Source organism: Frankia sp. Allo2, from assembly GCF_000733325.1.
Taxonomy (GTDB): domain Bacteria; phylum Actinomycetota; class Actinomycetes; order Frankiales; family Frankiaceae; genus Frankia; species Frankia casuarinae.
The window spans coordinates 57,672-115,342 of the sequence record NZ_JPHT01000008.1; the positions used below are offsets into that span (position 1 = coordinate 57,672).

General features: G+C 70.9%; 41 protein-coding genes and 4 pseudogenes (1 of these 45 only partly in view). 27 read left to right on the top strand and 18 right to left on the bottom strand.

What is annotated here, in order from left to right:
• The 3 genes from ALLO2_RS08190 to ALLO2_RS08200 form a co-directional block, all read left to right on the top strand.
• Window positions 1–747, top strand: the 3' portion of a protein-coding gene (locus tag ALLO2_RS08190; RefSeq protein ID WP_011435381.1) for an alpha/beta fold hydrolase. Its footprint begins 207 nt before the window's first position; the window shows 747 of its 954 coding nt (coding positions 208–954); its start codon lies off the left edge, out of view; the stop codon is at window positions 745–747.
• Window positions 748–757: 10 nt separating this feature from the next.
• Entirely contained in the window at window positions 758–1,948 is a 1,191-nt protein-coding gene (locus ALLO2_RS08195; protein ID WP_035731016.1) for a glycosyltransferase, read from the top strand.
• A 61-nt stretch (window positions 1,949–2,009) separates the two neighbouring features.
• A complete protein-coding gene (locus tag ALLO2_RS08200; protein WP_011435383.1) occupies window positions 2,010–3,872 on the top strand; it encodes a class I SAM-dependent methyltransferase in 1,863 nt (620 codons plus the stop codon).
• Window positions 3,873–3,949: 77 nt separating this feature from the next.
• Here the strand turns inward: ALLO2_RS08200 and ALLO2_RS08205 are convergent, their stop codons facing one another.
• From ALLO2_RS08205 to ALLO2_RS08215, 3 genes are all read right to left on the bottom strand, one after another.
• On the bottom strand, window positions 3,950–4,873 hold the full coding sequence (locus ALLO2_RS08205) for a type IV toxin-antitoxin system AbiEi family antitoxin domain-containing protein (RefSeq protein WP_232234969.1): 924 nt from the start codon (window positions 4,871–4,873) through the stop codon (window positions 3,950–3,952).
• 101 nt (window positions 4,874–4,974) lie between these two features.
• A complete protein-coding gene (locus ALLO2_RS25495) occupies window positions 4,975–7,347 on the bottom strand; it encodes a hypothetical protein (protein ID WP_035731018.1) in 2,373 nt (790 codons plus the stop codon).
• Window positions 7,348–7,601: 254 nt separating this feature from the next.
• Window positions 7,602–10,913: an ATP-binding protein gene (locus ALLO2_RS08215; RefSeq protein WP_023841021.1), complete on the bottom strand. Its 3,312-nt coding sequence runs from the start codon at window positions 10,911–10,913 to the stop codon at window positions 7,602–7,604.
• Window positions 10,914–11,139: 226 nt separating this feature from the next.
• Here ALLO2_RS08215 and ALLO2_RS27025 point away from each other — a divergent pair, with 226 nt between their 5' ends.
• The gene (locus ALLO2_RS27025) at window positions 11,140–11,310 is read left to right on the top strand and encodes a hypothetical protein (protein WP_023841020.1); all 171 of its coding nucleotides are present in this window, start codon (window positions 11,140–11,142) and stop codon (window positions 11,308–11,310) included.
• A gap of 473 nt (window positions 11,311–11,783) precedes the next feature.
• Window positions 11,784–12,437, top strand: coding sequence for a L,D-transpeptidase family protein (locus ALLO2_RS08220; protein WP_232234970.1), 654 nt, complete (start codon window positions 11,784–11,786; stop codon window positions 12,435–12,437).
• Between the two features lie 74 nt (window positions 12,438–12,511).
• Here ALLO2_RS08220 and gnd read toward each other — a convergent pair whose 3' ends face one another.
• On the bottom strand, window positions 12,512–13,528 hold the full coding sequence (gnd, locus tag ALLO2_RS08225) for a phosphogluconate dehydrogenase (NAD(+)-dependent, decarboxylating) (RefSeq protein WP_023841018.1): 1,017 nt from the start codon (window positions 13,526–13,528) through the stop codon (window positions 12,512–12,514).
• 294 nt (window positions 13,529–13,822) lie between these two features.
• Here gnd and ALLO2_RS08230 point away from each other — a divergent pair, with 294 nt between their 5' ends.
• A complete protein-coding gene (locus tag ALLO2_RS08230) occupies window positions 13,823–15,304 on the top strand; it encodes an NAD(P)/FAD-dependent oxidoreductase (protein WP_011435389.1) in 1,482 nt (493 codons plus the stop codon).
• Between the two features lie 79 nt (window positions 15,305–15,383).
• Here the strand turns inward: ALLO2_RS08230 and ALLO2_RS08235 are convergent, their stop codons facing one another.
• Window positions 15,384–17,171: a glycerol-3-phosphate dehydrogenase/oxidase gene (locus tag ALLO2_RS08235; RefSeq protein WP_035730938.1), complete on the bottom strand. Its 1,788-nt coding sequence runs from the start codon at window positions 17,169–17,171 to the stop codon at window positions 15,384–15,386.
• Window positions 17,172–17,432: 261 nt separating this feature from the next.
• Here ALLO2_RS08235 and ALLO2_RS08240 point away from each other — a divergent pair, with 261 nt between their 5' ends.
• Both ALLO2_RS08240 and ALLO2_RS08245 read left to right on the top strand, forming a co-directional pair.
• Window positions 17,433–18,611: an acyl-CoA dehydrogenase family protein gene (locus ALLO2_RS08240; RefSeq protein WP_011435391.1), complete on the top strand. Its 1,179-nt coding sequence runs from the start codon at window positions 17,433–17,435 to the stop codon at window positions 18,609–18,611.
• A gap of 87 nt (window positions 18,612–18,698) precedes the next feature.
• Entirely contained in the window at window positions 18,699–19,808 is a 1,110-nt protein-coding gene (locus ALLO2_RS08245) for an acyl-CoA dehydrogenase family protein (protein WP_011435392.1), read from the top strand.
• Between the two features lie 39 nt (window positions 19,809–19,847).
• Here the strand turns inward: ALLO2_RS08245 and ALLO2_RS08250 are convergent, their stop codons facing one another.
• Window positions 19,848–21,545, bottom strand: a complete 1,698-nt coding sequence (locus ALLO2_RS08250) for a glycerol-3-phosphate dehydrogenase/oxidase (protein ID WP_035730939.1) — start codon at window positions 21,543–21,545, stop codon at window positions 19,848–19,850.
• Window positions 21,542–22,168, bottom strand: a complete 627-nt coding sequence (locus ALLO2_RS08255; protein ID WP_011435394.1) for a TetR/AcrR family transcriptional regulator — start codon at window positions 22,166–22,168, stop codon at window positions 21,542–21,544. Before ALLO2_RS08255 ends, ALLO2_RS08250 begins: the two co-directional genes overlap by 4 nt.
• Window positions 22,169–22,337: 169 nt before the next feature.
• On the opposite strand from ALLO2_RS08255, the gene ALLO2_RS08260 reads away from it, so the two are divergent.
• The 5 genes from ALLO2_RS08260 to ALLO2_RS08275 all read left to right on the top strand — a co-directional run bounded on the left by ALLO2_RS08260 (window position 22,338) and on the right by ALLO2_RS08275 (window position 29,928).
• On the top strand, window positions 22,338–23,975 hold the full coding sequence (locus tag ALLO2_RS08260) for an FAD-binding oxidoreductase (RefSeq protein ID WP_023841016.1): 1,638 nt from the start codon (window positions 22,338–22,340) through the stop codon (window positions 23,973–23,975).
• Window positions 23,976–24,040: 65 nt separating this feature from the next.
• The gene (locus ALLO2_RS26245; RefSeq protein WP_023841015.1) at window positions 24,041–24,196 is read left to right on the top strand and encodes a hypothetical protein; all 156 of its coding nucleotides are present in this window, start codon (window positions 24,041–24,043) and stop codon (window positions 24,194–24,196) included.
• Between the two features lie 113 nt (window positions 24,197–24,309).
• Entirely contained in the window at window positions 24,310–25,104 is a 795-nt protein-coding gene (locus tag ALLO2_RS08265) for an SDR family oxidoreductase (RefSeq protein ID WP_023841014.1), read from the top strand.
• Between the two features lie 288 nt (window positions 25,105–25,392).
• Window positions 25,393–26,562 carry a DUF2993 domain-containing protein gene (locus tag ALLO2_RS08270; RefSeq protein WP_011435397.1) on the top strand — a complete coding sequence of 390 codons (1,170 nt, stop codon included), beginning with the start codon at window positions 25,393–25,395 and terminating at the stop codon, window positions 26,560–26,562.
• 810 nt (window positions 26,563–27,372) lie between these two features.
• Window positions 27,373–29,928 (top strand): ATP-binding cassette domain-containing protein, encoded by a 2,556-nt coding sequence (locus ALLO2_RS08275; protein WP_035730941.1) that lies wholly within the window; start codon window positions 27,373–27,375, stop codon window positions 29,926–29,928.
• 687 nt (window positions 29,929–30,615) lie between these two features.
• On the opposite strand, the gene ALLO2_RS08280 is transcribed toward ALLO2_RS08275, so the two are convergent.
• On the bottom strand, window positions 30,616–32,820 hold the full coding sequence (locus ALLO2_RS08280) for a protein kinase (RefSeq protein ID WP_035730943.1): 2,205 nt from the start codon (window positions 32,818–32,820) through the stop codon (window positions 30,616–30,618).
• A 628-nt stretch (window positions 32,821–33,448) separates the two neighbouring features.
• Window positions 33,449–34,489, bottom strand: a complete 1,041-nt coding sequence (locus ALLO2_RS08285) for a nitroreductase family protein (RefSeq protein ID WP_011435401.1) — start codon at window positions 34,487–34,489, stop codon at window positions 33,449–33,451.
• A 242-nt stretch (window positions 34,490–34,731) separates the two neighbouring features.
• On the opposite strand from ALLO2_RS08285, the gene ALLO2_RS08290 reads away from it, so the two are divergent.
• The 3 genes from ALLO2_RS08290 to ALLO2_RS08300 all read left to right on the top strand — a co-directional run bounded on the left by ALLO2_RS08290 (window position 34,732) and on the right by ALLO2_RS08300 (window position 38,969).
• The gene (locus ALLO2_RS08290; protein ID WP_011435402.1) at window positions 34,732–35,391 is read left to right on the top strand and encodes a hypothetical protein; all 660 of its coding nucleotides are present in this window, start codon (window positions 34,732–34,734) and stop codon (window positions 35,389–35,391) included.
• Between the two features lie 88 nt (window positions 35,392–35,479).
• Window positions 35,480–36,049, top strand: coding sequence for a type 1 glutamine amidotransferase domain-containing protein (locus ALLO2_RS08295; protein ID WP_011435403.1), 570 nt, complete (start codon window positions 35,480–35,482; stop codon window positions 36,047–36,049).
• A 430-nt stretch (window positions 36,050–36,479) separates the two neighbouring features.
• A complete protein-coding gene (locus ALLO2_RS08300; RefSeq protein ID WP_035730945.1) occupies window positions 36,480–38,969 on the top strand; it encodes an ATP-binding domain-containing protein in 2,490 nt (829 codons plus the stop codon).
• A gap of 73 nt (window positions 38,970–39,042) precedes the next feature.
• On the opposite strand, the gene ALLO2_RS26250 is transcribed toward ALLO2_RS08300, so the two are convergent.
• From ALLO2_RS26250 to ALLO2_RS08310, 3 genes are all read right to left on the bottom strand, one after another.
• On the bottom strand, window positions 39,043–39,495 hold the full coding sequence (locus ALLO2_RS26250; protein ID WP_198030971.1) for an IS630 family transposase: 453 nt from the start codon (window positions 39,493–39,495) through the stop codon (window positions 39,043–39,045).
• Window positions 39,452–39,832: a helix-turn-helix domain-containing protein gene (locus ALLO2_RS28100; protein ID WP_198030965.1), complete on the bottom strand. Its 381-nt coding sequence runs from the start codon at window positions 39,830–39,832 to the stop codon at window positions 39,452–39,454. The genes ALLO2_RS26250 and ALLO2_RS28100 overlap by 44 nt, the downstream gene beginning before the upstream one ends.
• A 131-nt stretch (window positions 39,833–39,963) precedes the next feature.
• Window positions 39,964–40,158 (bottom strand): hypothetical protein, encoded by a 195-nt coding sequence (locus ALLO2_RS08310; protein ID WP_023841010.1) that lies wholly within the window; start codon window positions 40,156–40,158, stop codon window positions 39,964–39,966.
• Between the two features lie 127 nt (window positions 40,159–40,285).
• On the opposite strand from ALLO2_RS08310, the gene ALLO2_RS23205 reads away from it, so the two are divergent.
• Entirely contained in the window at window positions 40,286–41,395 is a 1,110-nt protein-coding gene (locus ALLO2_RS23205) for a helix-turn-helix domain-containing protein (RefSeq protein ID WP_051875008.1), read from the top strand.
• Between the two features lie 103 nt (window positions 41,396–41,498).
• Here ALLO2_RS23205 and ALLO2_RS08320 read toward each other — a convergent pair whose 3' ends face one another.
• Both ALLO2_RS08320 and ALLO2_RS25500 read right to left on the bottom strand, forming a co-directional pair.
• Complete coding sequence (locus ALLO2_RS08320) at window positions 41,499–42,218, bottom strand: hypothetical protein (RefSeq protein ID WP_011435407.1); 720 nt, start codon at window positions 42,216–42,218, stop codon at window positions 41,499–41,501.
• Between the two features lie 529 nt (window positions 42,219–42,747).
• A complete protein-coding gene (locus ALLO2_RS25500) occupies window positions 42,748–43,359 on the bottom strand; it encodes a hypothetical protein (RefSeq protein ID WP_023842243.1) in 612 nt (203 codons plus the stop codon).
• Between the two features lie 65 nt (window positions 43,360–43,424).
• Between ALLO2_RS25500 and ALLO2_RS28105 the strand changes: the two are divergent.
• Window positions 43,425–43,656: pseudogene (locus ALLO2_RS28105) on the top strand (IS630 family transposase); the annotation flags it as partial.
• 308 nt (window positions 43,657–43,964) lie between these two features.
• Here the strand turns inward: ALLO2_RS28105 and ALLO2_RS26260 are convergent.
• Window positions 43,965–44,237, bottom strand: a complete 273-nt coding sequence (locus tag ALLO2_RS26260; RefSeq protein ID WP_011435409.1) for a hypothetical protein — start codon at window positions 44,235–44,237, stop codon at window positions 43,965–43,967.
• A gap of 621 nt (window positions 44,238–44,858) precedes the next feature.
• Window positions 44,859–45,323 carry a transposase gene (locus tag ALLO2_RS23210; RefSeq protein ID WP_023842293.1) on the bottom strand — a complete coding sequence of 155 codons (465 nt, stop codon included), beginning with the start codon at window positions 45,321–45,323 and terminating at the stop codon, window positions 44,859–44,861.
• A 68-nt stretch (window positions 45,324–45,391) separates the two neighbouring features.
• On the opposite strand from ALLO2_RS23210, the gene ALLO2_RS08340 reads away from it, so the two are divergent.
• Entirely contained in the window at window positions 45,392–45,925 is a 534-nt protein-coding gene (locus ALLO2_RS08340; protein WP_011435411.1) for an IS30 family transposase, read from the top strand.
• Window positions 45,926–45,927: 2 nt separating this feature from the next.
• Here the strand turns inward: ALLO2_RS08340 and ALLO2_RS28110 are convergent.
• Window positions 45,928–46,605 (bottom strand): annotated as a pseudogene (locus ALLO2_RS28110) (transposase family protein); the annotation flags it as partial.
• 208 nt (window positions 46,606–46,813) lie between these two features.
• On the opposite strand from ALLO2_RS28110, the gene ALLO2_RS08350 reads away from it, so the two are divergent.
• The 3 genes and pseudogenes from ALLO2_RS08350 to ALLO2_RS08355 all read left to right on the top strand — a co-directional run bounded on the left by ALLO2_RS08350 (window position 46,814) and on the right by ALLO2_RS08355 (window position 50,846).
• Window positions 46,814–47,563 carry an IS5/IS1182 family transposase gene (locus ALLO2_RS08350; RefSeq protein WP_011435413.1) on the top strand — a complete coding sequence of 250 codons (750 nt, stop codon included), beginning with the start codon at window positions 46,814–46,816 and terminating at the stop codon, window positions 47,561–47,563.
• A pseudogene (locus ALLO2_RS28115) lies at window positions 47,524–47,655 on the top strand (IS30 family transposase); the annotation flags it as partial. The gene ALLO2_RS08350 and the pseudogene ALLO2_RS28115, both read left to right, overlap by 40 nt.
• A 170-nt stretch (window positions 47,656–47,825) precedes the next feature.
• Entirely contained in the window at window positions 47,826–50,846 is a 3,021-nt protein-coding gene (locus ALLO2_RS08355; RefSeq protein ID WP_035731028.1) for an FAD-binding and (Fe-S)-binding domain-containing protein, read from the top strand.
• 14 nt (window positions 50,847–50,860) lie between these two features.
• Here the strand turns inward: ALLO2_RS08355 and ALLO2_RS08360 are convergent, their stop codons facing one another.
• The gene (locus tag ALLO2_RS08360) at window positions 50,861–51,460 is read right to left on the bottom strand and encodes a hypothetical protein (RefSeq protein ID WP_232234971.1); all 600 of its coding nucleotides are present in this window, start codon (window positions 51,458–51,460) and stop codon (window positions 50,861–50,863) included.
• 641 nt (window positions 51,461–52,101) lie between these two features.
• On the opposite strand from ALLO2_RS08360, the gene ALLO2_RS08365 reads away from it, so the two are divergent.
• The 5 genes and pseudogenes from ALLO2_RS08365 to ALLO2_RS27035 all read left to right on the top strand — a co-directional run.
• Window positions 52,102–53,523, top strand: coding sequence for a glycosyltransferase family 2 protein (locus ALLO2_RS08365; RefSeq protein ID WP_023841310.1), 1,422 nt, complete (start codon window positions 52,102–52,104; stop codon window positions 53,521–53,523).
• Window positions 53,510–53,686, top strand: coding sequence for a hypothetical protein (locus ALLO2_RS25510; RefSeq protein ID WP_023841309.1), 177 nt, complete (start codon window positions 53,510–53,512; stop codon window positions 53,684–53,686). The genes ALLO2_RS08365 and ALLO2_RS25510 overlap by 14 nt, the downstream gene beginning before the upstream one ends.
• A gap of 363 nt (window positions 53,687–54,049) precedes the next feature.
• A complete protein-coding gene (locus tag ALLO2_RS08370; protein WP_232234972.1) occupies window positions 54,050–55,768 on the top strand; it encodes a glycosyltransferase family 2 protein in 1,719 nt (572 codons plus the stop codon).
• Window positions 55,765–57,447 (top strand): hypothetical protein, encoded by a 1,683-nt coding sequence (locus ALLO2_RS08375; protein WP_023841307.1) that lies wholly within the window; start codon window positions 55,765–55,767, stop codon window positions 57,445–57,447. Before ALLO2_RS08370 ends, ALLO2_RS08375 begins: the two co-directional genes overlap by 4 nt.
• A 53-nt stretch (window positions 57,448–57,500) precedes the next feature.
• Window positions 57,501–57,638 (top strand): annotated as a pseudogene (locus ALLO2_RS27035) (DUF5996 family protein); the annotation flags it as partial.
• Between the last annotated feature and the right edge of the window lie 33 nt (window positions 57,639–57,671).

The following is a 57,671-nucleotide window of genomic DNA, read 5'->3' on the forward strand; positions in this document are numbered from 1 at the left end:
GAGCGGACCCGCGGCGGCTACGAGCTGGCGGACTCGATGGCCGATCTGCTCGGGCTGCTCGACGAGCTCGGGGTGGATCGCCCGGTGCACCTGGTGGGTAACAGTTACGGCGCCACGATGGCGCTGGCTTTCGGGCTGGAGTTCACCTCCCGGGTGGCGAGCCTGACGCTGATCGAGCCGCCGTTCCTGATCGAGGGTCTTGGCGAGGAGATGGCCCGATCGCTGACCCAGATCCTCGTCGCGATGACCGACGAGGAGGTCCAGGAGTGGTTGGACAACGGCGCCGGACGCGTGGCCAGCCGCGCCACCCGGGCCGCGCAGCGGCTGCTGCAGGAGACGACGATCGCCACCGACATGCTGGCGACTCCGCCGTTCTCCACCGAGGCGCTGGCCGCGCTGAACGTCCCGGTGCTCGCGGTGTACGGGGAGAACTCCGACATCATCGGGCAGGCTGCGGGCCTGGCCGCGCTGGTGCCCGAGTGCACCCTGATCGTCCTGGAGCACCACACGCACATGGTGCTGCGGGAGGCCGCGCACTACCTGCGGGACCTGCTGCGGTGGTGGTTGTTCCGCCGCCAGACGCCGCCGCCGCCCTACGTGCGCGCGAACGGCCGGCGCTTCGCCACCCCGGACTGGGTGACGCAGCGGGTGCCGCCGCCCGATCTCAACGCCGAGCGCCGGCCGGCCCCGATCTCGGCCGACGCGGCAGTTGCGGCCGGCGAGGGGCGTGAGGGGCGAGGGGCGTGAGAAGAGTCTGATGAGCCGCGTGCTGTTCGTGGTGCCGCCCCTGACCGGGCATGTCAACCCGGCGGTCGGGGTCGCCGCCGAGCTGGCCGCCCGTGGTCACGAGGTGGCGCTCGCCGGGTACGCGGGCGTCATCGGATCGTTGATCCCGCCGGAGCTGGCCCTGCTGGCGTTACCCGAGGCGGGCCTGGGCGAGAAGTGGTCCCGGATCCAGGACGCGTCTCGGGCGCTGCGGGGGCCGGCGTCGCTGAAGTTCCTGTGGGAGGACTTCCTGCTCCCGCTCGGCTCGATGATGGCCCCGGCGATCGACAGGATCATCGACGACTTCCAGCCCGACCTGCTCGTCATCGACCAGCAGGCGGTGGGCGCCGCGCTCGTCGCCCGTCGCCGGGGCCTGCGCTGGGCGACCCTCGCGGCGACCTCCGCCGAGTTCGACAATCCTTACGGGGTGCTCGCGGGCCTGGGGCAGTGGGTCGTCGACCGCCTGCGGGAGTTCCAGACCGGGCACGGAGTGCCGCCCGACGAGGCTGCCATCGGGGACCTGCGCTTCTCCGAGGTGTTGACCCTCGTCTTCTCCGTCCGGGAAATGCTGCACAATCCCGGGATCCCGGACTACGCGGTCTTCGTCGGCAGCGCGGTCGGGAAACGGGCCGGGGCGGGCGAGTTCCCCTGGGACTGGCTCGNCCCGGCCCGCCGGGCGGTGCTCGTCTCCCTCGGCACGGTGACCCGGGAGGCCGGCGGTCGGTTTCTGCGGGCGGCGGCCGAGGGGCTGCTCGGCCTGCCCGAGCGGGTACAGGCGATCGTCGTCGCCACACCCGGGCTCGTTGACGACCTCGCCGCCGCGGCGCCCGACGATCTGCTGGTCGCGCCGTTCGTGCCGCAGGTCGCGTTACTTCCGCGGTTGTCGGCGGTGGTGTGCCACGCCGGCAACAACACCGTCTGTGAGTCGCTGTCACACGGGGTTCCGCTGGTGGTCGCCCCGGTTCGCGACGATCAGCCGATCATCGGCGAGCAGGTCGTCCGTAACGGGGCCGGGGTGCGCGTCAAGTTCGGTCGGGCCGGACCCACCGCCGTGCGTTCCGCGGTGACGGCCGTGCTGGACGATCCGTCGTACCGGGCCGCCGCCGCCCGGATGCGGGCCGCCTTCGCCGCGGCCGGCGGGGTGGCCGCCGCCGCCGATCACCTTGAGAAGCTGGCGGTCTGATGCTCGGTCTGGCGGTCCGGTGATCGGTCTCGTGGTCTGATGCTCGAACGGTTCTGACGTCGTGCTGACATGGTTGCCGATCCTGGTGTGTGCCGGTCTGGCGATCAACGGTGTGCGGCTGCGCGGTCGGCTGCGTCGTCTCGACACCCTGCCGGCCTCCGGTCGCCCGGTGGACCCCGCGCATGAGTTCCTCGTCGCGACCGGGGTCCGCCTCTCCGACAGCGGCCGACGGGCGGCCAGTTACCACGCCAGCCGGGACCGGCTCGACGTGCTCGACCTCGTCCCGGCGGACCTGACGGCCGAACGGGCGCTCGACCTCGCCCGGATGGTCGACACCCGCACCTACCGGGCCGACCGCTGCGTGCCCGGCCGCGGCGCCTTCCAGGCGCTGCTGGTCCACTCCGAGATTCTCCAGCGGGCTGGGATCACCCGCCGGGACGGTTTCGACCCGGTGGAGCTCGTCGACATCACCGAGCGGCTGAAGACCTTCGCCTCCGGCTCGACGGATCTGGCGGTGCTGCCGGGGCTGCGTGCCGCCCGGGACGACGCGGCGATGCGTGTCCGCGTCCAGCAGCGGGCCTACCGGTTCACCCGGCAGAACCAGCTCTTCCCGTTCGTACCCCAGATCGCCACCGCGATCGGCTTCCATGTGAACCAGCCGTTCGGCCTCGCGGCCATGGCGCTGTTCTGGTTCCAGCCGTTCTTCGTCTGCGCCGGCCGGGTGCCGCTGTCCCCGCGCGATCTCATTCGTTCTCCCATCGTGCGCATCCTCGGCGGGGTGCTGTTCGTGGTCGACTCCGTGCGGGCCGGCCGGGCGCAGGCCGTGAAGGCGGCTGAGGCGAAGGCCGCCGGGCTTCCTCCGGACCCGGTCAAGCATGCGGCCAGGCAGGAGACCGCCGCCAGCCGCGCCTCCTACTCCCAGGACGTCCAGGCCGGCCTCGACCGGTTCCTGCGCCACGACCGGGCCGACTGCCCCTGGTGCGGATCGGTCGAGCTCGCCACCCGGGTGGAGTCGCCGGACCTGCTCCTGCGCAAGCCCGGTTCCTTCCGGCTGGACGGCTGCGAGCGCTGCGGGCATGTCTTCCTCAACCCGTCGTTGAGCCCGGCCGGGCGTGAGTTCTACGACCGGGACCGCTACGACGGCCTGCGCACCGATGTCGCCGAGCAGGTCCTGGCCGCGATCGCCCGCGAGCGGCGCGAGCAGGCTGCCGCCGTCCGACCGTTCGTGGTGCCACGGACCTGGCTGGACGTGGGGGCCCGGTACGGTCACTTCGCCAACGCGGCCCGAGAGGTGTGGCCGAGGACGGTGTTTGACGGGCTCGACACCTTTCCCGGCCTGGCCAAGGGCCTGGCGCGCGGCTGGATCGACCACGCCCACTACGGCCGTTTCTCCGACGTCGTCGACAGCCTCGCCGGCCGGTACGACGTCATCAGCATGTTCGACTACCTGGAACGCCGCGACGACCCGTCGGCGGAGCTCGACGCCGTCGCGAAGGCGTTGCCGCCTGGCGGGCACGTCGTCTGCGAGCTGGCCAACGCCGACTGCCGGCAGGCCCGCTGGCTCGGCCGGTTCTGGCCCGGCTGGGCGGTCCCCGAGCGCGCCCACTTCATCCCCGCGGAGAACCTGATCGCCGCGCTGGAGGACCGGGGGCTGCGGCCGGTCGCGGTGCGCTTCGCCGCGGCGCGCCGTCCCGGTGGGCTGACCGGCGCCCTGCTGCTCGCCGTGGCCATGATCGCGCCACGCCCCATGCCGTGGCTGCCCCAGCAGGCCGGCCCGGTCGGCGCGGCCGGCCGCGTCCTGGTGATGCTTGTGGCCAGCCCCCTACTGGGACTGGCCCGCCTCCTCGACCGCCTTGCCGGCCGGTACGCGCACGACGCCCGGTACGCCGGCACCTACCTGATGATCGCCCGCAAGGAGCTCTGACCTCGGCGGACCGGTTGACCGGAATGTGCGGCGCGGCACAGGGATACGGGACGCGACGAACGAATGTCCCGCGGAGCTCAGGAGGCCAGCGCCCGCGGAGCGCGCGGCACCGACGCCGACCAGCCGCGGTCACGCAGCGCCCCGCCTACGAGGGAAGCCACCTCGGCCGGGGCGTCCCGCGCCAGGCGTGCCGGCAGACGGATGAGGAGCTGGCCGGTCGGCTCGGCGACGACCGTCGGCCCAGGGACCGTCGCCTGGATCTCCACCCGCACGCGCCACGGCTCGTACCAGACGTCGAGGCGCGCCATCGGCTCGTCCGCGGGCCCGTTGACACTCGGGGNCCCTACCGGCAACCCCCACTGGGCCTCGATGCGACGGTACATGATCTCGGTGAGGCGCGGCGCGTCCCGGCCCAGGTCGTCCAACGTCTCGGTGATCAGCGTCCGGCGGCTGATCGGACCACGCCGGGCCAGCGCGATCCGCAGGCTCGCGACGGTGACGAAACGTTGACGGACAGCGTCAACGAGCAGGCCCTGCGCGTCCGCGCGGGTAGCCGCCCACTCGGCCATGTCGATGACGGACCGGGCGGGGGCCGTCCGCCGGGGCAGGCGGAGGGGATCGATCTCGGTGATGTCGAGCCGAGCGCTGTGCCGCAGAAGCACGCCCGGTGGCGCGGCGATCCGGCGTTCGGTGGGCAGGAGAACCGTCACCGGGCCGGTGCCGTAGCCGTCCAGACCCGCGAGCCCCGCCGCGCAGGCGCCCGCGAGCACCGCGTCCGGGCCGACGGCCTGCAGGGCCCCCCACAGCTCCTGCATCCTCGTCACGGGTGTGGCGGTTNTGATNAGCACGCCNCGGAAGGGTTGCTGCCAGCGACCGTCGTTCAACCGTCGGCGGATCTCGTCGCGGGTGATGCCGGCGTTGATCGCATCGCGTATCGTGATCACGCCGGCCTGCATGGTGGCGATCTCCTGCCAGGAGAGTCGGCCAGGGTTATGGGCCATGAGAAGACGATGACGGTTGTCTGTCTGTTGGGCCAGAACCTTTTTCGGGCTGTGGATAACTTTCGGCTGTCTCCTTCCTGACGGCCGCGTTCCGGACCGGGTCAGCCATGCCCCGGGTGGTGGTCCCCGACGCCGGGAACCCATCCCCGCGCCCCCGGGTGAGTGCTCTGGCCGCCGGGACCGCCGGGACCGCCGGGACTGCCGGGGCCGCTGGGACGCGCCTTGGGCGGGACGAGCCGGTAGACCTCCTCGTCGGCCGGCGGTTGCTGGCCGATGCCCGGAAACCCGACGGGCGGGGCAGGCTCGATCCGACGCTGTTCCTCCGCGCCGGTCCGCGCAGGGCCGGCCTGGTCCGTACCGGCCTGGATCACCTCGGCTCCGGCGGTTCCGACGTGGTGACCCGCCAGGGGCGTGGCGGCCGCGTCAGGTACGGACCAGCGGTCGGCCGCGGAGACCCCAGGCAGCAGGACGGTGCCCGGATTGCAGTCCCCCGGCACCACCCGTCCCGCCCCATCGACCGGGTTGACCAGCAGGAACGCGGTCGCCGGCAGGGTCTGGACGGTGGTCGGCTCCACGGTGAACTCGTATACCCGCTGGGAGGTCGTGCCGTCGGTTGTCGAGTCGCTCACCGACGAGTTTGTCGTGCGCTGCCAGGTCTGCGATCGCGACGCCGTCACCGACTCCTGCCATCCGGCGTTCTTCGACGTGTTCTGCAACCAGGGCAGCAGCCGGGTGCCGTCGTAGGTCCGGCCGGTTCCGCCGCTGGTGCCGGTCGTCTCCGAGGTGCCGTCCTGGTAACCGACGCTGTCGCTGTCGCCGGCCGTGAAACTGCGCCCCACCTGGGCCGTCACCTGAGACATGACGAAGCGGTAACCACGCCCGATGAATTCCGCCGCGGTCGCGGCGTCCTTACCGTTCCCCAATCGCATGATGATCGTCGAGCCTCCCTGGCTGCCCAGCACCCGTTCGGCGTCGTCGGCGAGCCGTTCGAAGAGCAGCACGAGCCGCACCCCGGCGAGCTCGGCGTGGCGGGTCAGCCCGGTCAGGACCGCTCGGCCGAGATGGTCCGCCCCGGCGACGACCAGCATGTCCCGGCCGGTCGGCCCGCCCCGCTGGCGGCAACGGAGCTGGTGGAGCACGGTCTGGACGAGGAGCCGGTCCGTGAGTTCCTTGCGGTGGGCGGACGAGTCCCGGCTCGACGTGGCGAGAACCCGCAGCCCGGGTACCGGCCACCAGGCCGTCAGTGGACGGGGCGCGCTGTCGACCCTGGCCGTCGGCATCCTGGCCGTCGGCATCCTGGCCGTCGACATATCGGCGGCGGCCGCCAACATATGGGCCTCGACCGTCGCGGCCGGTGCCGTCGCGGCCGGTGCCGTCGCGGCCGGTGCCGTCGCGGCCGGTGCCGTCGCGGCCGTGGCTGGTGGTGGCGGGCTGAGCGCCTCCAGCGAGGAACGCAGGTAGCGCAGCTCGTCGGCGATCCGGTCACCGCGGCCGAACGCGTCCATGTGCGCGGTGAGCTCCCCGGCCTCGGCCGTCGACAGCGACGTGGCCGCGCTGCCGTCGTCGAGACCTTCGAGGACGCGCAGGCCCTCGGCGAGACGGCGAATGCTGAGCCGTTCGTACAGAACGACGGCGACGGTGGTGACCAGGTCCGCGTGCAGGGCGCGTCGGTGCGGATCATCGCCGCTCTCCTGGGACATGCCGAACGCGTCGGCGACGAGCTCGCCGGCCTCCCGCGGCCCGAGGCCGTCGAGGAGCGCCACCTCGTCGAGCTGGCGGGGCAGGTCCCAGGACTCCACCGGCCAGCGCGCCTGGCCGGCGAGGCGTGCCAACCCCCCGCCCACCGCCCGCTCGCTGAGATCGACGAGCAGGATGCCGGTNCCGCCGGTGAGCACCGAGCAGCCCGCGGTGGCCAGCAGGCTCGCCCATCCGTCGCCGGTTCCGCCGAACACGTCGATCCTGGGGGTCGCCGCGGGGGCCGAGACGGGATAGAAGACGGCGGTGGCCTCTCGGCGTCGCAGCTCGGCCCGGTCGTGCGCGTCGACCTCGGTCTGCCAGGACGTCAACGCCTGCAGGTGGCGGGTGTATCCGTCGGCCCGGNCCGACGCGGCCCGGGATCGTGTCCGGCCCAGCCGGTAGTGCAGGATCAGCGGAGGCAGGCACGCGACCACGGCGAGCGCGAGTCCCGCCGGGACGAAGAAGAACCCCCCCTCGCCCGCGAGCAGCATGCCGAACACCACGAAGGCCATCGGCAGGACGAGCCTGGTCAGCAGGGCGCGGACGGCATGGTTTCGCCGGGCCGTGAGCGCGGTCAGATCGGGCGATTCGGGCTCCTGCCAGACCGGTTGACGGTCGGCGAGCGGGCTCGGGGCCGATGGACCGGTGTCGACGAACTCCCAGCCCCAACGCTCCCGTGGAACGAAGAGCCCCTGGATCAGCCGGGCCTCAGNCGTGGTTAGCGTGCCCACCCCCATCGCCGACCCTCCGCCGTCCCACTCGCCTGCTCCCGCGTCGCAGCCCACCGTGCCGCAGCCCCGACGGCCGCAGCCCACCGTGCCGCAGCGACTCCCCGTTCCCGATCATCGTGCACCTGGAAACGATCTCGGCACGCCCGGTGTCAGTACTGGGGCGTTACGTGGCCATTATGGCGCGTGGTGTCCACTCTGTCGCGTTCCGCCGTGCATGTCGGCCCCGCCGTAACGTCCCGACGGTCGACGGGCCCGGGCGCTCAGTCCCGCGCTGTCCCGAACGCGGATGCTGTCCCGAACACGGATGCTGTCCCGAACGCGGATGCTGTCCCGAACGCGGATGCTGTCCCGATGGACGGGCCGAGGGCGGTGGCCGCCGCGGTGGACTCCGGTGGGGCGCTCCCCGGTCCGCTCGGCGCGGGGCCGACGAGGTCGGAGATCTGGGTGGCCAGCTCGGCCAGTCCCTTGCCGGTGCATGCCTGGTGGAGCGCGTCCGACAGCGAGGTGGCATCCGCCGCGCCGGTGAGTTCCCGGACCGCCACGGTGAGGCCGCTGACCGCCGGATCACCGATGTTGACCTTCTCCCGGCCCGGAGCGTAGAAGGCACCGTTCTTCAGCCGGGTGAGCTGTTCGCCCACGGTCTCGCCCGGCAGGGTCAGGCCGCGCTCGCGCCAGGCCGCGGTGAGCGGATGCGGGCCCGCGCCGGCCCCCCGCCGGCGCACTGCGTCAACCAGCGCCTGCCGGACGTCCTGCCAGCGGTACATGCCCGCGGTCAGGTGCCGGGAGTCGACGGTGTTCGCCGTGTTCGCCGTGTCCGCCGTGTCTGCCGCGTCCGCCGCCTCTGCCGCGTCCGCCGGGGACGGCGGCAGGCCGAGGAGCCGGCGCAGCGTCGCGAGCAGGGCGGCGGTGAAGTCGTCCGGGTCGACGAAGGGGCGCAGCGCGGCGGCGCGGGCGTCCGTCGCCCGGTCGGCGGCATGGGCGAGCGCGCAGTCGAGGATGCGACCCGGCAACGCGGCGAGGGTGGTCCGCAGGGGTTCCGCCGGAGCGAACGGCGCGATCCCGAGCAGATGGGTGAAGCCCATGACCTGGTGCGCGGCCACCGCCTCGACCCACACCACCAGCAGGGGATCGCGGGCCGCGAGGGCGGACGTCTCCGTCTCCTCCAGGGTGCAGGCGGGGCCGGCGACGCAGGCCGCGCCGCAGCCGAGGCTGCGCCGTCCGGCCAGGGGCACCCGGTCGTAGCGCGCGTAGCGCGCGCTCTCCCGGTCGTCTCCGGCGACCATCCGGGCCAGCACGGGACGGTCCATGCCGTCCGCGCTTACCGCCGCCACCCCCGCCGGCAGCGCGACGACCAGTTCGGACTGATCGTCGCGCAGGTTCATTGTCGCGCCGACGGCTTCTCGGTCGTCGGCGGCCGGGAGCCGGTGCATCACCTTCAGTGCGGTGTTCTTGATAACGTCGGGAAGGATCTTCGCTGGGATCTGCTCCACGACAACGAGCCCCTCGCCGTAGGCGCGGATCTCCGCGAGCAGTGAGGCGAACAGGTCGACGGAGGCCGCGGCCGGGCCGTCGGTGACGTTCTTGAGCAGCCGGTGGGCCTCCTCCAGGACCAGGACGTGGCGCAGTCCGCCCGCGCCCGCGGTGGCGTACCGGACCCGCAGATGCTCCACGACGCGGATCAGGACGGCGCCGAGCAGGAACGCCTTGTCCTGGTCGCTGGTGATGTCCTCCAGCTCGAAGACGACGTTGCGCGCCAGCAGGGCGCCGATATCGATCGGATGCCCGCCCTCGAAGAACCGACCGGGAGAACCCTCTCGCAGGCTACCGATGCGCACGTCGACAAAGCCCCGGACGTCCGCCGTGACCTCCACGCCGTAGCCGATGTTCTCGACCACCCTCGTCGCGGTGCGCTGCAGGTCCCCGAGGGTCGGATATCGCCTGCGCACGTCGACCTTCGGGTCCTCCTCCGGCCCGGTCACCCGGAATCTGGGCCGGTGCGCGGGCTCCGGCCGGTCCAGCACCAGGTTCCATCCCAGGTCCTGGTAACAGACCGTCAGCGCGCGGGCGAGCACCTGGGGGAACGGCTCGTGCGCCTCGAACGCCGCCAGGAACAAGGCCCGGACGAGATCGATGTGGCTCTGCAAGGGAAAGCCGGGCTCGGGTTCCAGCGGGTTCAGTGACGCCGGTGGAGCGTCGAGCCGGCCCGGCCTGATGACGAGCACCTCGGCGAGGCCGGCGAGCCGCCCGGCCATCCGGGCGTACTCGGCCTTGGCCGGCTCCAGGACCAGCCACGGAACGGGCGCCGGAGCACGGGTCAACGACTCCAGCAGCGACCGCACGGTCTGTGACTTCCCGGATCCGGTGGCGCCGCAGACGAAGGCGTGCCGGTTGAGCGTCGCGAGGGAAACCGAGAACGCGCCGGCCGGCATCCAGCCGGCGTCGAGCACGTCGCCGAGCCGAACGGCGCCGGGCGTTCCCCGGGGGTCCGCGGGACCGGACCGGTTCGGACCCTCGGGCGTCACGTCGAAGGCGTGCGGTGTGATCAGGGTGATGCCCGGCAGCTCACGGCCGGGCGGCCGGGCCAGCGCCGCCAGCAGCTCCGCGCTCGCCCGCGGCGAGGACCGCGGTGAGCCGGCCAGCCCGCCGGCTCCGGCTCCGACCCCGGCTCCGACCCCGCCGAGGGCCCCCGCGAACGAGGTGACCGGGCCGGTCGGACGCAACGTGTAGGGCAGCCGGTCGAGATCGCTGGAGCTGCACAGCAGGGCGGCCAGCGAGACCGCGCCGGCCGGGGTCACCCCACCGACCAGGATCTCCACGTCCCACATGCCGCTCGACGCGCCCCGGCCCAGTTCCCGGTAGCGGGCCTCCGCGCGCTCCAAGTCGAGCCGGGCGCCCTGGTCGTTCTCCCGCCGGCGCAGCACGGGGATCGATCGCGCGAGGTCCGCCCGTTCCTCGGCGAGATGCTCGGGGGGCACCGGCCACGCGAGCACAAGCCAGGCGAACGGGCCGACGAGATGCGCGGCGTAGTCGTCGAACGATCCGCGGCGGGTGTCTGGCTGCCGGGCGTCGGTGCCGGGATCGGCGGCCCACAGGGCATCCGGGAGGCCTTCGCACCGCAGCCAGTAGGGGAAGCCGGCGAGCTGGGCGGGTACGGCGTCCGGTGGCAGCGCCACCGCTGTCGATCCCGGGGGGTACAGCAGCGGAACCGCGGTTGCGGCTGGTGTCGACGTGGCTGTTGCGAGCGACGTGGCCGCCGCGGTCGGGTCTGTCGCGGTCGGGTCCGCTGGGAAGAAGGGCCGGCCGCCGGCGAGGAACCGGATGTGCGCCTCACCCGGGCCCCGTAGCCAGGCGACGGCGATTCCCGGCCGGGCTGCTCCCGGCACCGGGTACGGGCCGCCGCGAGTGGACGCACCGGAGGCGGTGGGTTCGTGGCCGGGCCCGAGCGAGGTCAACTGCGCGTGCGCGCCGACGAGGGCGGCGAAGAGCGCGGCCGGTACGGGATCGGGCCGGTCGGGTGTGTCGGGTCGCCGAGGGGCGGTGAGGATGCGGTGGAACCGGAAACCGGCGAGCACGATCGGAGGGGCCTATTCGTGCCGGCCGCGCTGGGAACGGCTGCCGGCCGCCCGTACCACCATGCGGGCTCCTCGTGGTCTTCGTCTCGTCTCTCCGTGAACATACTTCTGATCATCGGTGCCGATGTGGCAATCTATCACCCTCCGCTGGGCATTGGATCCGGATCGTGTCCATCGTTGCTCGAAGTATCCGAATTCCGAGATCGGGGAGGAGTGAAGGTCGAACATGGAGGCATGGACGGCTGTCTTCGATCGTCACGGTCCCGGGCGCATGGACTCCCGTCGCCGTGATCGCGGTCTGCGGGTGTCGTGGGCCGACGCACCGGCGGCTGCCGCGGGATACCTCCCCAGGTCGGGGTACCTCGCCGGGCTGGGCGACCTCGCCAGGCCGGCGTGAATGATACGTATTGTCATCGCCGGTGCATCATGGCCGCAGCCGGATGGCACGGGCGTGGCGGCCGTCGGGGGCGGCAAGGGTCACGGGGGTGGCAAGGGTCACGGGGGTGGCAAGGGTCACGGGGGTGGCAAGGGTCAACAGCGCGTCGCAGCCTCGCCCGTGGCGTCGTCCCGGAAGTCGGAGGCATGGCCGATCATCGCAGGAATCGCCGCCGGACCGAGACGCGTACGAGCCCCCCGCGGGGTCGCTCGGTCGCGGTCGGTGCCGCCGCGGTGGGTGTGACGTTGGTCGTGGGGGCGGCCAGCGCACTTCATCTCAGCAGTCCCGCTTCGGACCCGGACTCCTCGCATGACCTGTCGGTGTCCGTACCGTCCGGGCCGAGAGGCGCAGCCCGGCTCGGACGCACATCCGGGCTCGGTCCCACCTCCGAAGCACGCCCGTCGGGCGTGGGTGGGCCGGTGAGGACGAGCCGGGTGGCCGGTACCGGCGCGGACGGCAGGGCGGGGCCCGCCTCCGACCTCACCGCGATCCCCGGGGTCGGACCGGTGATGATGACGAAGATTCCGCAGGCCGCCCGGCAGGTGATCGTGGTGAGCGGCATCGACCGGAATGCGAACACCAACAACGTGACGCTGTGGGAACGGGCCGATCCCGGCTCCGCCTGGAAGACCTACGGCGCCCCGCTGATCGGCCGCAACGGCGCCGATGGCTGGACGTACGACCATCGGGAGGGCGATCTGCGCAGCCCGATCGGCGTGTTCAGTCTCACCGCCGCCGGTGGCAAGCTCGCCGATCCGGGCACCGGTCTGCCCTACGAGTATCGCCCGTCGTTCTACCGGGCGACGGGTCCGCGGGGCGAGCCGATGCCCGATGCGTTCAACTATGTGGTCGCCATCGACTACAACCGACTGCCCGGGTATCCGCCGTCGGACCCGACCCGTCCGCTGGGCCCGCAGATCGGCGGGGNCATCTGGCTGCATGTCGACCACAGATCGCCGACGCGGGGCTGCATCGCGGTGGAACAGGACGCCCTCGTGGCCATTCTCCGTTGGCTGACCCCGATGGCCCATCCCATGATCGTTATGGGAGACGTGGCGGATCTCGGCGCCGACAACGTGCGCCCCTGAGCCCCTTTCCTTGCCTATCCAGAGAGATAAATCGAGCACAAAAGCCTCTGGATAGGCAAGGAAGCCGACGAGGCTCAGCCGGCCGGCTTCTCCGCGTGCCCACCGAACTGCTTGCGCATCGCCGACAACAGCTTGTCGGCGAACAGGCCCTCCCCGCGCGAACTGAACCGCTCGTAGAGGGACGCCGTCAGCACATGGGCGGGAACGCCCTCCTCCACGGCGGCCAGTACCGTCCAACGTCCTTCCCCGGAGTCGGACACCCGGCCGCTGAACTCGGTGAGTCCGGGATCCTCCTGCAGCGCGGCGGCGGTGAGGTCGAGCAGCCAGGAACTGACCACGCTGCCCCGCCGCCACACCTCGGCGATCGCGGTGGTGTCGAGGTCGTACTGGTAGTACTCCGGGTTGCCCAGCGGGGCGGTCTCGGCGTTGTGCTCGGCGGACGTCGTGCCGATGTTCGCCTTGTCGAGCACCGCGAACCCCTCGGCGAAGGCGGCCATCATGCCGTACTCGATGCCGTTGTGCACCATCTTGACGAAGTGACCGGCGCCGTTCGGGCCGCAGTACAGGTATCCCTTCTCGGCCTGGGTGATCTCGCCGGTCCGGCCCGGGGTCCGCGGGATGGTGCCGACGCCGGGTGCGATCGTCTCGAACAGCGGCTCCAGGCGGGCCACGACCCCCGGTTCGCCGCCGATCATCAGACAGAAGCCGCGTTCCAGCCCGAACACGCCCCCGGAGGTGCCGACGTCGACGTAGTGGATGCCCCGCTCGACGAGCGACGCGGCACGCAGGATGTCATCCCGGTAGTAGGAGTTGCCGCCGTCGATGATCACGTCGTCCGGCGCGAAGTGCTCGGCCAGGGCCGAGACGGTCTCACCGGTCAGCCCGGCGGGCACCATGATCCAGGCAGCCCGGGGTGGACGCAGGGCCGCGGCGAACTCGGCGAGGCTCCGTGTCTCCGTGGCGCCCTCCGCAGCCAGGGCCTTAACGGCCTCGGGGTTGACGTCGTAGACCACGCATTCGTGACCACCGCGGATCAGCCGGCGCACCAGGTTGGCACCCATCCGGCCGAGTCCGATCATCCCGAGCTGCATCTTCATCTCTCCGCTGGTTCGTCTCGATGGCCCGCTCCGGCGTGTCGCCGGGACGGGCCCGGCCTGGCGCTCCTGACGCCATTCTCCGTGCTGCATCCGTGCTTCCCCGTCCGTGGTGCACGTGCTTCTCGTCTCCGAGTCGGCGCCCGCGCCGGACCGGACCGGCCACGGACCGTCCGGACCGGGACCCCGAAAGTTCCCGATGATCTTCAGTTGGCGTGGATCGAGCGGCAGATTGTGACGAGCAGCGACGGAGGGCTTGTGAGCGAGCCGGGTAGGGCAGGGGAGGCGGCCATGGATGCCGACGTGGACGTGATCGTGCTCGGCGCCGGGCCCGCGGGCGAGAACGTCGCCGGCCGCTGTGCCGACGCTGGTCTGTCCGTCATCGTCGTCGAACGCGAGCTCGTCGGCGGGGAGTGCAGCTACTGGGGCTGTATCCCGAGCAAAACCCTCCTGCGGCCGGGGGAGGTGCTGGCGGCGGCCCGCCGCGTTCCCGGCGCGGCGTCGGCGGTCACCGGACCCGTCGACGCCGCCGCGGCGTTCGCCCGGCGAGACTGGATGGTGGGCGACTACTCCGATTCCTCCCAGGTGCCCTGGCTGGTCGACAAGGGCGTCGAGTTGGTGCGCGGGACCGGGCGCCTGGCGGGGCCCGCCGGCCGGGTCGCGGTGACGCTGCTGGACGGCACCCGCCGGGTGCTGACCGCGTCCCGAGCCGTGGTCGTGGCCACCGGGACGCGGGCCACTGTTCCACCGATCCCCGGCCTCGCCGACGCCGAACCGTGGGACAACCGGACCGCGACCGGCGCCTGGAAGGTCCCGCACCGCCTCGTGGTGCTCGGCGGCGGCGCCGTGGGGGTGGAACTGGCCCAGGCCTTCCGCCGGCTCGGTAGCGCGGAGGTGACCTTGATCGAGGGGTCACCCCGGCTGCTCGTCCGGGAGGAGGAGTTCGTCGGCGAGCAGTTGCGGGCCGCCTTCGAGGCGGCCGGCATCACGGTGCGGCTCGGAAGCCGGGCGGTCGAGGTCCGCCGGGCCCGGACGGGACCGGATGGCCCGGCCGGGCCGGTGACCGTCACGGTGGAGCCGGTGGATCCGGCGGATCCGGCGGATCCGGGTGAGCCGGTTGAGCGGCGGCCGCGCCGCGATGCCGTGGTCGCCGACGAGATCCTGGTCGCCGTCGGGCGCACCCCGGCGACCGGCGACCTGGGCCTGGAGACCGTGGGCCTGCAACCCGGGCGGTTCATCGAGGTCGACGACCGGCTCCGCGCGGTCGGCGTGGCGGGGGACTGGCTCTACGCGGTCGGCGACGTCTGCGGCCGCGCGCTGCTCACCCACATGGGCAAGTACCAGGCCCGGCTGGCGGCCGACGTCATCACCGGCCGCCGGGACCTCGCCGGCGCTCCCGTGCGCGACCTGGCCGACCCGGCGGCCGTCCCGCGGGTGACCTTCACCGATCCGCAGGTCAGCGCGGTCGGACTGACCGAGCGGGCCGCGCGGGAGGCCGGGATCGCCGTGCGGGCCGTGAGCGTGCCGACCGGATCGGTGGCCGGCGCGTCGGTGCGGGGGGAGGAGATCACGGGCACGTCGAAGATTGTCGTGGACGAGGCCCGCCGGGTGCTCGTGGGAGCGACCTTCACCGGTCCGGACACCCAGGAGATGGTGCACGCGGCCACGATCGCGATCGTCGGAGAGGTGCCGTTGGAGCGGCTGTGGCACGCGGTCCCGTCGTTCCCGACAGTCAGCGAGGTCTGGCTGCGACTGTTGGAGGTATACGGATGACGTCGTTCCGTGGACGTCGTTGCGCGGACCGCGGCACCGAACCGCCTGGGCGGGGCCGCGGATCGGGTTGGCCGAGCCTTCAGGACGGTCCGCCGGTCGCCGCCGGGGCGCGGTGGTCCGTCCGGCCCAGCCGGCGCACGTCGGGCGCGCCGAGCCGGGCCGCGTCGGCGGTCGCGTCGTCGGCTTGCCGCTGCGAGGCCCGTTCGGCCTCCACCCGGGCGAGGTAGTGCGCGACCTCGCGGGCGCGGGTCACCTGGTCCCAGCCGAGCACGGGGGCGATGAGATCGGCCACGTGCTCGGCGGCCTCCACCCCCCGGTCGATGGTCTCGATCGAGACGCGGGTCCGCCGGGTGAGCACGTCCTCCAGGTGCAGCGCCCCCTCGTGGGAGGCCGCGTACACCGCCTCCGCGGCCAGGTAGGTCGATGCCCCGCGCAGCGGCTGGGCGAGATCCGGTCGCGTCTCGATGAGGTCCAGAAGCTCCTCGGTGAGGGTGCCGTAGCGGTGCAGGAGGTGCTCGATCCAGCCGACGTGCAGCCCCGCGCGGCGGGCGAGGGTCTCCCGGGCGTTCCACAGCGCGGGGAACCCGTCCGCGCCGAGCAGCGGGATCTTCTCGGTGCACGACGGCGGCACCGCCCGGTTCATGCCGTGCACGGCCGCGTCGACGGCGTCGGCGGCCATCACCCGGTAGGTCGTGTACTTCCCGCCGGCGACCATCGTCAGCCCGGAGACGGGGCTGACCACGGCATGCTCGCGGGACAGCCGCGAGGTGTCCTCGGACTCCCCGGCGAGCAGCGGGCGCAGCCCGGCGTACACCCCGGTGATGTCCGCCGCCGTGAGCGGCGTGCGCAGCACCCGGTTGACCGTGTCGAGCAGGTAGTCGATGTCGGCGCTGCTGGCCGCCGGATGGGCGAGGTCGAGGCTCCAGTCGGTGTCGGTGGTGCCGATGATCCAGTGGCTGCCCCACGGGATGACGAACAGCACGCTCTTCTCGGTGCGCAGGATCAGGCCGGTGACGCCATGGATGCGGTCGCGGGGCACGACGATGTGCACTCCCTTGGAGGCTCGGACCGACAGCTGGCCACGCCCGCCTACCATCGCCTGGATCTCGTCGGTCCACACCCCGGCGGCGTTGATCGTCTGGCGGGCCCGCAGCTCGATCTCGGCGCCCGACTCGAGGTCACGCACCCGCACGCCGGCGACCCGGTCGCCCTCCCGCAGGAAGCCGGTGACCCGCGCGCTGGTCGCGATGAGCGCCCCGTAGCGAGCAGCGGTCCGCGCGACGAACACGGTGTGCCGCGCGTCGTCGACCTGGCCGTCCCAGTACTGGATCGCGCCGACGAGGGNGTCCGGGCGCAGCGACGGGAACTCCCGCAGCGCCGCCTTGCGGGTCAGGTGCCGGTGATGGGGCATGGTGGCGTCGCCGCCCGGCCCGACGCGGGCCAGCCCCTGCCCGAGGGTGTCGTAGAGCAGCACACCACTGCCGATGTAGGCACGTTCCCAACCGTGGCGGGTCAACGGCAGCAGGAACGGGATGGCCCGGACCAGATGGGGCGCGAGCGTGTCCAGCATGAGGGACCGCTCCCGCAGCGCCTCCCGGACCAGCGGGGCGTTGAGCTGCTCGAGATACCGCAGCCCGCCGTGGATGAGCTTGCTCGACCGGCTGGACGTGCCGGCGGCGAGGTCGCGCGCCTCGACCAGGGCGACGGACAGGCCCCGGGTCACCGCGTCCAGCGCCACCCCCGTACCGGTGACCCCGCCGCCGATCACGGCCACATCCACCGGATCCGCTCCCATCCGGCGCAGTGCCTCGGCGCGGCCGACCTGGTCGAGTCGGGCGGTCGGGGTTCCGTGTCTGGTCGGCGTCATCGCCAGTTGCTTCCTCTCCTGCGAACGTCCTCGCGTCCCGTCGTCGTGATCGCCCGGGACGCTCCGGCGGCTCGCCACCCATCGTGCCGGCTGTCGGTGTCCGGTGTCCGGCGCCCGGGCGCGGGATCGTTGAACGTCCATGAACGTCTGTGAACGTCCGGCCGGGGCGTGGTGGGATGCGAGTGCGACCGTCCCGGGATCCCGCGTAAGGCGACCAGATGGGCGACCAGATGGAGGTCAACACCAGATGGAGGTCAACGCATGGACCTGACCCACCCGCCGGCCGAGGAACGGTTCCGTGCCGAGTTGCGGGCCTGGCTCGCCGAGAACATCCCCGCAGCCTGGACGGAGCCCGGGTTCTGGGCCGGCGTGGGGGAGGCCGAGGGCTTCGACCTGCGGCGGGACTGGGAGCGGCGCAAGGCGCTCGCGGGCTTCGCCGGGATCGACTGGCCGGTGGAGTACGGCGGCCGGGGNGGNACCCCGGGGATGAGGGCCATCTACGACCAGGAGACGCAGCTCGCCCGGGCGCCGCGCTCGGTCAACACGCTGGGCCTGGCCTTCCTCGCGCCGACGGTGATGGCGGTCGGGACGCCCGAGCAGAAGCGCGACATCCTCGGGCCGATGCTGCGCAACGAGGTGATCTGGTGCCAGGGCTTCTCGGAACCCGGCGCGGGCTCCGACCTCGCGGCGCTGCGTACGTCCGGGGTACTCGACGGGGACGAGTACGTGGTCAACGGGCAGAAGGTCTGGACGACGTTCGCGAACCGCGGAGACAAGATCTTCACCCTGGTCCGGACCGAGCCCGGCAGCCGGCGCCATCACGGCATCTCGCTGCTGCTCATCGACATGCACGCTCCCGGGGTGGAGGTCCGGCCGATCCGGCAGATGAGCGGCGTCAGCGAGTTCGGCGAGGTCTTCCTCACCGACGTGCGGGTGGCGGCGTCGGAGTGCCTGGGCGGGATCGGCAACGGCTGGGCGACGGCGATGCTTCTGCTGTCGTTCGAGCGCGGCGCGTCCGGGATCAGCCAGTACACCGGATTCCGGCGCAGCTACGACGAGATCGTCCGGGTCGCCCGGGCGCTCGGGCGCGACACCGACCCGGTGCTGCGCCAGGAGCTGGGCCGGCGCATGGTCGAGCTCGAATGCCTGCGTTACCACTCGATGCACGTCCTCACCCAGGTAGAGCAGGGCCGTGACCTGGGGGCCGAGTCGTCGATCACCAAACTGCAGTGGTCGGAGACGTACCAGGACCTGTTCGAGACCTTTGATGCGCTGCTCGGCGCCGATGTGGCGCTCACCCACCCCACCGCGGACCTCGATCTGACGACGCTGCGGCAGGAGAGCTTCTGGACCCGCTCCGTCACCATCTGGGGTGGATCCTCGCAGGTACAGCGCACGATCGTCGCGGAGCGGGTCCTCGGCCTGCCACGCGGATCATGATTATGGTCGCGATTCGGGCCTGTGCCTGTGCCCGGGCCTGTTCATCTCGCTGATCCCGCCTCGCCCCGCCTCCGGAGGTCCGAGCCCGTGTTCTTCGCCCTCACCGACGAGCAGCGCGCGCTCGCCGCCACCGTCCGGGACTTCCTGGCCGACCGCTTCGATCTGACCGCCGTCCGCGCGGTCTTCACCGATCCCGACGGTGACGGGCACCCCCCCGAGCTGTGGAAGGCGATCGGCGAACAGGGCTGGCTCGCGGTGTGCGTGCCCGCGCGGTTCGACGGTCTCGGGCTCGGGTTGCTCGACGCACAGATCATCGCGCGGGCGTTCGGAGCGGGGGTGATCCCGGGGCCCTGGCTGCCGACCGTGCTCGCGGGCGAGGCGGTGCGGCTCGCCGGCTCGGCGGACCAGGCGGCGGCGGTGCTCGCCCCCCTCGCCGCCGGTGACCTGGTGGCCACCGTGGCGCTGCGGGGCCCGGGCGGGGGATACGACCATACCGGCATCGCGGTCCGCGCGACCGCGGGCGGTCGGCTGGGCGGTGTCGCGTCCGGCGTCGAGTATCTCGAGGTCGCCGGGCTCGTGGTGGTCGCCGCCGTCGGCCCCGCCGGGGTCGGGCTCTATCTGCTCGATCCGCGTGGCCCGGGGGTGACGGTCACCACCCAGCGCGGCTTCGACGGCACCACCCGGCTGGCCTCGCTGTCTCTGGCCGACGCGGCCGCGACCCGGCTGCCGGCCTCCGACGCCGCGGTCGCCGCGGACCTGGTCCGTCGTGGCGCCCTGCTCACGGCCGCGGACCTCGTCGGTGTCGCGCGGGCCGCGCTGACCCGGACCGTCGCCCACGACATCGATCGGGTGCAGTTCGGCCGGCCGGTCGGTTCGTTCCAGGCGCTCGCGCACCATCTCGCCGATCTGCATGTCGCTGTCACGATGGCCGAGCATGCGGTGCTGTACGCGGCGCACGCGCTCGACACTGCCCTGCCCGACGCGGAGCTGGCGCTCGCGGTGGCGAAGAGCAAGGCCAACCAGGCCGCCGGGGACGCCACCGCGGCGATGATCCAGTACCACGGGGGGATCGGCTACACCTGGGAACATGACGCGCACTTCTTTTACAAGCGGGCCAAACGCCAGATTCCTGCTTTTGGTGACACCCCTGCGCATCTGGAGCGCATCGCGGTGCTGACCGTCGACGCATTGCCCTGACCGCCCCCGATCCCGCAGCACTCGCAGCGGTGCTGGTCCTTAGCGCGTCAGCGTATGGTCGAACAGCTGCCGGGCCGGGCCCAGGGCCGCCCGGCGGTCGGCGGGAGCCAGCCCGATGCGCGTCCGGCGATCCAGCAGGTCCGCCGGGTCGAGCGCGCCTTCGTCCCGCACCGCGAACAGCAGCTCCGCGCCGGTGACCGGCGTCCCCTCGGCGACGGGTGCCAGCAGGTCGGGGTCGCCGTCGGCCAGGGCCAGCACCCTCGGTGCCTCCGTCCCGTACCGCTCGACCAGACGGCGCGGCGCGGCCACCGTGGCGAGGACCGATCGAGGTGCCGCACCGACCAGGCCGAGTCGCCGGGTACGGCAGGGGCCGGCGTCGAGGTCGCCCACCGCGACGGCGGCGTCCACCGCGTCTGCGGCCATCCGTCGATAGGTCGTCAGTTTGCCGCCGACCACCGTGACCAGGCCGCCCGGGTCGGTCCGCACCAGGTGCCGTCGGGAGAGATCGGCGGTGCGGGCGGCGCTGGTACGGGGGGCGGCGCTGTGGGGAACGACGGTGTGGTCGGTGCCGGTGTGGTCGGTGCCGGTGTGGTCGGTGCCGGTGTGGTCGGTGCCGGTGTCGAGCAGTGGGCGCAGGCCGGCGAAGGCGCCCAGCCGGTCCGCCGGGTCGATGGGGGTGGCCAGCACGTTCGAGACGATGCCCAGCAGCTGCGCGATCTCGTCCTCGTCGGGCACCGGGACGTCGACGACCTCCTCGACCGGCACGTCGGTCAACCCGACGTAGACGCGGCCGTCGTCCTGGGGCAGCACCAGCGCGAACCGGTTCCGTTCACCCGGCATCGGCAGGGACAGCGCCGCGCGGGTCCCGGCCAGGACGGTGGAGCGCAGCACGAGGTGGGTGCCGCGGCTCGGCCGCAGCCGGATCCCCGGAGCCAGGGCCGGCGCCCACACGCCGGTGGCGTTGACCACCGTCCGCGCACGCAGGGTGATCCGGGTACCGGTGAGGGTGTCCACCGCGGTCGCCTCGATCCCACGACAACCGTGCCGGCTCGGGCCGCGGGGTCCGCCGTCGAGGCCGCCGCCGTCGAGGCCGGTCACCCGCAGCCGGGTCAGGATCCGGGCGCCGAATCCGGCTGCGGTCCGGGCCAGCGCGACTACGAGACGGGCGTCGTCGACGAGCCGGCCGTCCCAGTGCAGCACCCCGCCGCGCAGTCCGGCTTCCCGGAGCGCGGGAGCCACCCCGAGCGTCTCCACGGCGGTCAGCCGGCGTGGGCCGGGCAGGACCGCGCGGGGCGTGCCCGCGCCGCGGCGCAGCAGGTCGCCGAGCCACACCCCGGCCTGGACCAGCGCGGCGTTCGACCGCGGTACTCCCGGGGTCAGCGGGGTGAGCATGGGCAGCGCCCGCACGAGATGGGGCGCGGTGTGCCGCATCAGGATGTCGCGCTCGACGGCGCTCTCCCGCGCCAGCGCCACATCTCCGGTGGCCAGGTAACGCAGCCCGCCGTGAACGAGCTTGGAACTCCATCGGCTCGTGCCGAAGGCGAGATCGTGCGCCTCGGCGAGGACGACGGACAGGCCGCGGGAGGCGGCGTCCAGGGCCACCCCAGCCCCGGTGACCCCACCGCCGATCACCAGCAGGTCCACCGGGCCGCCAGCCGCGACGGCGGCCAGCTCCCGTTCCCGCCGCCCGGCGTTCAACGAGGTCGCCGTGGTCGGCGGGAGCGTCAGAACCGTCATGGTGATCCCCCAATGCTCTCCTTGACCGGTTCCGGCGCGAGGTAGCCGCGCAGGAGCCGGCGCAGTTCGGCGGTCCGGGTCGCCGCGGGGACACCGCAGCCGAGGGCCTCGGCGGACAGGACGAAGGACTGCACGACGAGCAGGACCATGAGGGCCAGCGCCGACGGGTCCTCGGGCCGCACGGCGCCGTTCGCCTCGGCGGTGCGGAACTGGCTCGTCAGCAGGTCCAGGATCATCTGTTGGGTGGCGCCACGTCGCTCGATCAGGTACGGGATCAGCAGCTCGGGATCCGTCTCGATGATCCGCAGATAGAGCGGGTTGGTGCGGAACGCCTCCACCGTCGCGATGATGTGCTCGACGAGATCGTCGACCAGCCCGCCGTCCGGAGGCCCGCCGTCCGGCCCGGCCTGGGCCATGGCCGACGCGGCCGTCACAACCTGGGTCCACTCGCGCGTCATCACATCACCGACCAGCGAGCGCAGGTCCGGCCAGCGTCGATAGAGGGTCATTCGGCTCACTCCGGCGCGGCGCGCTACCTCGGTCAGGGTGGTCCGCCGGACCCCGACCGCCAGCAGGGACGCCTTGGCCGCGTCGAGGACGGCCTCCTCGCCGGCGAGAGCCATCCGGCAGCCCTTCCTCCCGCCCGTCGCCACGGGCGCGGGGAGCGGCGCCGCCGCGCGGGATGTGTCATCGTAGGACGAGACCTTGTGACAATGTGACGTTGGCTGTCACACTGTCTCGTAGGAGATTCTACCGAGGCACCACCGGATCGGACAGGCGGTACGCACGCCGATGACGAGCACCGACGAGGCCCACGAGAAAGCCTGTGAGATCGTCCTGGCCGAATCCGTCTGGTGGGGCTGGGGCCCCGCCGAGGCGCATGACCCACTGCCCGATTCCACCCGCCTGCTGCTGGCTCGGCTCGGCATTCCCGCCCGTCCTCGCCCGCCCGTCCCGCTCGCCGAGGTACGCCTGCCCGCGTCGCGGCTGCCGGATCCGGCCCGGGCCGCGCTCGCGGCGGTCGTTGGGGACGGCGAGGTCCGGGTGGACGATGTCGCGCGCATCCGGCACTGCCGGGGCCGCTCGACGACCGATCTGTTGCGCCTGCGGGCCGGGGACGCCTCCGCCGCGCCCGACGCGGTCATCCGGCCCGCCGATCATGACGAGGTGCTCGGCGTGCTGCGGGTCGCGACCAGAGAGCACCTCGTGGTCGTGCCGTTCGGGGGCGGTACCTCGGTCGTCGGCGGCCTTGCGCCGCCCGAGCGTGGCGACCGTGCCGTCGTCGCCCTCGACCTCGCCCGGCTGGACCGGCTCGGCCGGGTGGATCCCGACTCCGGCACCGCGGAGCTCGGCGCCGGGCTGCGGGGCCCTCGGGCCGAGGCGTTGCTGGCCGAGCACGGTCTCACGCTCGGGCACGTCCCCCAGTCCTGGGAGTACGCCACCATCGGTGGCTACGCGGCGACCAGGTCCAGCGGCCAGGCGTCCGGGGGCTACGGCCGGTTCGACGAACTGGTCGTCGGCCTGCGGGTGGCCACGCCGGTGGGTGGCTGGGAGCTCGGCCGCGCCCCGGCGTCGGCTGCTGGACCGGACCTGCGGGAGCTGCTACTCGGCTCCGAGGGCGCCTTCGGGGTGATCACCCAGGTCGTGGTCAGGGTCCGGCCGCTGCCGGCCCGGCGCGGCTACGAGGCCTGGTCGGTGCCCGACTTCGCGACCGGCACTCGGCTGCTGCGTTCACTCGCCGCCGGCGACCTGCGGCCGACGGTATGCCGGTTGTCCGACGAGACGGAGACCGTCGCGGGGCTCGCGCGGCCGACCCGGTCGGGCGGCGAGCGCGGGGGCGGCGCCGTCGGCTGCTACCTGGTGACCGGCTACGAAGGCGACGATCGCGCGGTGGAACAGCGTTCCGCGGCGGTCGCCGCTGTTCTGCTCGCCGGGGGCGCCAGGCGGCTCGGCGCGGCGGCCGGCCAGGACTGGGAGCAGGGTCGGTTCCGGGCGCCCTACCTGCGCGACGCGCTGCTGGACCAGGGCATCTTCGCCGAGACCCTGGAAACGGCGGGATTCTGGACGGCGCTGCCCGGGCTGTACGCGGCCGTCCGAGACGCGCTTACCACGACGCTGGCCGCCGCCGGCCTGGCACCGGTCGTCATGTGCCACATTTCTCATCTGTACGCCACGGGGGCTTCGCTCTACTTCACCGTCGTCTGCGGCGAGGGCGACGACCCGATCGGGAGCTGGCGGGCGGCCAAGGCCGCGGCCACGGACGCGGTCGTCGCCACGGGCGGCACGATCACCCACCACCACGCGGTCGGAACGGAGCACCGGCCCTGGCTCGACGCCGAGATCGGCGATCTCGGCGTCGAGGTGCTCCGGGCGGTCAAACGGACGCTGGACCCGGCCGGCATCCTCAACCCCGGGGTTCTCGTCGCCTGAGGGCACTACCGGGCGCACCGGGTCGACCCGGGTCGACCCGAGGGGAGCCCGGGTAGACCAAGGGTGTGGAGACCATTGCCGCCTGTGTGGTTGTCCTGCTCTTCCTGCTGATCCCGGCGGTCATCGTCGGTGCGGCCCTGGGCTGGGCCTACCACCGTTGCGCGCCGCTGCGGGCCCGGGCAGCCGTCGAGGCCGCCCGGGAGCAGCGGGCCCACCCCTGAAGACCGGGGGCGCGGCGGCTCGGAGCGGCCGACCGGCTCCGCCCGGCCCGATCAGGCCGGGCGGAGCGTCGATCCCCGGGATGTCCGGACAGCGTCTCCGTCAGGATGAGGCCATGAGCACCGGACCGTGCGAGCCGGCTCCGGGTCACCCCGGCGGGCCGGGCGGTGGCGTCGACCGTGATCGTGACCATGCCGGGGACCCGGAGTTCGCCCCGGCGACCCGCGGCCTCGTCGTCGTGGGACCGGGGGCGAGCTTCGGTTCCGACCTGTTGCGCCGGTTCGGCCGGGAGGGGTTCGCCCTGGGGGTCGTCTCCCGGTCTGCCGACACGCTGACCCGGGTGAGGGACGAGCTCGCCGAGGACGGCCTGGCGGTGCACGGCGCCGTCGCCGACGTCACCGACCAGCCGGCCCTCACCACGGCCATCCAGCGGGTGGCGGCCGACGTCGGGGGGCTGACGGTGCTCGTCTACAACGCCAAGCTCAGCATCCGCGGCGGCGCCCTCACGGTGAAGGCCGAGACGATGAACCAGACCCTTGCGGTGAACGTCACGGGCGCGCTCACCGCGGTGCAGGTGGCGGCAGACCTCCTCGTGGACCGGCCGGCCGCGACCATCCTGTTGACCACGGCCGGATCGCGCACCGAGCCGGTGGCCGGCCGGTTCGCGCTGGCGATCGGCAAGGCAGGCCTCGCCGCCCTCGCCGATGCGGTACGGCCGATGCTGGCCGCGCGGGGTGTCCGGCTGCGCACGGTGGTTCTCGACGGCAGGGTGGACGCCGCGGGCCCGCTACGTCCGGGGGTGGTCGCGGACCACTTCTGGCAGGCGTTCGCCGCCCCGCGGGGCGACGTTTTCCGGCTCGCACCGGCCAGACGGGCCACTCCGGTGGCGCAGCTCCCGCTGGAGGTGTGAGCTGGTGGCGGCTGGCGGCTGGCGGCTGGCGGCTGGCGGCTGGCGGCTGGCGGCGGCTGGCGGCTGGCGGATCATGCTCCGGGCGGCGACCGATGGTATCTGGTTTGCCCGGTCTGGTCGGTCAAGTCGGTAATCCGACACCGATGTCGCACGGATAGATCGGACCCGCGGCCGTGCGGAAAGCACGGAGCATGCGACGATCCGGCAGGGCCAGGCACAGGACAACCGCCAGGCGGACATCGACAGGGCGACGGCGTGCTCCGGCGCAGCATGGCAGGAGATGGACCGGTGAACGACGGACGTGACGGTGACGGGCAGCAGCCTACGGACAGCACCCATGGGATGCCTCCGGACGGTGATGGGACGCGGCCCGCGAACCAGAACAGGCCGGCCCGTCCGGGCGCCCCGGTGGGACCACCGCCGCCCGCGGACTCGTTCCGGCCGGCGCGGCCGGTCGCGCCGACCCGGAGGGGCGACCGGCCTGCCGGTTATGAGCCGCCGGCCGGTTATGAGCCGTGGGCCGGCTCCGGCGCTCAGGGTGGCTACGACGGCACCACGGTCCTGGGCGCGACGCCCGGGACCATGGGGATGGGGAACATCACCGCCCGCGAGGGCGGCGGACCCCACGATCGGCTGCCCGGCGCCGTCGGCGGGGGNGGNAAAGGCCCGGAGGGATTCGCCGGGGCGCCAAGCGGCGGCACGCCCGCCGTGCCCGCCAAGCCGCGTCGCCGGCGCCGGAAACTGCTCATCGCGCTGGTCGCCCTGATCGTCCTGTTCGTCGTGGGCGACCGGGTCAGCGTGGTGATAGCCAAGGATCAGATGCGCAAGCAGGTCGAGGCCGGCGTAGCCGAGAACATCAAGCCGGGTGATCCTGTCCCGACGGTCAAGAGCGTGAGCATCGGCGGATTCCCGTTCCTTACCCAGGTCCTGTTCGGAAAGTTCACCAACATCGGAGTAGAGATCGAGGGCATCCCGACGCCGGGCCCGAAGATCTCGTCGGTGAAGGCCAATCTGAAGGGTGTACACGTACCGCTCGGTGATGCCATCACCGACAATGTCGGACAGGTGCCCGTCGATCGCGTGCGGGCCACTGTGGGCATGACCTACAACGACCTCAACGCCTACCTCGCCGGGCAGCAGGTGCAGGTGGAGCCGGTCGACGGAGGAAAGAAGATCGAGGTGACTGGCACCGTCAACGTGCCGGTGCTGGGTACCCAGCAGGTCGGTGGGATCACGACGTTCGAGGTCCGGAACAACATGCTCACCCTGGTGCCGAGCGAGGTGAAGCTCACCGGAGCTGTGAACCTCGGATTCAGCGTCCCCGGAGAACTCCTGCCGTCCATCCCGATCCCGATCTCCGGTCTGCCATTCAACCTCCGCATCGTCGAGGCATCCACGAACGCGACCGGTCTCTCACTCACCGCAACTGCCGAGGACGTGGTGCTCCCGGCGTCCTGAGTCCTGAGTGGCGACCCTGAGCCCTGACATGATTTCCGCCACAGTTGTGCCGGTCCGGAATGCCTCGCGCGCGGTGGTCGAGCCGTACCGACCGCACTCCCCCCGGCCGGGGCCCGGATCGGATCCGGTCGAGGCCGCCTGTGGCCCCTCTCTTCCCGGACTACGTCCTTCCCGGAGTGCGTCGACCTGTCGACGATCGTTCGACGCGCGGCACCTCCCGGCGTTTCATCAGCCGATTTCTGGTGGTCGTCCGTTGGCTGATCGTCCGCTTTCGTGGCGTGCGTCCCGGGTGCCGCCGAGGCCTGCGGTCGCTGGTCGGATCGGCGACAGATGCCACTGTCGGGGACCGTCGGCCGTCATTCTCATAGGGTGCCGGACGGGGGACATGCGTCATCGTCGTCACTTCCGGGGCACGGTCACCGAGCTTTCGCGGCACGGTCACCGAGACGATCTGATCACCCAGGGTGACGCAGCCCGGAAGGTTTCGAGCAGGGCAACCGGTAAATCGACCGATCATGAGGCGGCAGGAACCCGAGAGATGCCCGGAAGTCGACGCGACGGCAACGATCGCCGTTCAGCTGGTGGTAAATCGTCACCCGGGGTGGATCAAGGTCATCCCTCGACGCTACGATCGGGCATCCGGCGTGATCGGGCGGCCCGAGTGGCCGCGCGACGTGGTGACCCGGCACGCCATGGTGGCACCGCAGTACCTGGTAAAACCGCACAACGTAGTGACACCGCACAACGTAGTGACAAGGTGGAGTTCGGCGGGACATCCCGGCCAGCGTCCCGTCGCGAAGGGGGAAACACGTGCAGACGACCTTCCTGAGAGTCGTCACCGAGGCCGGTGCGGCCACCGTGCCGGCCGAGGCGCAGTTCATCGTCGGCCGTGCCCGGACCGCCGACTACGTCATAGCGGACAGCCGGGTCTCCCGTCGCCATCTCCTCCTTGAGCAGACCGGCAGCGGGTGGGTTGTTCGGGACATCAGTTCCAACGGCACCTGGATCGACGGGCAGCGCATGCCCGAGACCGTCCCGGTGCACGGTGAGGTGCGGCTTCGTCTCGGCACTCCGACCGGGCCCGAGGTCGTCATCCATCCCCAGGTGCCGGAAGGCCGCAGGCCGCTGGACGAGCCGGAGTACGACCCCGGTTACGACATGCAGACGATGCTGCCCAATGCCGCCGGTTACTCTCCGCCACGGCCCACGGGCTCCTCGCGAGGTGGGCGCGGGACCTCGCATCAGGGGCCGACCGATCCGTCCCAGCGCGGGCACGACTACGACGACCAGGACCAGGGCGAACGGGTGAGTGGCGTCACCAGCCTCGAGCAGGAGCACGAGCGGCGAACCACCTATCGGCTGCGCCCGGGCACGATGTCGATCGGCCGTGCCCGCGACAATGACATCGTCATTACCGACCTGCTCGCCTCCCGCCGGCACGCCGAGCTCTACATCGGCCGGTCCGGCCTGCAGATCGCCGACCTCGACTCCGCCAACGGCGTGTTCGTCAACGGTCGTCGGATCAACCGGGCGTCCGTCGGCCAGGGCGACGTCATCGCCGTCGGTCACCACGTCTTCCAGCTTGAGGGCGACCAACTCGTCGAGTACATCGACTCCGGTGACGTCAGCTTCGAGGCCGACGCCCTGAACGTCTGGGCCGGTCAGAAGCAGCTCATGCACGACATGACGTTCAAGCTGCCCGGCCGGGCGCTGCTGGGCGTCGTCGGGCCGTCCGGGGCGGGCAAGTCGACGCTGCTCAACGCGCTCACCGGCTTCCGCCCCGCGGACAAGGGCACCGTGCGCTACGCCGGCCGGGACCTCTACTCCGAGTACGACGAACTGCGGCGCCGGATCGGCTACGTGCCGCAGGAGGACCTGCTGCACACCTCGCTCACCGTCCGCAAGGCGCTCGAGTTCGGCGCCGAGCTGCGCTTCCCGCCGGACGTCACGAAGGCGGAGCGGCGCACCCGGGTCGATGAGGTGCTCGCCGAGCTGGGCCTCACCCAGCACGCCAACACCCAGGTCTCCCGGCTGTCCGGCGGCCAGCGCAAGCGGACCTCGGTGGCCTTGGAGCTGCTGACCCGGCCGACCCTGCTCTACCTCGACGAGCCGACCTCCGGCCTCGACCCGGGCATGGACAAGAACGTCATGGAGTCGCTGCGCAAGCTCGCGGACGACGGCCGGACGGTCATCGTGGTCACCCACAGCGTCGCCCAACTCGATCTGTGCGACTACATCCTCGTCCTCGCTCCCGGCGGCTATGTGGCCTACTTCGGTCCGCCGCAGGACGCGCTGCCCTTCTTCGGTAAGCGGGACTACCCGGACGTCTTCCTCACCCTGGAGGCGACGCCCGGGGCCGAGTCGGCAGCCAAGTTCCGCAACTCGCGCTACTACGTGCCCGCCTCGATCACCGCTCCGTCGGCCCGGCCGGCTCCCGAGGAGCTGCCGTCCCTGCGGCAGCAGTCGGTGATCTCGCAGCTCGTGACGCTGAGCCGACGAACAATGGCGGTCGTCGCATCCGATAAGTCATACCTGCGGCTCATCATCGCTTTCCCGTTCCTGCTCGGGCTGATACCCAGGGCCATCGGCGGGAACTTTNATNTCACNGCCGAACAGGCCAAACAGTTCTCGCCGAACTCGGATGCCCCGACAGTTCTTTTGATCATGGTTCTCTGTGCCTGTTTCATGGGCATGGCGAACTCGGTCAGAGAGATCGTCAAGGAACGGGCGATCTATCGAAGAGAGAGAGCCATCGGTCTGTCCCGGACCGCGTATGTCGGTTCGAAGATCCTCGTTCTTATCGTGATCACTGTCGCCCAGGCGATCCCGTTCACGTTGATCGGTCTTGCCGGGCGAACGCCGGACAGGGGCGTCGTGCTCGGGAACGCCCTGCTCGAACTGCTCATCGCCGTGATCGTGGTCTCGCTTGCGTCGGCCATGCTCGGGCTGGTGATCTCGGCGATGGTCGACAACGCGGACAAGACCATGCCGCTCCTGGTGTTGATCACCATGGCCCAGCTCATCTTCAGCGGTGGCATCGTGCCGGTGAAGGGCACGCCNGGTCTGGAGCAGATCAGCTACATCGCGCCGGCCCGCTGGGGCTTCGCGTCGATGGCCTCGGTCGGTGACCTGAACCGCATCACCCTGGCCGGCGTGCTGCGGCCGGACAACCAGAAGCCGGTNAACCCGAAGGTCGTTGACGACCCCTTCTTCGACCACAGCGCTTCGGCGTACCTCACCGACATCGTCGCCGGTCTCGTCGTCGGCGTCTTCCTCGTGATCATCACCTCCCTCCTGATTCGCCGGATGGACCCGAAGACCGTCAAACGCGCCGCCGCCGCACCGGTCAGCGGCCCACCCCGCTAGGCCCCTTGCCTATCCAGAGGTATAAATCAGGCACAAAAGCCTCTGGACAGGCAAGGAAGCCGGGAGCCTCGGGCGTCCGTCCCGGGTTCCCGGGCCGGCCGGCGGGGATTCACACTTCGGCAGGGCCACCCGCGCGGGCTCGGAGAAGTGCCATCCGGACGACTTTCGTCGTCCTCGCCGCTCCCGTCGTGACATCGCGCCAGACGCTGACGAAGTCCCCCTTCGCCGGGCAGCACGACATCGACGGGTTCGTCGGGCCGCCAGCGGGAGAGGGCGGGAAGGCCGTGCAGTCGGGCCGCGGTACGTCCGCAGATCGTCCCTGCCACGATCGACAGCGCCGCTCGGGCAGGGCTCGGGTTTCGTCCCGAACGGGCGGCACGGGCAACGTGCCCCGCACCGGGGAGGTCCAGCCGTGCCTGCGTCTACGAACGTTGATCGCTTGGTCCGACATCCCGAGCTGCCGGGCATGCCGACGGGTGATCATGCCTGCCTGCCTGCCTGCCTGCCTGCCTGCGGGCGAGTGCGACGGCCTTCTCATGGGACTGGGTCACGTCCCCAGCGTCGATCACGGTTCGAGTATCCTGCCGGGCTCGTCCGCGATCTGTGCATAACCGACTCCTCTCGCCGGCTTCCTTGCCTGTCCAGAGGCTTTTGTGCCTGATGTATCCCGCTGGATGGGCAAGGAGCTCAGCCGGCGTTCCAACGGGCGTGGCCGTTGAACCCGCCGGTAGTGGTGAGCTTGCGGTCACCATCGTTCAGATCGTCCGGATTCAGAACGTAGAGCTGCCGGTCATCGGGGTTCGTGGGATTGCGCTGCCCGCTGAAGGCGATGCGACCGTCCGGCGCGTAGGCCGGGTCCTGGTCGTCCCCGCGCACCCGGGTGAGCTGCCGGGCGTCGGNGCCGTCCGAGTTCATCTCGAAGATCTCCAGATCGCCGTTCTTCGCTCGGGTGAAAGCGATCTTTCTGCTGTCCGGGGACCAGACCGGGTCCGAGTCCCCGTTACCCTGATCCTGCGTGATCGGGGTCGGCTGGGCATCCGGTTGGGTCGGGATCACCACGATGAAGCCGCGGTTGCCACCGGTACTGTTCGACCAGTAGGCGATCCGCTCGCCATCCGGCGACCAGGCGGGGTCGGTCGCCTGTGGCTTCGCGTTGAGCCGTCGCACGCTCGAGCCGTCCAGTTTCACCACATACAGGCCGGGGTTCAGCGTTCCGGTCTGATCCGTGGTGGAACGGATGACCAGGAAGCCGCCGTCGGGGGAGAGCGAGGGCCGGGCGTCGTCCGCGATCGTCAGCTTGGCGGCCGGGCCCAAGGTGAACAGCTGTACCGGTTTCCCGGAGCCATCGGCGGCGATCGCCTGCAGCGTATTCGGGCTGCCCTTCTTGAAGTAGACGATCGTCTTGCGATCGCTGCTGATCGCGGGCAGCATCTCCTGGTCCGGACCGGTGACGATCGGCTTGTCGTTCGCGAGCGGCCCGTTGTCCGTGACCTGCCCGGTGAACAGGTCGTAGTTGCCGTTGCGGTTGGACGCGTAGACGAGGGTGTCCTTGCCAAGCGGCTGGGCCGCCCTGGGCAGCGTGAAGGCCGCCGATTGGGCCGATTGGGTCGATGTGGCCGGAGCCCCGGAGACGGTGGCCGGATTGGCCGCGTCGGTCCCGGAGCCGCCGTCACCACCCGCGCTGAGGGCGAATACTCCCGCGAGGATCGCGCCGACGACCACGACACCTCCACCGACGAGCAGCGGGGTGCGGTTCCTGCTCCTGCCCGTGCCGCCCTGCCGGCCGGGGCCATCGGCTCCACCGCCCCCGGGACCCCCGGGACCCCCGGCGCTGGCGGGTAGCCGGGTCGGGGCGTCCTGGTCGACGGTGTAACCGCTGCTGACGGGGGCCGCTGCCGGCGCGGGGAATCCGGCCCCGTGGGGCCCGGTGCTGCCTGTGGCAGGGGTGCCTGTGGCCGGGGCGCCTGGGCCGGGCACCGGCAGCTTCCAGCCCTGCAGGACGTTCGTGACGTCCTGCGGGTTGACGGCGGCGGCGGCGTCCGGGCCGGTGCCCGACGGGTCGCCGAGCAGGCGCAGCATGAGCTGCTGGGCGCTCGGGCGGGTACTCGGGTCCTTGCGCATCGCGTGCCAGACGATCGGGCGCAGCGCCGGGTCGACGTCGTCGAGTTGCGGTTCCTCGTGTAGGGCGCGGTAGAGCAGCACCTGCGCCGAGGCCTCACCGAAGGGGTAGTGCCCGGTGGCGGCGAAGGCGACGAGGCCACCCCATGCCCAGATGTCGACCGCCGAGGTGATCGGCCGGCTCTCGATCTGCTCCGGGGACATGAACGCCGGCGTCCCGAGCTGCTGGAGATCGCCGGTGAGGTTGCTGCCGGCGTCCACTGCCCGGGCGATACCGAAGTCGATCACCCGAGGGCCGAACGGTGAGAGGATGACGTTCGCGGGCTTGAGGTCGCGGTGCACGATCCCGGCGCTGTGGATGGCGGTGAGCGCCGCGGCCACGCCGACCGCGAGTTGTTCGAGGTTGGCATCGGCGAGCGGGCCGTTGCGCTGGACGTACCGGGCGAGGGTCTCGCCCTCGATGAACTCGGTGACCAGGTAGGGCCACTCGGCGTCCGGATCGGCGTCGAGCACCTCGGCGGTGCAGACCCGGGCGACTCGCCGGGCGGTCTCGGCCTCCAGCCGGAACCGGGCTCGGAACTCGGGGTTTCCGACGGCCTCGTTCCGGATCACCTTGATGGCGACGAGCCGGCCCTTCCCGGAGCGGCCCAGATAGACCATGCCCATTCCNCCCTGGCCGAGTTTGCCCAGCAGCGTGTACGAGCCGAGCTCGTGGGGGTCGTCCGGGCCAAGGGGGGCGGATCGTGCCGCCACACCCGCATCCGATGACATCATCGACCTGTNCCCCCNCCCGCCGCGTGCCGACCGCGGCCTCGCCCGGGAACGCCGCGCAGGTCGCGGGCCCGCCGGTGGACGCGCACCGACTCTTGATCCATCATGGAATTTCCCGATCAACCATTACGGTCAACCGCTGGGAAAATCTTAGGCGAGAGTGACCGGGCACCGGGCCGTCGGGGCCCCGATAGCCCCCGCCACCTCGATGTCAATGCAGCGACAGGCATTCGGCACCCGCGTGGCTTCCGTCCTCCGGTCACGTCCTGCCACCTCGTCGGCCGGGGGCCGACCAGGGTACGGTCGGGATCTGACCGGGGCCGACCGGGGCTGGCCAAGGTCCGGGCGGGGGAGTCTCCCGGGAACGCCGCGTCGCGTCCCCGGGAACCCCCCGAGTCACGGCCGAGCCGTCGCGGACCTCGCGGCATCTCCGATTGCCGGTCGGTCCACCGGCGACCCGGTCTGGTCCCGATCAAAGCGGCTGGCGGCCCACGCAACCCCGTATCTGTGCGGCCTTCGCCAAATGTGTCAGGAAGGGACGCTGAACGGCTGAACGTGAACGGCTGACCGCGCACGGCCGGCCATGGGTGGTCAGCCGTGCACGGTCGGTCTCGAACGGAGCCGAACGGTGCTACGCCCGATCATTCGACCCGACGACCTCCAGGACCTCGTCAACGTCCCGGCGGGGAGTGGGGCCGAGCGGTTGCGCACCCGGCTCGGGATAGCCGGCCCGCAGGATCATCTGGACGTGCCCGAGACCGCTGGTGGTGCCGCGGAACTGCTCCCGCATGCCCTCGACGTCGATCGCCTGCGACATCGGCGACGAGGCGAGACCGAGCAAGGTGGCGGTGAGCAGCACACGTTGCATCGCCTGCCCGGCGCGCAGCCGGTCGGCGGTCGTGTCCGTATCGGTGCCGATGATCAGGATGCCGGGCCGTTCCACATCCGTCTCGTCCAGCACGGTCCCCGCCTCGCCGACCACGTCGAGGTCCCGCATCGGAAACTCGGACTGGCGCGGGGCGTCGGTGTGGACGACTGCGCTGCGCGGGATGCCGTCGGCCGACGTGGACCCCGTTCGACTCCACGAGGCCAGTTCCTCCCGGTAGGCCGCGTTGTGCGCCTCGATCCAGTCCGCCCGGGACAGCAGGACGCTGACCTGGACGCGCAGCTCCGGGTCGATCGGCGCGGTAAGCCAGCAGCCCTCCGCCTCGGCCGCGGCACGCAGGCGGCTGATTACCTCGGTCGGCAACGGCTGGTCGTCGAACGGCCGGCGATCGGTGTGCCGCCGCGGGATGGCATCGGCCAACGCCCGCTCGTCGTCCTCGGCAGGCTGATGGCCGATCACCGAGATGGTGGCGAGCGGAGCGGAGCGGAAGTCGTCAACGCCGTCGGGTAGCGGCTCCACCACGGGGACCTCGCCGCGGGCCCGCAGCGCCAGCCGGGCGTTGAACAGCGCCGCTCCGCAGCTCAACAGCATCTGCCGGCCCTCGGGATCGGCGACCTTGAGCTGGCGGGTGCTGTCGGCGAGAAGGGTGAGCCGGCCTGCCTCCAGGCGCCAGCGCCACGGCTGCGTGTTATGGATGGACGGCGCTGCGGCGGATGCGGCGACCACCTCCCGAGCCAGGTCGGGAGTCAGGGGAACCAGCGCGGACCGTGCTGCTTTGGTGGACATCTCAGCCTCCCTTCTCTCAAGTGTCTACCCCCAGCCTGCCCTCCCGACCGGGTAGAGGGCATGTGCCGAGGGGAACAGCCGGGGGTGGACCAACGGCCGGCAGGCGGAAGTCGGGCGTCGGGTAGCGAGGCGTCGGGTAGCGGGCCCGAGACACCGCCGCGGACGTGGTGGGTGGGTACCGCCCCGCCGGGGCGGCATGGCCGGGGCGGAGTGATGGCGGGTATCGCGGGNAGTCCCACTGCATGGCTGGAACCGACACAGAAGCGGTGCTCGCCGAACTGCTCGCCCGGCATGGGCGGACCTACGCCGACGAGATCGGCGCCGACGTGCCGGCTGACACCGCGGAGGCGATGTTCAAGATGATCGTCTTTGCCCTGCTCGCGAGCGCGCGGATCCGCACGTCGATCGCGGTCGCCGCCTGCCGTTCCCTGATGGACGCCGGCTGGACCGACGCCGCCGCCATGGCCGAGGCGACCTGGGAGGACCGTACCCGGGTGCTGAACAGCAGCGGGTACGCGCGCTACGACGAGAGCACCTCTCGGATGTTGGAGGCGGCCTGCCGTTCCCTGATGGACACCTACGACGGTGATGTCCGCCGGCTGCGGGATGCCGCCGAGCACTCCCCGGACCGGGAGCGAGAGCTGCTACAGAAGATAAAGGGGATCGGGCCGGTCGGTGCCGACATCTTCCTGCGCGAGGCGCAGGCCGGATGGGACGAGCTGGTGCCCTACCTCGACGAACGCACCCGGAGAACGGCCGGAGCGCTCGGGCTGCCGACCGACCCGGCGAGGCTCGCCGCGCTGGTTGGCCGGCAGGACTTCCCGCGGCTGGTCGCCGCGCTGGTGCGGGCGCGTCTCGAGCACGACGTCACCGACCTGCGGGAGGCGGCGAGCAGGCCCTGACGCCAGTCCGGTCCCGACCCCAACCGGCGAGGCAGCAGGCAGGCAGGAGTCAGATAGGCAGGCAGGAGTCAGGTAGGAGGACGTGTCGATGACGACGCACGACGACAGGATTCAACGCAAGATCGCGTTTCTGGTGGCGCCGGAGGGCGTCGAGCAGGTCGAACTCACCGAGCCGTGGAAGGCCATCGAGCAGGCCGGCCTGAGTCCGGTGCTGGTGTCGACGGAGGGAGGCAGGGTGCAGGCGTTCCGGCACCTGAACCCCGCGGACACCTTCCCGGTCGACATCACGGTCGCCGAGGCGGATCCCGCGGACTTCGACGCGCTGGTGCTGCCCGGCGGAGTCGCCAATCCGGACGAGCTGCGGTGGCAGCCGGGTGTTGTCGAGTTTGTCCGGTACTTCTTCGACGCCGGCCGCCCGGTGGCGTCGATCTGCCACGCTCCGTGGACCCTGATCGAGGCGGACGTGGTCCGCGGACGGCGGATCACGAGCTGGCCGAGCCTGCGCACCGATCTGCGCAACGCCGGGGCCGAGGTCGTGGACGAGCAGGTCGTCATCTGCCGGTCCGGGCCGAACACGCTGATCAGCAGCCGCAGGCCGGACGATCTGCCGGCCTTCGACAGCGCCCTGGTGGAGCATCTCACCTCGGTGGGCGTCTGATCACCTCGGTGGACGCCCCAGCTCGGGATGCCGTTCACCGTGGATGCGAAGGAACCGCCGGAAACGGCTCCTTCGCCCGGGCTGCTCGCTACCTCGGATCAGGTGGGTCGCTACCCCGCACCAGGTGGATCATTGCGGGGTATCCCGTCGCCGGACATCCGTAACCTGGAACAGCGATGATGCGGCATTCCGGCCGCCGTGCCGGATGGCGCGGGCCGGCTCGCCGGGGTCGCCGTGGTCGTTCGTGGACACGCCGTCGTTGTCGTGGACATGTCATTACCAGGGTGGGGTCACCAGAGCCGGGTCACCGGGCGGGTCGGAAGATCTGCGGGGGAGGGGCTGTTACCCTTCCTGGCTCACCTGACGGCGTTGGCTCGCAGCCCGGGAAGCCGCAATCCAAGAATCCGACCGCGACCGGGAGGGAGAGCCGGTGCCGACCACGCAGGACGTCGAGCGCGCCCGTGAACAGGCGTACCTGGACACGCTGTACATCCGGTTGGACGAGGTCCGCGAGATCACCCGTGGGCAGCTGCGCCGGGTCCTGCTGGAAAGTGGCACGGGCACCCCCCAATCACTCGTGGAACGGGACGTGTTCGCGGCGACCCACGCCGACCGGCTCGCCCGCCTCGACGCCGCCGAAGGGCGGCTGTGTTTCGGCGCGATGGACTACGCCGACGGGCGCCGGACGTACATCGGCCGGATCGGCCTGTCCGACAGCGGGCAGGAACCGATCCTGGTGGACTGGCGGGCCCCNGNGGNCNCCGCCTTCTACCGGGCGACGCTGGCCGATCCGCATGGTCTGGTGCGCCGGCGTCATCTGCGGACCAAGGGCCGGGAGGTCACCGGCATCGCCGACGACCCGTTGAGCCTGCCGGTCGACATGGCCACCGGCACCGGTAGCGGCACGGCCACGGGCAAGTCCGGCGGGGTGACGGCGTCCGGCGACACGATGCTGCTCGAGGCGCTGGCAGCGCCCAGGACCGGGCGCATGCACGACATCATCGCCACGCTGCAGGCCGAGCAGGACCGTATCATCCGGGCGCGGGCGAACGGCGTGCTCGTTGTCGACGGCGGACCGGGGACCGGTAAGACCGCGGTGGCGCTGCACCGTGCCGCCTATCTGCTCTACAACGACCGGGCTCGGCTCGACCAGTCCGGCGTGCTGGTCGTGGGGCCGAGTCCGGTGTTCCTGCGCTACATCGACCAGGTGCTGCCCTCCCTCGGGGAGACCGGGGTGATCTTCGCCACGCCGGGACGGCTCTTTCCCGGGGTCGACGCGCACGGCGTCGAGGACGTCGCGACCGCGGCGCTCAAGGGTGATCCGAGGATGGTCGAGGTCATCGCCGCCGCCGTCAGGGACCGGCAGCGGCTGCCGCGGCGAGAGGTGCTCATCCCCTACGACGATCGCATGCTGCGCCTCGGTCGCGACACGGTCGCGCGGGCCCGCACCCGGGCGCGGCGCAGCCGCCGCCCGCACAACTCGGCCCGTCGGATCTTCCTGCGCGAGCTGTTGGCTGAGCTGACCACCCAGGTGGTGAACCAGATCCCGGGCGGGCTGCTCGACGCCGACGAACGTGGCCAGATCACCCGGGACCTGTGGTCGGAGGAGGGGGTCCGTACGGCGCTCGACGGCCTCTGGCCGCTGCTGACCCCCCAGCGGCTCCTCGGGGAGCTCTTCGCCGATCCGGCGGCCCTGGCGCGCGCGGCGGGTAGCCGGCTCACCCCGGCGGAACGATCCCTGCTCGAGGACCGGCGGACGGCCGCGGCGTCCGCCCGGATCCCGGTGCAGCGCGACGGCGCGGGTACGGCGGGTACAGCGGCCGTCGATCGGGCCGATCGGGCGTGGACTCCGGCCGATGTGCCGCTGCTCGACGAGGCCGCCGAGCTGCTCGGCGACCCGGACGAGGAGACCGGCCGCGAGACCGCCCGCCGTGCCGAGCGGGAACGCGAGGAGGAGCGCGAGTACGCCCGGGGCGTGGTGGACATGCTCGGACTCGAGGGGCAGGTCGACGCCGAGGCGCTCGCCGAGCGGTGGAGCGGGCCGCGGGCGCGGCGCAGTGCCGCCGACCATGCCCGCGAGGACCGTACCTGGACCTTCGGTCACCTGATCGTCGACGAGGCCCAGGAGGTCTCGCCGATGTTGTGGCGGCTGCTGTGGCGGCGCTGCCCGGGNCGCACGGCGACCCTCGTCGGTGACCTGGCCCAGACCGCCCGGCCGGGCGCGCCGGCGTCCTGGGGGGAGCTGCTGGGGCCCGCGGTCGGCGACCGGTTCACGGTCGAGCGGCTCAGCGTCAACTACCGCACACCTCAGGAGATCATGGATGTCGCCGCCGACGTCCTGCGGGCGCAGGACCCGACGGTCTCCGTTCCCCTCTCGGTGCGTTCGGTGGGCTGTGCCCCGACGGCGGTGCGCGTGGGCGACGTGACGGCCGACGAAGTCTCGGGCCTCGTCGGTCTGCTCGGGACTGGTCTGCTCGAGACTGGTCCGCTGGAGGACAGGCGGACCGTCGCCCAGGCGCATCCCGGGGACCTCGTCGCCGCCGTGGTGTACGCGGCGAGCCGGGCCGCGNGCGAGGTCGGTGACGGGCGGGTCGCCGTGATCTGCCGCCCGCAGGACATCCCGGGGTTGCGCGGCGCCCTCATGGCAGCCCTCCCGGATTTGGCGGTCGCGGCGGACTCCGTCGACCCCGCCAGCGCCGTCGGCAATGCTCTCGACGCGCCGGTGGCGGTGCTGAGCGTGGCGGAGAGCAAGGGTCTCGAGTTCGACGCGGTGGTGCTGGTGGAACCGGCCGCGCTGCTGGCCGGGCCGACCCGGGGGCTTGCCGACCTCTACGTCGCGCTGACCCGGGCCACCCGTTTCCTGACCGTGGTGTATTCCGGCGAGCTTCCGCCGGTGCTGGGCCGGCTTGCCCCGCGGTGACGTGCCCGCCTGCGGACGGGTTCCGGATCCGTCCGCAGGTAACAGCTGGCGGAGCATGATTCTGATTCCTTTGTCAGCCGTTGTTGGCAACCAACTTCTTGATGTTGGTCTCGACGAGTTCGACCTTGGCCAGAATCTCCCCGGCTGTCGCGGTCCAGACGAACGGCTCCGCAGTGGAGTTCCAGTGCTCGATGTAGTCCCGGATCTGTTTGATCAGCACCTTGACCGAGCTGAAGGTGCCCCGCCGGATCGGCTGCTTGGTGATGATACCGAACCAGTTCTCGATCTGATTGATCCACGACGATCCTTTGGGAGTGAAGTGGAACGTGATTCTGGGGTTCTCCTCGAGCCACTTCATCGCGTCGGGCGTCGTGTGCGTGGAGAGATTGTCGAGGATGATGTGGATCTCTTTATCTCTGTGAGGCTCAACGGCTTTCTTGATGAACTCCAGGAAGTCGTCGCCCGTGCGGGTGGGGTAGCATTCACCGAAAACCTTTCCCGTGCCCACATCGAGGGCCGTGAGCAGGTTGGTGGTGCCATGGCGGACATAGTCGTGGGTTCGCTTCTCGGTGGCGACGAAGTGCCAGGAGACCGAGACTCCGATGGTGCGGGTGACGTACTTCCGCCATCTGTCGGGACGACCAGTGCCTCAGGCCCGTCTCCACCGGTGGAGTAGAGCGTGTGAGAGCGAGGACACGGCTGCGGATGTTCGCGGGGATCTGCTCTCGCGGTGCGGCGCGTGAACGGTCAAGGAGCCCGGCGCTTCCCTCGGATCCGTACCGCGAGATCCACAGGTTTACAGTCGGCAGCGAGACGCCGGCAAGTCTGACTATTTCCTCTTGGGTCGATGCTCGGCATGCCACGGAACGATTCGCNCCCGTGTTGCAACGTTCGCAGGAACGTCGCGATCATTGATCATGCCTCGGAGTTCCGCGATCTCTTCCGTCGAGAGTTCCACGCTGCCATTACATTGCAGTGGGTAGCCTATCGTCGATCATTTTCGGCGGCTAACATGTCGCCAGTCCGACCCGGTCTGGGCACGCAGCGCCTCGATCTCCCTGTTCGCCCGCTCCAGCGCGGCCTCGGTCCCGGCCAGCCTCGCCAGCGCCTCGGCGAGCGCCGTGGCCTGTGTAACGACCAGCGCCGCGAGCTCGTCGTACGACGGCGCGGACGGATCTTCGGGCACCATCGGGCGATGTGCGTCGTGCCTTCCGGTTCGCCGCTCGAGGCGCCGCTCATGCCGGTCGGCCTACGCTTGCGGCATGCCAGGCCATCCACCTCGATCCACCACTAGGGGCAGTACTTATGCGTGTCTTATGCGTCTCCTCTCCCTACTGCTCGTGCTGTGCATCGAGGGTGGGCTGACCGAACTGAGGCTGTACTCCGACCTTGTCCACCAGGCCCAGCAGCGAGCGCTTACGATCTCGCGTGCCGTGGCATCCGACCCGCGCGTGGCCCGGGCGGTCATCGCGAGGGACCCCGAGGGGGAGGTGCAGGCCCTCGCCGAACACGACCGGCGACTCACAGAAGCGCAGTTCGTGGTCGTCACCGACAGCCGGGGTATCCGCTGCTCCCATCCCGATCCGAAGAACATCGGCAAACCGGTCAGCACCGACCCCTCGGACGCCCTCCACGGACGGGAGACTGTCAGTTTCGAGTCCGGGAGTCTGGGGCTGTCCGCTCGCGGCAAGGCTCCGCTGCGCGACGCCGACGGTGTGATCGTCGGTGAGGTCAGCACCGGCTTCAGTGCGAAGGATCTGCACCACCAGTTGCTCGCGCAGCTGCCCAGCGTCGCGGAGAATCTGGGCCTGCAACTGGTCGCCGGCACCATCGGTATCGTGATGATCACGCTACATCACCGGGTCGAACTCAAAAAACTTGCCCGCGAAATCGACGTTCTCCGGGGTCTTCTCAGGGACCGGCCGCGCGCCAGTGAAGGGCACCAGACGCCTCCGAGCAGCGATCGACAGCCCGACCAGCCCGCGGCGCCCGACCAGCCCGCGGCGCCCGACCAGCCCGCGGCGCCCGACCAGCCCGCGGCGCCCGACCAGCCCGCGGCGCCCGACCAGCCCGCGGCGCCCGACCAGCCCGCGGCGCCCGACCAGCCCGCGGCGCCCGACCAGCCCGCGGCGCGGTCCCCCGCAGGTAGTTCACCCGTGCCAGACCTCCGCCTCGGCAAGTACCGCTCGCGCCAGATTATGGAGGAGATCGTCGCCGTGCTGCGCTCGGCGCCCGAGCCGATCTCGACGGCGCAGATCGCCGACAAGATCGGCCGGGACCGGTCCACGGCCCAGCGGTACCTCAAGGATCTCGAGCGGGACGACTACGTCACCATGATCTTGGACCGCGGGTCCCGCGGGCGTCCCAGGCACCTTTACCAATGGCGCGACAAACCCTCGCCCCCGCCCGCCCGCCCGAACCCCTAATGACCACGGCCGGGTACGCGGACGCGGAGTATCTCTGTCCTCTCCTCTCCCTCGGTCGATGAAGACATGCGGAAGCCCGGCAGGGTCGCGGCCTGTCAAGTCATCAGGCGGCGATTTTGCTTGCGACACGGACGGCGCCTTCAAGGTCAGGGAGAGGCACGCCGAATTCCTCCGCCACCTCGGCGAGTGGTTCGCCGGCGTGGAAGCGGCCCAGGGCGTCTTCGACGCGGGCGCCGCCATGAGTGAAGATCGGCTGACCGAAGCCACGGTGGGGATCGACGATGACGGAGCCGGGCTCGTACCGCGGTAGCCGGATGAGCCGGGGGTAGCCGTCCGAGGCGAACTCCACCAGCCGGAGGTAGGACTCGACGATCTCCCCGAACACCCGCTGCCCGTTGCGCACCACGACCAGTTCCCGGGCTCCGCGTGCTTCGGGCGTGTCGCCCTGGCTCTCAGCGAAGTCGTAGAGAACCTCGGCGCCGTCGGTGTACAGGGCGCGTGAGGCGAGGACGTGCTCGATCCCCAACTGCTCGGACAGGCGGGCCAACGCGGGGCGGATCCGCTGTAGCGGCACCCCAGCGGCTCGGATGGCTGCCAGGATCATCCCCTCGGCAAGCCCGATGAACGGCACGACGGCCGTGCCATGGCGCTGACGGGGCAGCACGGTGACGATCGGCTCACCATGGACCGGGACGCGGCCCGGTGCGTGCCGGGTGTAGCCGTAGGCCCAGGTCGCGAAAGTCGACGTCGGCACGCCCAGGTGCCGGCCCGCCTCGGCGACGCTGTACAGGGGCAGGTCGAAACGGCCGCGATCCTGAATCATCGCGCCTCCTCTCAAGCCTGCTGGATCCGAAGGTCCCTGCCACGCAGCACCATGATCATAGCTCCTTGCAGGCACGACGACGCCGGGGAGGAGGCCACCGCAAGCCGTGCTGCCGCAGTTTCTCCGGGGCCGGATCGGGTCGGCATCGTCAACAAGGGTCCGGCCGGTGCGGTGGTCGGTGTACGGCGTCCAAGCCGTGCGGCATGTGCACCTCGGGTGCGGACCAGGGACCGGTCCGATTGCCCAAAGGCGCTGGTCAGAAGCCTGGATCCTCTGCGAATACGACTGGTACCACCCCCGGATTGCACATGTCTAGGCACCCGCATGACGCGCTGCGACAAGTGGGCTGCCACATGCCATGTTACGACTAGGTTCGGCGGTCTGGCATTGCGCTGTCCACGGGACCCGACGCGGCTGTTGTCGGCCACAAACGATCACGGGACTGGCCGCGCATGGTTAGCGAACCGGGGCTGGTGACGGGCATATGCAGGCGCCGGACAGCGCCGCTCCGCGCTACCCCCGCATCTCATCATTTGCCGTCAACAGACGCCGTATACTTGGAACGAGCGGCGCGGAGGCGTGAATAGAGGACGCTCGCGGCCTTCCTGGAATCAGTGAAGTCGAGTACGGCGTCGAGCCAACGAAAATCGTTCTGGCTCCATGCGGCCACCTCAAGCTGCCGGCGGCTGATCTTGTATTCTGTACCTGGGCGTCGATGGCGGCGCGATGCTGCGTTGATCATATAGTCCTCTAGATGTTGCCCAACATCGCGCATCAACTTTAGATGCGGAACGCTGCGGTCAAACTCGGCGATTGCGTCAGTCAATGCCAGGTCGGACGGAAGCCGTCGAGCGGCGGCGAGTGTCACGGTGCGGATTTTCCAAAGCGTTATGATCAAAAAATCGATATCAGCCCATACACGGAAGAGATAGTCTTCATCCTCGGGCTCGTCTCCCGCTATTCGACGTATCTGAATGTCGATTACATATAGACTGTTGCTTGCAAGCCTCACAGCTCGATTCAAGACTTCGATTTCGGTTGGCTGTTGGGTGTCGTTGTAATACCATTCGCGGATGCGGAGCGTCTCTCTTGATTCGGGCACATCACCTGAGCTGGTGACTTCTGACTCGCTGTCGGTCATCGTTTGATGATAGCTACAGTAGTGTCCTGAATCCTTAGTTCACGTGTAGATCGTATACTGCGGTTATGTCTGGGCCGCGTGCTGTGGAGATCGTGCTGACCGACGAGGAGCTGGAGGCGCTGACTGGCTGGGTCCGGGCGTCCGAAGACGGCGCAGGCGTCGCGGTCGCGGATCGTGCTGGCGTGCGCGGAGAGCGGGACGAACGGGCAGGTCGGGGCGTCGGTGGGGACGATGGCGAAGTGGCGGAACCGGTTCGCCGTCGACCGGTTGGAAGGGCTGACCGACGAGCCGCGGCCGGAGGTCGCTCTCCCGTGCCGCCGGCCCCGGCCGGCCTCGTCGGGGGCGGCAGTGTCTCCGTACGGTGGCCGGCGCACTGCGTCCGAGCCTTGGGTGTGTGCAACGTGGGGACGGACACGGGAGCAGCCTGATCACCAAAACATGCTGGTCAGAGACCTGGATATACGCCAACCCGATTGGGACCGTCCTTGCGGAGGCCCCCGCACCGATCCCAGCGTGCGGAATTACCGCACTGGGCTCCTGCCTCGGGTTCTGGCGTCGAAGCGCACGCTCGGCATCGGGTGGCGTGGGCGGGCGGGTGGTAGCCATCAGTCGGCATGGCGCCCCATGCGCGCCCAGGTCAGTCGCGTGCGCCGGCTTCGTCGGCGAAGCGCCTTGAACCAGTGCCGTGTCGCCTGGATGCGGAAGGACGCGACCGCGTCCGTGTTGCCGCGCACGGCGTAGTAGTTGAGATGCCCAACCACCACACTGCGTAGCCGCTGCCCTTGGAGCGGGACGGGTTGGTGCCGGCGCCGCTTCAGTTCCTCCTTGATCTCTTTGAGCTTCGCCCGCATCCGCCTCTTGCCCGTGACGCGCCTCACCCAGAAGTTCCCCTTCTTGGACGTCGCGCACAGACACGTGAACCCCAGAAAAGTGAACGTCTCCGGCTTCCCGAGACCGTGGGTCTTCCGCTACTGAGTTTTAATCCGCGTTTTAATCCGCGAAGTCGTGTGGAAGCATAATGATCCTTCACCTTATTGCTATCTTTGGGTGGGTGGTGAGGGTTCTGTTCGGGTAGCCGGCTGGTTGAGCGGGAGACCGAGCGTGAGGCGCTGCGGGCTGGGCTCGCGGTGCTGCGGAAGATCGCGTTCGGGCGGTCGCCGGAAAAGGCCGGTGTGGGGTGGGCTGGCGGTCGCGGTCCCGGCAGCGCTGCTCGCCGGTGCGGGCCAGCTCCTCGCCTGCGCAGAATGCGCAAAAAGCTGTCTATTCACAAAACTTGCCGGCTCGTTCGCAGCGTTCACCGCTGTGCGATCTGCGTGCCAGCCCCACGGCGGTGACACGCCGCCGGCGGTTTCTTCCGCTGTGGCCGGCGGCCCCTCACCACCGGCCCCGATCCGCAGAATGCGCAAAAAAGTCATTTATTCACAAAACTTGCCGGCTTGCCGGCCCGTTCGTAACGTTTTTGGAAGGGCGGCAAGTCCTACCGGCCGGAAGAGCTACGACTAGCGCGGACCAGCGCGCACGAGCCCGTTGATGAACGATTCGGAGGCGGCGGGATGACGTCCATAGCCGTGGGCAAGCCGCCGGTGGGCGGTAAGCCAGGCGAGGGTGCGTTCGACCACCCCTCGTCCCGGCAGGGCCCCGGAGGTTTTCCGGCCGGGGTTCTCCCGGGTGGTCTCGACGGTGGTCTTCAGGATGGTCCACGACCCCCGCGGGCCGGGTCCGCCCCGCGACGCGCCCTGGGCCCTGGCGGTCACGCCCTTGTTCTTCCACCGGTCGAAGAAGCCGCAGACCGCCCGCCACGCCGGGAAGCCCGCCGGCAGCGCCCGCCACGCGATCCCGTTGCGGGCCACGTAGCCACGTACCGGATGGCGCCCACGATGCCCCGGCGGCAACACCGCTTCGGCAACCACCCACCCGGCGTCACCAAGACCCGACCGGTACCGGTGTGTACCCACCACGGCCACCCGGGGCGGTCTCAGATGATCAGAGCATCAGTGCTGGTAGAAAGATGATCCNCTGATCGGAGAGCTGAGTGCGCGGCGTCGAGTTGACCTTGGAGGAGCGGGAGGCGATCTCCAGGGGCTTGGCCGAGGGACTGTCACACCGGATGATCGCGGCCCGGCTGGACCGAAACCAGTCGGTGATCAGCCGTGAGGTCGCGCGCAACGGCGGCAATGCCGGATACCGCGCCGCGGACGCGCAGAAACGCGCCGACGAGCGGCGGCGGCGACCGAAGGCGTTCAAGCTGGAAACTCACGTCCGGCTGCACGACGCGGTGGCCGAACGGCTGTCGGCCGACTTCTCGCCGGAACAGGTGTCTAATCGGCTGAAGAAGGATTTCCCGGATGATCCGGAGATGCGCGTGTCGCACGAGACGATCTACCAGACGCTCTTCGTTCAGGCGCGTGGCGAACTGAACACGCGGCTGAAGCTCGCGCCGCGGTCGGGCCGGGCGGAGCGCCGGCCGCGGGGGTCGACTCGGCCGAAGCAGGCCAGGATCGCCGGCATGGTCGGCATCTCCGAGCACTCTGCCGAGGCCGCCGACCGCGCGGTACCCGGCCACTGATTTTGCTGGTGGTAGGCTTGTGTGACTCTCTGGGTAGGAGCCGTGGGCTTCTTGCGGGCGAGCGTGGGCGGCCCGGCCGGGCCGCCCAACCCTTCGTAACCGAGGTCGAACAGCACCTCGTGTAGGTCGGCGGTCCACTCCTCTTCCAGGATCGGCGGCGCGCCGGAGGCGCGCAGAGCGGTCGAGTCGTGTTCGCGGCCGGGGGGCACCTCCGAGACCCACAGCGGCCAGCCGTCGTCGGGGGTCGACAGGATTTGGACGTTGCCACCGTGATCGGAGATCTTGCCGGACCACCACAGGTCCACGCCCTCGCTCGGACCAGGCACGCGCAGCCGGTCGGTCTCGATGACCGTGCCATCGACGATCAGATGGCGATAGCCTGCGATCCTGGCCCGCATCAACGCCTCGCGCAGGTCAGGGGCCTGCCAGGCCAGCACGGCGACGCCCTCGTGCAGGTAGCGGTAGCCCACTGAGCGGGACACTCCATGATCGTTGAGGGGCGGGCGGGTCCGCGTGCCGTCACAGAACCAGCGCAGGGCCATCACGGCCTGCTCCAGCGCGGACAGCGTGCGAGTGCCGTTACGGGTACCACGACGCTGACGCTCCGCGACCAACAGTCCGGCCAGGCGGAAGACGGTGTGATCGCCGAAGGGCAGCTCGGCGGTGTATGTGAAACTCATGCGGGACGCGGGGTCCTTCGGTGAAGTGATCTGTGGAAGGACACTTCCTACCGAGNCCCCGCGCCGCCTTGTCTCCCGGCCCGACCCCACCCGCCAGACCATCACAGTCCGTTACGGCTACCCAGTGCGACGACCCGTTGCCGGGAAAGGCTCATTGACCGCGTCGTGCAACCGCGTTTTCACCGCCAGCTTGTGCGGCTTAGGTCGTATGGCCTGCGCTTCCGCTCGTTCCTGGGCCTCGACATTGCTGGCCGACGACCGCGCTCAGCGCCAGACGTGGCGCAAGCTGTCCCCACACGGGCAGGCACTCCTCGTGCTCGCGCACCTACGCAACGGCGACACCTACGAGCGACTCGCCGAAGGCTTCGGCGTCAGTGTCGGGACGGTCTACAACTACGTGCGCGAGGCCGTCGATCTGCTGGCCACCCGCGGCCGTAGCCGCCTCGCGGCGGTGTGGACGTTCGCGTGGACGCAGAGCAACTTCCTCATCCTCGACGGAACGGTCGTGCGCACCACCCGTGTCCGGGCACACAACAAGCTGTACTACTCGGGCAAGCACAAGTACCACGGCATCAACCTCCAGGGCCTCACCGACCCCTACGGCAGGATGATCTGGATCTCCGAGGGGCTTCCCGGCAGCGTCCACGACCTCACCGCCGCCCGCATGCACGACATCCTCCACGTGATCGACCGCTCGGAGCTCCACCTCTTCGCCGACAAGGGATATGTCGGCGGCGAAGGAGACCACCTCCTCGTTCCGTACAAGAAGCCACCCGGCGGCGACCTGTCCGATCAGCTAAAGGAGATCAACCGTGCCCACGCCGCCACCCGCGCCAGAGGCGAGCGCGGCTTCGCGATCCTGAAGAACTGGCACATCTTCGACCGCTTCCGCGGCTGTCCCCGCCGTGTCGGGAAGTTCGCCCTCGCCGCATTCATTCTCACCGAGGAAGAGATTTAGGAAAGCTAACTTTGAAAAGGCTCAGTGAGCGGCCGAAGGAGGCCACCGACCGTGCCGTGCCCGGGTTCCGGGAGGGCGATCTCATTGAAGATCCACAGTGGCAGGTCGATCCGGTGCGGCCGGCCCGGCCCGTGGCGAGGATGGTGGGGNGCAGCGGGAGCAGCGTCGCGTGCGGGTCCAACGGTTTCGCCGACAGTTTCGGCGTCCCGGGGATCGGGCCGGGGCCGGAACAGGGGCCGGGGACCGGGCGGAGCTGGTCCAGATGCTGCGGGCGGCGCTCGGGGAGCGACCGACCACGGCCGGATCGATGGTCGCCGGCACCGGTGTAGATCATGATCGAGTGGTCCGGCCCATGGTCGACGCCTCGGCCCGGCGCCGGGCCGAGTACTCCTCCGACGCCTCGAACTACCGGGTGCCGCCCGCGGTTGTGGTGTTCCCCCGGGAGGTCGGGGACATCCTGGCGATCGCGGCAGTTTGCCGGTCCACCGCGACCCCGCTGACCACCCGGGGCGCGGGCACCTCCATCGCGGGCAACGCCGTGGGCCCCGGGGTGGTGATGGATCTCAGCCGCCACCTGCACCGCATCATCTCCCTGGACCCGGCCGCCCGCACCGCGAGCGTGCAGCCCGGGGTCATCCTGGACAGCCTCCAGGAGGCGGCCGGCCGGCACGGGCTGCGATTCGGTCCGGATCCCTCCACCCATGCCCGCTGCACCATCGGCGGCATGATCGGCAACAACGCCTGCGGCGCACGGGCGATCGCCTACGGCCGGACCGCCGACAACATCGTCGATCTCGACGTGCTCGACGGCACGGGACGTCGACTACGGGTCGGCCCGGGTGGCTCCGGGCGATCGGGTGGCTCTGGGTATCCGGCAGTCCCCGGGTATCCGGCAGTCCCCGGGCTCGACGACCTCGTCCGGGCCAACCTGGCGGTCCTGCGCACCGAACTCGGCAGGTTCCCCCGCCAGGTCTCCGGCTACTCGCTGGAGCACCTGCTGCCCGAACGCGGCGGCGACCTGGCGAAGGCCCTGGTGGGCTCCGAGGGCACCTGTGTGGTCGTGCTCGGGGCGACCGTCCGCCTCGTCCCCCGGCCGGCCGCGACCGCGATGGTCGTGCTGGGCTATCCGGACATGCCGGCCGCCGCGGACGCCGTGCCGCTGCTGTTCCCGCACGCTCCGCTGGCGGTGGAGGGCATGGACGCGCGCCTGGTCGACATCGTGCGCCGGCACCGGGGACCGCGGGCCGTACCGGAGCTTCCCGCCGGCACCGGCTGGCTGTTCGTCGAGGTCGGTGGGGCGAGCCCGGCGGAGGCGCTCGCGGCCGGCTGGGCGTTGGCGACCGCCGCGGGCACGAGGGCCACCCGGGTGCTGCCCACCGGCCCGCAGACCCGCGCCCTCTGGCGGATCCGCGAGGACGGCGCGGGTCTCGCCGGGCGGAGCGCGGCGGGGGAACCAGCCTGGCCCGGCTGGGAGGACGCGGCCGTGCCGCCGCAGCGCCTGGGAGCCTACCTGCGTGACTTCGAAGACCTGCTGCGCGCGCACCGGATCGACGGGGTGCCGTACGGACACTTCGGGGACGGCTGCGTGCACATCCGGATTGATCTACCGTTGGCGGAGGCCCCGGGGCGCCTGCGCCCGTTCCTGACCGAGGCCGCCGACCTGGTCGCCTCCTACGGCGGCTCGATATCCGGTGAGCACGGGGACGGCCGGGCCCGCGGTGAGCTGCTGGCCAGGATGTACTCGCCGGCCGCGCTCGGCGTCTTCGCCGGTTTCAAGGCCCTGTTCGACCCGGACGATCTTCTCAACCCGGGTGTGCTGGTCCGGCCGAGGCCGATCGACGCCGACCTGCGCCTGCCGGCGGCTCGCCCGCTGCCCACTATCGGCGGATTCGCCTTCACCGCCGACGCGGGGGAGTTCGGGCGGGCCGTCCACCGCTGCGTCGGGCTGGGCACCTGCCGGGCCGACACGCCGGCGGCCGGCGGCTTCATGTGCCCGTCGTACCTCGCGACGCGCGACGAGAAGGATTCCACCCGCGGCCGGGCCAGGGTGCTGCAGGAGATGGCGAACGGCTCGCTGGTCCGCGGAGGTGCCGGGGGCNCCCGGGCCCCGGAGGTGGCCGAGGNGCTCGACCTGTGCCTGTCGTGCAAGGCGTGCGCGCGCGACTGCGCGGCCGGGGTGGACATGGCGACGTACAAGTCCGAGGTNCTGTTCCGCGCCTACCGGCATCGACTCCGGCCGGTCAGCCATTACGTGCTCGGCTGGTTGCCCCGATGGGCCCGGGTCGCCGGGCGGGCGCCACGCCTGGTCAACGCGGTGCTGGCCGGACCGGCGGTGCGACGGCTGCTGCTGCGGATGGGGGGCATGGACGCGCGCCGCGAGGTGCCGGCCTTCGCCAGGCAACCGTTCAGCCGCTGGTGGCGCGAGCACGGCGGCTCGGACCTGGGAAGCGGCTCGGACCTGGGAAACGGGTACCCGGCCGACGGGTACTTGGCTGACGGGCGGCCGGCTGACGGGCAAGCGGCCGACGGGCGGGCGATCCACCGGCGCGAGGCCCACAGCCGGGAGGTGGTGCTGTGGATCGACACGTTCACGGAGGCGTTCTCCCCCGAAGTCGGCCGGGCCGCCGTGGCAGTTCTGGCGGACGCCGGCTACCGGGTGATCGTGCCGCCGGGCCCCGCGTGCTGTGGTCTCACCTGGATCACCACCGGCCAGCTCGACGGTGCGCGCCACCGGTTGCGAGCGACCGTCGACTGCCTCGCGCCGTACGCCCGGGCCGGGACGCCGATCGTCGGCCTGGAACCGTCTTGCACGGCGGTGCTGCGCGGCGACCTCGTCGAGCTGCTCGCGGGCGACCCCGCAGCCGCGCTGGTCGCCGGTGCGGTGCGTACCCTCGCCGAGCTGCTCGCCGACACCATCGGCTGGACTCCGCCGCGTCTCGACGGGGTGCGCGTCCTTGCCCAGCCGCACTGCCACCAGCACGCGGTCATGGGATTCGCCGCCGACCGCGGCCTGCTGGCGGCGGCCGGCGCGGACGTCGACGTCCTCGCTGGCTGCTGCGGCCTGGCCGGCAACTTCGGTATGGAGGCCGGGCACTACGACGTGTCGATGGCGATCGCTGCCCGTACCCTGGGCCCGGCGATCGCCTCGGCTCCCGCGGGCACCGTGCTGCTCGCCGACGGATTCTCCTGCCGGACCCAGGCCGAACACGTCGCCGCCCGGCGCGGGCGGCATCTCGCCGAGTTGCTCGCCGAGCGTCTCGCCGGGCTCAGATCTCCACAGTGACGTCAGAAGCGAAGTCAGATCTCCACGGTGAAGACCGTCGCCGGCAGGCCGTCGCCGTCGTCGGTGACCGCGGCGGGGCCGGCCGGGTTGCCGGCCAGCTCTCCCCGGGGAACGGCGAGNACGACGACGGGATGGTGACGGGCGAGCTTCGCGATCAGTGGCCGGAGCCGGGCGACCTCCACCCGGGTATGGCCGACCTGCACGACTCCCGTCATCCCGCCATCGAGGCGGACGAATCCGTCGGGAACGTGCGACCCGGTGTGCAGGGCGGCCTCGTTTTCGTGCCGCCACTGTCGCTCGCTGATCCAGGCCAGCACCCGCGNCCCGCCCNCCCCGGCGTTCTCGATCCGCAGCCGGGCGCGGGCGACCATGGCGTGGCGCACGGCCCCCGCCGCGCTCGTCGCCGCCCCGTCGGATTCCAGCTCCATCGAACTGACCAGCCGGGTGCCCTCGGCGGTGAGCCGTACGAGCCGGCCCTGGCCGGCGAGTACGGGATCGGCGGAGGCGACTCCGGCGTTCTCCCAGCGCTTCACGACGGCGCGGGCCGCGTTCTTGGAGATCGGGTGTTCCGGGCCGAGAATCTCCGAGATGTCCGACTCGAAGGCGGCCCGCATATCGAAGATCCATTCGAGGGCGTGGAGATCCCGTTGGTTGAGGCNAACGTGCCCCCTGTCCGCTCTGCTCTTGCGAGGCTGGTCTGACACCGTGCTCCCTGGGGTTTATGGCTGGGAAGTCTATGGGCGCGGGGTTCTGCGGTCGTGACTGTCGTCAACCCGGCCGGGGTGGTTCCACGTGTTGTCGCGATGTACCGCTCCGTGGGGCCGGGACTTGTGGCCCTATGCGGGGATGTTGATCGGTGATTTCTGAATTATAGGGCCGGACGGTACCGGCCAACCGGGTTGCCCGGAAGTGTCAGAAAGCATGCCGGTGGAGTGCGGTGTGGCACGGCGCACCCGGCTTAGCGGGGAGGCCGTGTCTCGGAGTGTTCCTGGTGGTCACCCGCCCCCGCCGGCTGACGACCTGCGGTAATTTTTCGCCCGGCCTTATGACCGTAGGGCCCGGATCGGGCATGGGGTGCCGGTAGATGGCTCGATCCGAGGCTTCTCTTGTTCCGCTGCCTCTGGGGGAAATTCGTTATGATCACCACAGGAATGTGGCCGCGTGAATGTTGCGCTGTATTGTCCGGAATTCGACGGATCGGGATTATCTCGGCGTTGACTCGCGTTTCGCGGGTCTGTGGCCCCGGGGGGATCCGATGACCTCGACCGATCAGGGGGGCAGGACCGATCAAGCGAGTAGGACCGATCAAGCGAGTAGGACCGAGCAGGGGAGCCGGACCGGGCCGGCGGGCAGACCGGACGACCGCACGGGCCTGCTCCGTCTGCCCGTTCTGCCGCATCCCCGCCACCCGCTGGAGCGTCCCGAGCGGACGGGCGGTTCGGCCGCGGAACCGGTCGGTTCCCGGCTGGACGTCGGGCCACAGGTGTCGGTCGTGATACCCACCCGCAACGAGGCGCGCAACGTCGAACCGCTGCTGCGGCGCCTCGACGAGGCGCTGCACGGCCTGTCCGGAGAAGTAATCTTCGTTGACGACTCCGACGACGGAACGCCCGAGGTCATCGCGCGCGTCCGCCCCTCGGTGCGGTTACCGGTACGGGTGCACCACCGGACCCCGGCCCAGCGGGTCGGCGGGCTGGGGGGCGCGGTCAGCGAGGGCTTCGCGCTCTGTGCCGCGCCCTATGCGGTGATCATCGATGGGGACCTCCAGCATCCGCCGGAGACCATCCCGGCGCTGCTCGGCACCGCCGTGGAACATGCCGCCGATGTGGTGATCGGCAGCCGGTACGTGTCCGGCGGCAGCGCATCGGGGCTCGCTGGAAGCATGCGGCACCTGGTCTCGACGGGGTCGAACCGGTTGTGTCGGTGGGTCTTCCCCCGTCGGCTGCGCGGCGTCTCGGACGTGATGAGCGGCTTCTTCCTGGTACGGGTCGCCGTCGTGGACCGGGCCGGCCTGCGACCGGACGGCTACAAGATCCTGCTGGAGCTGCTCGTCGCGTCCGGACGGCTGCGCGTCCGCGAGATCGGGTACGCCTTCGCCGAGCGGCACGCCGGGACCTCCAACGCCTCGCTGACCGAAGGCGCCCGCTTCGCCCGGCGGCTGTTCGCGTTGCGGGTTCCGAAGCCCGCGCGGTTCGCCCTGGTCGGGGCGTCCGGGACGGTGCCGAACCTGCTTGGCACCGCCGTGCTTCACCACGTCGGCTTGCACTACCTGGTCGCGGCGATCGTCGCGACCCAGATCGCCGTCGGCTGGAACTTCCTCGGCTGCGAGCTCCTGGTCTGGGATCGGGAGACGGGTTCCCGGCTGCGTCGCTATCCGGCGTTCGCGCTCATCAACAATCTCGATCTGGTCATTCGGCTGCCACTGCTCGCGGTGCTGGTCGGGCGATGGCATCTCGGCGTCGGCATCTCGACCCTGATGTCCCTGGCCGCCGCGGTGATCGTCCGATACCTGGTGGTGGATCGGCTGGTGTACCGGCGACGGGCGGTGTCTGAGCGGGCGGTGTCTGAGCGGGCGGTGTCTGAGCGGGCGGTGTCTGAGCGGGCGGTGTCTGAGCGGGCGGTGTCGCCGTCCCACGGAAGGCCGTCGGAGGACGGGGTGTCCGGTGCGGTTTCGTAGCCCACCCGCCGGTGACGGCGTACACCTCGGCGCCGGTGGGGTCCTCATCCGGCTGTTCTGTTCCGGGCATGCGCAGCTCCCCGACAGGCGGATCATGCTTGCCGGCGGCACCTTGGCGTATTCCACGCCGACGACGAACTACAAGGGAATGGCGAGGAGCTAATTCGCCGACACCACGGTCGCCGAGTACGTGGCCGACCTCCCGAAGCTCGTCGCGGCGAACTGACCTTCCATCCAGGCCGGGGACCGGACCCGCCGCGGTGTCGCCCGCCCGCGGTGCTCCGTGCCCACCCCTTTCAGGCAGGTACAGGTGACATCCGATTCTGATTCCGAAGTCCCGCGTGCGCGGGCGCTCCCCCGCGGCGCGCGTCGGCATGCCCATGCGCACCGAGATCCCCGCGTGCCCCGACGCTCACCTCGGCTGTGGATGGTAGCGGCCGCGGGGTGGTGGGCCGCGGGGTGGGGGGCCGCCCTGCACACCACGTCGGCCCTCGTGTTGTCCGCGTTGGTCGGTCTGGACGGGAGCATGTCTTACCTCTTGCCCGGCGCACTCGCGGTCGTCCTGCCTCGGATGTTCGGCCGGGGTGGCCGGGGCCGGCGGATCCCGTGGCTCGCCCGGCTCGCGTGCGAGTCGGGCGGCTGGTACGTCTACATGTTCGCCGGTTCGCCGGACATCAGGCTGGTCTCGTACGGCGGTCCGCGCCTGGGCCAGCCGTTCGCCGTGGTACTGGGCGCGGTGGCGGCGGTGACCGGCGGCCTGGTCCTGTCCGGTCGGCTCCGGGCGCGGACCCGCGGGTCGATCCCCGGCGCCAGCCGCCGGCGGCGCTGGGTGTGGGCGCTGGTCAGCGTGCCCCTCGCGGTGACGCTGGGGGTGCGTGCGGCCGAGCATCACCACGTCGTGCTACTCGCCGCATGGACGATCGTCTCGTTGCTGATGCTGCTGGTCGCCAGCCTGACCCTCGTGCGCGGCCAGTACAGCTGGCAGCGTCCCGAGCGGGTGCATCACGTGGACCTGACCGGCAACCTCGCGCCCCGCAACCGCTTCTCCCTCATCGTCCCCGCCCGCGACGAGCCGGTGCTCGGGCGGACCCTGACCCAGATCCTTGCCGGCGACTACCCCGGCGACCTGGTGGAACTGGTCGTGATGGTGTCGTATGACGAGGTCGACCAGGAGACCCGACGGGTCGCCGAGGAGATCGCCGGCCGGCATTCCAACGTGCGGGTCGTCGCGCCCGAAGGCAGCCGGCGTAGTAAACCCCTGTCCCTGGAGGACGCCCGCCGGCACTGCACCGGCGACCTGGTCGGCGTCGTCGACGCGGAGTCCCTGCTCGCCGGGGGACTCCTGCGTTACGTGAACACGCTGGCCCTGCGCCACGCCGACGTCGGCATCTTTCAGGGCGGCGTGCAGCTCATGAACGCGCGTGCCACGGCGTGGCGGCGCGCCGCGGACCACTCACCGATACGGGCGTTCCTCCACTGGTTGGACGCGGGCACCTCCTGGTGGCGGGCCCGCAACTGCCTCGAATACTACATCTGGTTCATGTCGCGGCTGCGTTTCCAGGCGCGCGCGCGTTTCATCCCACTCGGCGGCAACACGGTGTTCATTCGGCGAACGGTGCTGGAAAGGCTCGGTGGGTGGGACGTCTCCTGCCTCACCGAGGACTGTGACCTCGGGGTGCGGGCTTCGGCCGCCGGAATCCCGACCGCGGTCTTCTACCATCCGGATCTGACGACCCGGGAGGAGACCCCGGAAAGCCTCACGAAACTCATCATCCAGCGCACCCGCTGGATGATGGGGTTCATGCAGGTCCTCTTCAAGGGGGACTGGCGGGCGCTGCCGGGAGCACGTCAGCGCATCATGGCGGTGGAGATGCTCACGATGCCGTTCTTCCAGGCACTCGCCGGCGTCCTGCTGCCGGTGTCGCTGGTCCTCACGTTGTTTCTGGCGGCGCCGACCGGTCTGGTCATCGTCTTCTGGCTTCCGTTCGNTGCGACCGTCATGACGGTTTTCTCCGAGCAGGCGGCGTTCCGCGAGTTCGCCGAGGCGTACGGGCTCGATCTGCGTCGCTGGGACAGCGTGCGGCTCGTGCTCTGCGCCCCGCTGTACCAGCTCGCGCTCTCCGCCGCCGCGGTGCGCGCCACGGCCCGGTTGCTGCGTGGCCGGGTCGAGTGGGAGAAGACCTCCCACTCCGGGGCCCACCACAGCACCGGCTCCGGCCGCTTCGAGCTGGAGGCGGCGTCGTGACCGCACCCGACGCCGCGAACCCGTACCCCCGACCGCTCGGCCCGCAGACCGCCGTGACCTGGATCGCAGCCCGGGCCGGGGAGCTCACCGGCCGACTGGTCGGCTGGGTCGGCGTCCGCCGCCGCAGCCTGCTCCTGCTCGCCGTGCTCCTGACGGTGGTGGCGGTGCTGCACGGTTACAATTTCGACGGCTGGCCGGGCCGCGTCACCGACGACGAGGGCACGTATGCCGCCCAGGCTTATTCGATGCAGTACTGGAACCGGATCGCGCATTACACGTACTGGTATGACCATCCGTTCGGCGGATGGCTGTTGATTGCCATCTACACGAAGATCACTGATGGTTTCAACCGGGCGCCGACGGCGGTCACCGCGGCCCGCGAGCTCATGTTCGGCGTGCATCTGGTGAGCTGCGTGCTGCTGTACCGGTTCGGCCGGCTCCTCGGCCTACGACGGTTCTTCGCCGGCCTGGCCCTGCTCGTCTTCTCGCTTTCACCGCTCGCCCTGTGGTATCAGCGGATGGCGTTCCTCGACAACATCGCCGTGATGTGGCTGCTCGCCGCCCTGGTGTGCGCGGCGTCGCCGCGACGCAGTGTCGCGGCGGCGGCGTTCGCCGGGATCTTCATGGCCTTCGCGTTCTGGTCGAAGGAAACCGTCCTGCTCTTCCTCCCGGGGTTGTACGTACTGCTCCGGCAGAATCGTGATCCTCGTAACTGGCGATTCGTGCGGCGCAACTTCATGGGCTGCCTGATCGGCGTGTGCGGCATCTACATCCTGTATGCGGCCGCGAAGAACGAGCTGTTCGAGGGGCCCGGCCACGTCTCGCTGGAATGGGCGATCAGATGGCAGCTGTTCGACCGGGCCCCGAGCGGCAGCGTGCTCGACACCGGCAGTGACACCTACCATGTCGTGCGGTCCTGGCTCGATCTCGATCCCTACCTGGTCCTCGCCGGTATTGCGGCCGCGGTTCCCCTGCTCGCCCTGCGGCGGCTGCGGGTCGTCGCCGGACTACTGCTGCTGCAGTTTGCCTTCGTCTTCCGCAACGGCTACCTGCCCAACCCCTACGTCACCGCGATGCTCCCGTTCGCCGCGTTGTGCGTGGCAGGGTTGCTCGACGCCGTCCTGCCGAGTGGAGCACGGCCGCGACGCGGTCCGCCGCGTCATGCCGGGCCGGGGTCGGGGCCCGGGGCGGGGGTGGGGGCGACCGCGGCCATGATCGTCAATGGCCTGCGCTGCCTCGTGGTCCTGGTGGCCCTGTCCGTGGCCGCCGCGACGGTGATCCCGGACTGGACACCGAAAATTCGCACCGCGCTCACCCAGGACGCGAGTGCCCCGAGCCGGGAGGCGACCCGATGGTTCCTCGCGAACGTTCCCCCGGAGGGCATCGTTATCACCGACGACATCGCCTGGACCGACCTCACGATCGCCGGGCGCCGGCCGCTGCCGGTGTGGTTCTACAAGCTGGACCTCGACCCTCAGGTGCGCGGCCGGTTCCCCCACGGCTGGCGTGATGTCGACTACCTGATGATGGGCAAGCCCCCCGACTCGGTGCTCGCTGAGGTCCCGCTCGTCGCCGAGGCGCTCCGGCACTCGGTGGTCCTCAAGTCGTTCGGCGATGGAGAGATCGAGATTCGCCGGGTCATCGTCCCGGACTGCCGCGGCCGGCCTGACCGGTGCTGAACCCGTGACATCTTCCCCTCCAGCTGACCGGCCGTGGACTGACGACGCGTCCGATGGGCCAGGTCGACGGAAACCCGATCTTCACCATCGACTTCGACTTCGTCGNTCATGAGCTGGTCGTCCAGCGCCTGGACGGCGAGAGGATCTCATTTCCCCTGGTCGCGCAGTCGGTAGCGTCGTTCTACCGCCGCACCTTCGACGCGCTGGCGGCGCTCGGCATCAAG

Bases quoted from the DNA above. Each gene is read 5' to 3' on its own strand.
- ALLO2_RS08265 (WP_023841014.1), top strand. From the start codon at position 24,310: ATGAGCACCGGACCGTGCGAGCCGGCTCCGGGTCACCCCGGCGGGCCG.
- ALLO2_RS23205 (WP_051875008.1), top strand. From the start codon at position 40,286: ATGCGTCTCCTCTCCCTACTGCTCGTGCTGTGCATCGAGGGTGGGCTG.
- ALLO2_RS08250 (WP_035730939.1), bottom strand. From the start codon at position 21,545: ATGACGGTTCTGACGCTCCCGCCGACCACGGCGACCTCGTTGAACGCC.
- ALLO2_RS08320 (WP_011435407.1), bottom strand. From the start codon at position 42,218: ATGATTCAGGATCGCGGCCGTTTCGACCTGCCCCTGTACAGCGTCGCC.
- ALLO2_RS27025 (WP_023841020.1), top strand. From the start codon at position 11,140: ATGGAGGCATGGACGGCTGTCTTCGATCGTCACGGTCCCGGGCGCATG.
- ALLO2_RS08260 (WP_023841016.1), top strand. From the start codon at position 22,338: ATGACGAGCACCGACGAGGCCCACGAGAAAGCCTGTGAGATCGTCCTG.
- ALLO2_RS08310 (WP_023841010.1), bottom strand. From the start codon at position 40,158: ATGGTGCCCGAAGATCCGTCCGCGCCGTCGTACGACGAGCTCGCGGCG.
- ALLO2_RS08290 (WP_011435402.1), top strand. From the start codon at position 34,732: ATGGCTGGAACCGACACAGAAGCGGTGCTCGCCGAACTGCTCGCCCGG.
- ALLO2_RS08365 (WP_023841310.1), top strand. From the start codon at position 52,102: ATGACCTCGACCGATCAGGGGGGCAGGACCGATCAAGCGAGTAGGACC.
- ALLO2_RS25500 (WP_023842243.1), bottom strand. From the start codon at position 43,359: ATGACCGACAGCGAGTCAGAAGTCACCAGCTCAGGTGATGTGCCCGAA.
- gnd (WP_023841018.1), bottom strand. From the start codon at position 13,528: ATGCAGCTCGGGATGATCGGACTCGGCCGGATGGGTGCCAACCTGGTG.
- ALLO2_RS08255 (WP_011435394.1), bottom strand. From the start codon at position 22,168: ATGGCTCTCGCCGGCGAGGAGGCCGTCCTCGACGCGGCCAAGGCGTCC.
- ALLO2_RS08285 (WP_011435401.1), bottom strand. From the start codon at position 34,489: ATGTCCACCAAAGCAGCACGGTCCGCGCTGGTTCCCCTGACTCCCGAC.
- ALLO2_RS08230 (WP_011435389.1), top strand. From the start codon at position 13,823: ATGGATGCCGACGTGGACGTGATCGTGCTCGGCGCCGGGCCCGCGGGC.
- ALLO2_RS08295 (WP_011435403.1), top strand. From the start codon at position 35,480: ATGACGACGCACGACGACAGGATTCAACGCAAGATCGCGTTTCTGGTG.
- ALLO2_RS08350 (WP_011435413.1), top strand. From the start codon at position 46,814: ATGGCCTGCGCTTCCGCTCGTTCCTGGGCCTCGACATTGCTGGCCGAC.